Consider the following 57,671-nt stretch of genomic DNA (forward strand, 5'->3'; position numbering starts at 1 on the left):
CGGGTTGTTCGAAGGTGACGGCACGTTCGCGGTAGAGCTCGAGCAACGCGAGGAACCGGGCCACGACGAGCAGTCCGAGATCGCAGTCGGCGACGAGTTCGTCGAATCCGACCCAGACGCCGGTGCCGCGGGCGCGCAGCAGACCGAGGATGTGGGCGGCCTGTTCGGGAACCGACACCTTCGGGGTGTGCAGGTGGTCGAGACCGACGGACGGTGGTGGTTTCGGCCGGAACGCCGCGGCCGCGATCTCGGCGAAGCGGTGCGCGTCGACACCGAGCACGACCTCCGGTACGAGATTCTCGTAGCACTCCTCAAGGGACACCGCGCGCGGATAGCGGCGCAGGGCGGCGGCCTCGAGGGCGGCGAACTGTTCGGCGATCTGCTTGTAGGCCCGGTACTGCAGCAGACGCGCGAACAGCAGGTCGCGGGCCTCGAGCAGGGCGAGGTCCTCGGGGTCGTCGACCTCGCCGGCGGGCAGCAGCCGGGCGGCCTTGAGGTCGAGCAGGGTCGCGGCGACGACCAGGAACTCGGTGGTCTGGTCGAGGCCGAGTTCGGGGCCGAGTTTGCGGGTGTAGGCGATGAAGTCGTCGGTGACCTCGTGGAGGGCCACCTCGGTGACGTCGAGGCGACGCTGCGAGATGAGGGTGAGCAGCAGGTCGAACGGGCCCTCGAAGTTGCGCAGGCGCACATGAAAGCCCGAGGTGGTCTCCTCGACCTGCGAGCCGGCCGGTTCGGGGGGTTCATCGAGGACCACCGCGTCGACCTCCCCATCGGGTGCCGTGCCGGTGTCCGCCGAGTCCTGGACGGGAGCGTGCACGGGGCTCAGCGACCGCTCCGGTGGATCACTTCCCGCGCGAGGGCGCGGTACGACTCGGCGCCGGCGGAGGTGGGCGCCCAGCGGGTGATGGGTTCGCCGGCGACGCTGGTCTCCGGGAACTTGACGGTGCGGTTGATGACGGCGTCGTAGACGAGATCGCCGAAGACCTCCACGACCCGCGACATCACCTCACGACCGTGCAGGGTGCGCTGGTCGAACATGGTGACGAGGATGCCGGCGACGGCGAGCTTCGGGTTGAGCCGGTCGCGGACCTTGGCGACGGTGTCGTTGAGCAGTGCCAGGCCGCGCAGGCTGAAGAACTCGCATTCCATGGGGATGAGCACCGAGTCGGCGCAGGCGAGCGCGTTGACGGTGAGCAGCCCCAGCGACGGCTGGCAGTCGACGAGGATGTAGTCGTAGCGGTCGAGCATCGGGTACAGGGCGCGGCCCAGGGCCTGTTCGCGGCCGACCTCGGAGACGAGCTGGATCTCGGCCGCCGACAGGTCGATGTTGCTCGGCAGCAGGTCGAGGCCCTCGACGTGGGTGCGCACGAGCACGTCGTCGGTGGACACCCGCGGTTCGACGAGCAGGTTGTGCACGGTGAGATCGAGATCGTGGTGGGCGACACCGAGTCCGGCGGACAGTGCGCCCTGCGGATCGAGGTCGACGAGCAGGACGCGACGCCCGTACTCGGCGAGGGACGCCCCGAGGTTGATGGTCGAGGTGGTCTTGCCGACCCCGCCCTTCTGGTTGCACATCGCGATGATGCGGGCCGGTCCGTGGGTGGACAACGGCACCGGCTCCGGGACGGGACGGCGTGGCCGGCCGGTCGGTCCGAGATCGGGCTCGGCGGCGGTTCCGGAGGTCGTGGTCGGCTCGGTGGTGGACGTTCTGTCGGTGTCCTCGCGGCCGTGTGCGTCGACCGGGACGGTGTGCGACCGGAGGTGCTCCGGCTCCATGTACGTGGCGGGTGGCCGAGGTGTGCCCACGTTCGGTACTCCCCCTGTCTTGCGACCCAGATGTTCTCTCCTCGACCCGCCGGGTGGCCCGGCGGCTCGTCCCCAGAACGCTACCGCTTCGGCGGCAGGATCACCGCACGGACACGCGTCCCCTGCGGAGTCGGTCATCGTGCCCGCGGATGCGCCTGCGCCCATACTTCGCGGAGGGCACCGGCGGTGACCAGGGTGTATATCTGCGTGGTCGTCACAGAAGCATGCCCCAGTAACTCCTGTACCACGCGTACGTCGGCGCCACCGTCGAGCAGGTGCGTCGCGAAGGAGTGCCGCAGCGTGTGTGGGGACACCCCGACGTCGACTCCGGCGCGTTCGGCGGCGGTCTGCAGCACCTTCCACGCGCTCTGCCGCGACAGGCGGCCGCCGCGCGCGTTGAGGAAGACCGCGGCGGTGCGGCCGGTCGCCAGGGCGGGTCGTCCCCGCACGAGATAGGCGTCGAGCGCGCCGAGCGCCGGGCGTCCGACCGGGACGAGTCGCTGCTTGCCGCCCTTGCCGCGCAGCAGCACGGTGCGCGATTCGGTGTCGATGTCATCGACGTCGAGTCCGACGGCCTCGGAGATGCGGGCGCCGGTGGAGTACAGCAGTTCGAGCAGGGCGCGGTCGCGCAGACTGCGGGGTCCGTCGGCGTCGGGGGCGGCGGCATCGAGGATCGCGGTGACCTGGTCGACGGTCAGCGCCTTGGGCAGGCGACGCCCGGGCGCCGGGGGTTTGACGGTGCGGGCGACGTCGACCGGGGTCTGTCCTTCGGCGGCGGCGAAGCGGTGCAGGCCGCGCACGGCGATCAGGGCGCGGGCGGCCGAGCTCGCTGCCAGCGCCGGGCGGTTGCGTTCCGGGTCTCCGCGGCGCAGGCTCGCGGCGAAGTCGCTGATGTGGTGTTCGTGCACGTCGGCGAGGTCGCCGATGTGGATGTCGGTGAGGTGTTCGACGTAGCGCAGCAGGTCGCGGCGGTAGGAGGCGAGGGTGTTCGCCGCGACCCCCCGTTCGACGGTCAGGTGCGCGAGATAGGCGTCGAGTTGCCCGGTGAGTGTCGGGGACGGCTGCGGAGCGACCTGCGTGGCGGGACGCTCCTCACCGGGCAGCACTGCTCACCCCTCCGCGCGCGTGCGGGCGAAGGTGGTGGGCCGGTCCGGCCACGGCGCGTCCGGTGCGCGGGTCGCGGTGCCCGTCGCGCGGGCGGTCGCGAACGCGAGGAGACCGGACACCGCGGTGGCGTTGACGATCTCCCCGCGCAGCACCATCGCCACGGCCTCGTCGACCGGGACGCGGCGGACCTCGAGATCGGCCTCCTCGTGCTCGGGTTCGGGCCGGTCGACCTCGCTCAGGCCGCGGGCGGCGAAGACGCGCACCGCTTCGTCGGTGAATCCGGGTGAGAGCGCGATGTCGACGAGGAGTTCCCAGTCGGCGGCGGCCAGCCCGGTCTCCTCGGCGAGTTCGCGGCGGGCGGTGTCGAGGGGATCCTCCCCGGGGGCGTCGAGCAGGCCGGCGGGCAGTTCCCACAGTCGCCGGCCGAGCGGGTGCCGGTACTGGTGCACGAGCACCACCCGGTCCTGCTCGTCGACGGCCACCACCGCGACCGCGCCGTGGTGTTCGACCACTTCGCGTTCGGCGGTGTGCCCGTCGGGCATCGCCACGTCGTCGACGCGCAGCGACACGATGGCGCCCGTGTAGATCCGCCGGCTGTCCAGGGTGCGGAAGTCGTGTCGCTGCGCCATGTCGACTACTCGGCGTCGCCGGCGGTGGACGTCGACGCGGTCGAACCGACCGATTCCTCGGAGGTGCTGTCCTCGCCGTGGATGTCGACGGGGAGCCGTTCGGCCGCCTTGTACTGCAGTGCAGCGGCGACGAGTCCGGAGAACAGCGGGTGCGGGCGGGTGGGTCGGCTCTTGAGTTCCGGGTGCGCCTGGGTGGCGACGAAGAACGGATGCTGCTCGGCCGGGTACTCGACGAACTCGACGAGTCGCCCGTCCGGGGAGGTGCCGGAGAACACCAGACCGGACTTGGCGATCTTGTCGCGGTAGGCGTTGTTGACCTCGTAGCGGTGCCGGTGCCGTTCGGAGACCTGCTCGCTGCCGTAGGCCCTGGCCACGACCGAGCCCTTCTTCAGCGCGGCCGGGTAGGCGCCGAGACGCATGGTGCCGCCGAGATCGGCCTCACCGGCGACCGCCTGTTCCTGGTCCGCCATCGTGGAGATCACCGGGGCGGTGGTGTCGGGATCGAACTCGGTGGACGAGGCGTCCTCGATGCCGACCGACCGGGCAGCCTCGATGACGACGCACTGCAGGCCCAGGCACAGGCCGAGCAGCGGGATCCGGCGGGTGCGGGCGAAACGGATGGCGCCGAGCTTGCCCTCGATGCCGCGGATGCCGAAGCCGCCGGGGATCAGGACGGCGTCGACGTCGCCGAGGTGCTTCTCGGCACCGGCCTCGGTCTCGCACTCGTCGGAGGCGACCCAGCGGATCTTGACCTTCGCGTGGTGTGCGAAACCGCCGGCGCGCAGCGCCTCGGTGACCGACAGGTAGGCATCGGGCAGGTCGATGTACTTGCCGACGAGCGCGACCTCGACGGTCTCGCGGGGGTTGTGGACCCGCTCGAGCAGGTTGCCCCACACCGTCCAGTCGACGTCCCGGAAGGGCAGGCCGAGCTGGCGCACGACGTAGGCGTCGAGTCCCTCGCTGTGCAGCACCTTCGGGATGTCGTAGATGCTCGGCGCGTCGGGGCAGGAGATGCAGCCGGCGACGTCGACGTCGCACATCAGCGAGATCTTCGCCTTGAGCGAGGCCGGCACGTCGCGGTCGCAGCGCAGCACGAGCGCGTCGGGCTGGATACCGATGTTGCGCAGTGCGGCCACCGAGTGCTGGGTGGGCTTGGTCTTCAGCTCACCGGACGGCCCGAGATAGGGCACGAGCGAGACGTGCAGGAAGAAGCAGTTGTCGCGGCCGACCTCGTGGCGGACCTGGCGGGCGGCCTCGAGGAAGGGCTGCGACTCGATGTCGCCGACGGTGCCACCGATCTCGGTGATCACCACGTCCGGGGTCTGGCCCTCGGCGTCGGGTGCGGCCATCGCGAGGATGCGGCGCTTGATCTCGTCGGTGATGTGCGGGATGACCTGCACGGTGTCGCCGAGATATTCGCCGCGACGTTCCTTGGCGATGACAGTGGAGTACACCTGGCCGGTGGTGACGTTCGCGTCGGCGGACAGGTCGCGGTCGAGGAAGCGCTCGTAGTGGCCCACGTCGAGGTCGGTCTCGGCGCCGTCCTCGGTGACGAAGACCTCACCGTGCTGGAACGGATTCATCGTGCCGGGGTCGACATTGAGGTACGGGTCGAGCTTCTGCATCGTCACGCGCATGCCGCGTGCGGTGAGCAGAGTGCCCAGGCTCGACGCTGTGAGCCCCTTGCCGAGAGAGGACGCGACGCCCCCGCTGACGAAGATGTGCTTGGTAGGGGTACGCGAGTGGCGTGACTGTGGCAAAGAAGCTCCCGTGACGTCAGGTGCAGGACTTTTGGACTGATGCGATACAGCTGGGGCCTGCCGACCCACGGAACTTCACGGTAACACCTCCGTGGGCGGGCGCGTACCCGACTCGCGATTGCGGACCCCCGGTGCAATCGACGTCACAGGCGGCGACGCTCAGCGGGCCGGGGAGCCGACGGTGACGGCGGTGGCGCTCGGCCCCGTCCCGTACCGTCCGGTGCCCCCGTCGTACTGCTCGCGCAGCGCCAGAACCGTCGTCAGGCGCCCCGATTCGCGGTCGAGGTTGTCGACCGTGGACAGGCCCGCGGCGAGTGCGGCGTCGGCCCGTACGACGGCGATCGGTCCGTTGCCCTCCGCCGCCCCCGTGCGGCCGGCGAGCACCGCGCCGGCGCCGCGGCCGTCGACGACCCCGGCGAAGCGCGCGACGAGCGACCCGCGGTTGCCGGCGCGTTCGGCGTTTCCGCTGTGGTCGCCGGTGACGACGAGGGCGCTCTGGGCCGGTTCGACCTGACCGTCCTCGTAGGTGATGAAACCACCGCTGCGCAGCGTGGTCAGAGCGAGGGCGCGTTCCTCGGGGGTGCTGCGCGGCTGTCCGGTTCCCGGATCGACGAGCAGCACCGCGCCGAGCAGATCCCCGGCGAGGCTGCCCGGGTCGACGGCGCCGGTCTGCAGTTCCACCCCGGCGGGCACGACGTTGGTGACGGTCGTGCGGAGCTGGTCGGTGCCGGAGGCGTCGACGAACGACTCGGTCAGCGCGATCCGCGCGGTGACCCGGCCGCCGGCGTCACCGACGGACCGGACGACGGCGTCGACGTCCTCGGGGGCGGCGTCCGGGGTGGTCACGAGGAGGACGGTGCGGTCGAGCAGTTCGTCGCGCACGATCCGCGGGCCGATGGTCGAGTCGAACCCGTCGGCGGCGAGCAGTTGGGCCTCGAGCCGGCTGCCGTGGTCCTCGGCCTCCTGGATCTCGCGGCGCAGCTCGGCCTTGTCGTCGCGCAGGCCGGAGACGACGCTGTCTGCCAGCAACCCGGAGCCGAGCACGATCCCGACCGCCAGACCGAGGAACACCGCCACCAGGGAGACGACGTGATGGCGCATCGAGATCACGCGCGCAGACCCCGAATCCACTCGACGGCGGAGTCCCACCACTGACGGGCGAGTTCGACGACGTCGCCACCGAGATTGGACACGGCGAGCGCGGCAATCACGGCGATGAGGGCCGCGAAGACGAGCAGGGCGATCACGCCGCCCGAGACGCGACTGCGGTAGAGGGTGGCCACGGCCTTCGCGTCGACGAGTTTCGGTCCGACCTTCAGACGGGTCATCACCGCCGACGGATTGGTGTCGCGGCGACCGTGGTCGAAGAACTCGTCGAGCGAGACGGTGCTGCCGACGGTCACCACCAGCGCCGCGCCGTGATGCTCGACGAGCAGCAGCGCCAGGTCGGTGGGGGTGCCGACGGCGGGGAAGGTCATCGCGCCGATGCCGAGATCCTGGATCCGCTCGAGACCCGGGGCGTGGCCGTCCGGGTCCGCGGGCAGCACCACTTCGGCGCCGGACTTGAGGGTCGAGGTGCCGATCTCGTCGGGGTCGCCGACGATCAGGTCGGGGCGATAGCCCGCCTTGGAGAGGGCGTCCGCGCCGGGGCCGACACCCACCAGGATCGGCGAGTACTCCTTGATGAACGGCTTGAGATCCTTGAGGTCCTGCACGTGCCCGGGGCCGTCGGAGACGACGACGACGTGCCGGTCGCGCAGGTCCAGATCGATGTCGGGGATGCCGACGCCGTCGATGAGCAACGGGCTCTCCGAGCGGATGAACTCGATGGTGTTGCCCGAGAACGCTTCGAGGTGGTCGACGAGCCCGGTCCGCGCCTCGATCATGCGGTCGGAGATCTCGATGTCGGTCTGCTCGTCCCCCTCGATGAGCAGCTTCTCCCCCGCGTACACGCCGCCCTCGTGCACCCGGACCTTCGCGCCGTCCTTGATCTTCTTGAAGACCTCGGTGCCGACGTTGTCGACGAGCACGATGTCGTGCGCGACGATCACCTCGGGACCGAGATTCGGGTACCGGCCCGAGATCGACGGGGACGCGTTGATCACCGCGGTGACGCCCGCTTCGACGAGCGCGTCGGCGGTGACGCGGTCGAGGTCGATGGCATCGAGGACGACCACGTCACCGGGACCGATCCGGCGCAGCAGTTTCGCGGTGTTCCTGTCGACCCGGGCAATGCCACTCACTCCGGGCAACGTTTCGTTGTTACGGGACAGCAGCGCCGGCATCTTCATGCAAGAGATGATGCGCCGGTATACGAGTGAGGTTGTGGAGGCGCGCCGGTAGTCGTGTGAACATCGCTCCGGCGCCGGGCACGTCAGCCGGTGCGCTCGGCGTGGGCGACGGCCAGCAGTTCCTCGGCGTGCGCACGCCCGGTCTCGGTGTCGTCGAGACCGGCGAGCATGCGGGCCAGTTCGGTGACCCTCTCCTCCTCGCTGAGGGTGCGCACCCCGCTGCTGATCACCCCGGCGCGGTCGTCGACCTTGTCGACGACGAGATGGGTGTCGGCGAACGCCGCGACCTGCGGCAGGTGCGTGACCACGATGACCTGGTGGGTGCGCGACAGGCGCGCGAGTCGCCGGCCGATCTCGACGGCGGCGCGGCCGCCGACCCCGGCGTCGACCTCGTCGAAGACCATCGTCGCGCCGCGCTCGGAACCGGCGAGCACCACTTCGAGGGCGAGCATGACGCGGGAGAGCTCACCGCCGGACGCGCTGCGGGCGAGCAGGCGGGCCGGGGCGTCGCTGTGCGGGGCGAGTCGGAACTCCACTTCGTCGATCCCGGATTCGCCGGCGTGCAGGAGCCGGTCGCCGACCTGCAGTGGCGCGGTGTCGCTCGCGGTCGCCGCGCGGTCGGCGATGTGCACGTCGAGCACGGCGCGCCCCATCGCGAGGCCGGACAGTTCCTTGCTCACGGCCCTCGCGAGTTTGCCGGCGACCTTGTGCCGCGCCGTCGACAGGGCGGTGGCGGCCTCCGCGGTCGCGGCGGCCTCCGCGTCGACCTCGGCGGCGAGCTTGTCGATCGCCTCCGCGGAGACGTCCAGTCCGGACAGGCGTTCGCGGGCCTCGCGCGCCCACTCGAGGACGCCGTCGATGTCGGCGGCGTACTTCCGGGTGAGGTTCTTCAGTTCCGCCTGCCGGTTGAGCAGCGTCTCGAGCGCGCTCGGGTCGGACGGCAGGTCGGACAGATAACCGGAGATGTCGCCGGTGACGTCGGTGACCACCGCGATCGCCTCGCCGAGGCGGGGGCCGAGCTCGCGCAGGGCGGGATCGTCGCAGCCCTCGAGGCGGGCGCGGGCCTCGCCGAGCAGGTCGAGTGCCGCCGAGTACGCGTCGGCGTCGCCGCTGTCGTCGCCGGCGAGGGCGTTGTGCGCGACGGTGGCCGCCTCGCGCAGCGAGTCGAGGTCGGACAGGCGTCGCACCTCGTCGACGATGCGGGTGTCCTCCCCCGGTTCGGGTGCGACGCGGTCGATCTCGTCGAGTCCGAAGTGCAGGCGGTCGGCCTCCTGCGCGAGCTCACGCGACCGTTCGGTGCGTTCCTGCAGCTCGGCGCGGGCCTCGAGCCAGCGACGCCGCCGGGTGCGGTAGCGGTCGAGCAGACCGGCGACGGTCTTGCCGCCGAACCGGTCGAGCGCGGCGCGCTGCTCGTCGGGACGCAGCAGCCGCAGCTGGTCGTTCTGGCCGTGCACGGTCAGCAACGGCCCGGTGAACTCGGACAGCACCCCCACCGGCACGCTGCGTCCGCCGAGGTGGGCGCGGGAGCGGCCGTCGCTGCCCACGGCGCGCACGGCGATGATGCTGCCGTCCTCGTCGCGCTGGGCACCGGTGGACTCGAGCAGTTCGGCGATCTGCTGTTCGATGTGGCTGGGCGCCGGTTCGATCTCGAAGCGTCCTTCGACCACGGCGCGGCTGGCGCCGACCCGCACCCGGGAGGGGTCGGCGCGCACCCCGGAGAGCAGGTGCAGGCTCGTGACGACCATCGTCTTGCCGGCACCGGTCTCGCCGGTGAGCACCGTCAGTCCCCCGTGGAAGCGCGCGTACGCCTCGGAGATCACACCCAGGTTGTCGATCCGGATCTCTGCGAGCATCTCAGAGTTTCCTTCCCCGCCAGCCCTTCACCGGAAGTTCGAACTTGCGCACCATCCGATCCGCGAACGGCGCCGAATCCAGCCGCACCCACCGGACCGGATCGCATCCTCGCACCACCTCGAGCCGGGCCCCGGCCGGGACGTCGATGACGCGGCGACCGTCGCAGAAGACCACCCCGTCGTGGCCACCCGCAAGGGTCTCGACGGCGATGATCGACTCGGGGCTGGTCACCAGCGGGCGCGCGAACAGAGCGTGTGCATTGCTCGGGATCACCAGCAGCGCTTCGAGTTCGGGCCACACGATCGGTCCGCCGGCCGAGAAGGCGTAGGCCGTCGAACCCGTCGGGGTTGCGACGAGAACTCCGTCGCAGCCGAACGACGAGACGGGACGGCCGTCGACCTCGAGCACCACCTCGAGGACCCCGAGCCGCGACTTGTTCTCGAGACTCGCCTCGTTGAGCGCCCACCCGCGGTCGAGGACCTCGTCGTCCATGCGCACCGTCACGTCGAGGGTCATGCGCTGTTCGACGCGGTACTCGCGGCGCACCACCTGCATGAGCGCTTCCTCGAGGTGTTCGGCCTCGGACTCGGCGAGGAAACCGATGCGGCCGAGGTTGATACCGAGGACGGGCACCGCCGAGTACTGCGCGAGTTCGGCCGCCCGCAGGAAACTGCCGTCGCCGCCGAGGACGATCACCATCTCGCATCCGGCGGCCGCCTCCGGCCCCGGTTCGACGACGCTGATGAAACTGCCCGGCAGGGCGAGGACGCCGAGTCCGTTGCTCACCGACTCGTCGTCGAGGGTGCGCAGACCGATGCCGGCCTCACCGAGGATCTTCGCGACCCGCAGCGCGGTGCCGGCGATCTCGTCGCGCCCCGAATGGGAGACCAGCAGGATCTCCCGGCCCGATCGCACCGCGTCGGCCGCGGCGGTCTCTTCGCTCACTGTGGTCCTTCCTGAACCGCACGCTCGATCAGTTCGATCACCGCCGGGTCGAGTTCCTCCCGTCCCGGCTCTCCGGCCCGCAGCCACAGGAAGTACTCGACGTTCCCGGACGGCCCGGGCAACGGGCTCGCCACCGCTCCGAGGGTGCGCAGCCCCTGCCGCTGCGCTTCGCGCGCGACGTCGAGCACCGCCTCGGTGCGCAGCGCCGGGTCGCGCACCACGCCGCCGCTGCCGACCCGGTCCTTGCCCACCTCGAACTGCGGTTTGACCATCGGCAGCAGGTCGCCGCCCTGGGCGACGCAGGCCACGAACGCCGGCAACACCAACTTCAGCGAGATGAACGACAGATCCGCGACCACCAGGTCGACGCGCCCGCCGATCGTCTCCGCGTCGATGCTACGCACATTTGTTCGATCGATCACATGGACACGCTCGTCGGACTGCAGACGCCAGACCAGCTGGCCGTAGCCGACGTCCACCGCGACGACCTCCGCGGCACCCTCGTGCAGCAGCACATCGGTGAAACCGCCGGTCGACGCGCCGGCGTCGAGGCAGCGACGCCCCGACACCTGCAGCCCCTGCGGCGTGAACGCCTCGAGGGCGCCGAGGAGTTTGTGAGCGCCGCGGGACGCCCAGGAGACCTCGTCGCTCACCTCGGTGACGATCAACGGCGTGTTCGGTTCGACGGCGGTCGCCGGCTTGGAGGCCACCGTGCCCGCGATCAGCACCCGACCTGCGGCGATCAGTTCGCTGGCGTGCTCGCGTGAGCGCGCCAGACCACGCCGTACCAGTTCCGCGTCGACGCGTGCCCGGCGTGCCACGTCAGATCTTGTCCACGGTCGACAAGGCCTGCACGAGGACCTCGTGGGCTCGTTCGAGCAGGTCTGCCTGCTCGAGCAGCACGGACTGATCGGTGCTTGCGGCACCGGGGACGGATGCGCCCTCGCGGACACGCGCCAGCAACGCGTCGACCTCCTCGCGGACGTGTGCGGGATCGACGGTGGGGCGTGCGCCGGGAAGGTGTTCGCCCGGACGTGGAATCGGCGTGCTCATCGCCGTCCACGCTAGTCGATGGATGCGACCGGGCCACACCCTCCGGTGCGGATCAGACCGTCGCCGCCCACGCGTCCACGACGGACCGCGCACGCTCGTCCACCGGACGAACCTGCCCGAATCCGGGGTTGGCCCAGGCGATGTCGAGCAGACCCCGCAACGCCTCCATCGGATCGGCCGCCGACTGCGCGGCGGCGAGGTGAAGATCACCTCCGTCGACCGTGACCTCCCACGAGTCGTGCGGGGCGACGCGAAGCCGGTCGGCCGGCTCATCGAGGCTCGCGAGCGAGGCCGCGACGTAGGTCGGGCGCTGCTCGGCCGGAGCCCGCAGCAGATCGTCGACGGTGCTGACCCCGGTCAGCACGAGCAGGGAATCCGCACCGACGGCGTTGGCGCCTTCGATGTCGGTGTCCAACCGGTCACCGATGACGAGAGGACGACGGGCACCGCCGCGACGGATCGCGTCCTCGAGCAGCGGAGCTGCGGGTTTGCCCGCCACGATCGGGGTCGCGCCGGTGGCGTTGCGCACCGCCGCGACCATCGACCCGTTGCCGAGGACGAGTCCGCGCTCGGTCGGCAGGGTCGAGTCGACGTTGGTGGCCACCCACAGGGCGCCTGCGCGGACGGCGAGCGTCGCCTCCGCCAGGATCGCCCAGCCGGTGTCCGGGGAATGCCCCTGCACCACCGCCACCGGATGCGCGTCCGCGGACCGAACCGGGGTGAGGCCGACACCGGCCACCTCCTCGGCCAGGGCCTCGGTGCCGACGACGAGCACCGGCGCACCGGCCGGGAACCGCTCGGCGAGCAGGCGCGCAGCGGACTGCGAGCTCGTCACCACCGACGAGTCGTCGGCCGGGAAGCCGAGTTCGCGCAGGTGCAGCGCGACTTCCGAGGGCCGGCGACTCGCGTTGTTCGTGACGTACAGAACGGTGTCGTCACCGGTGGCCAGCGCTTCGCGAGCACCCGGGACGGGTTCGGCGCCCCGGTAGACCGTGCCGTCGAGGTCGAGCAGCAGGACGTCGTAGATCCGACGCAGGCTGTCGCCGGAAGCCGTACTGCCGGAGAGGTCGGTGCCGTCGGTCACGGCGCCTCTCCGGTGAGCTCCTCCACCCGCTCCTCGGCATCGGTGACGCCTTCGATGTCGGCGCCTGCGGAATGCAGGAACCACTGCAGGCCTTCTTCGGTCCGCCCGGCGGCGACGAGAGCGTCGGCGTAGGCGTAGAAGAGACGGGCGGCCGGTGTACCGGTCCGCTCCGGATCGAGATCGGGCGTCTGCAGGGTGACGACGGCCTGGTCGTACTGACCGAGATCCATGCGGGCACCGGCGAGGACGATCCGCAGCTCTGTTGCTTCGTCGCCGGTCAGCTTGCGAGCTTCCTCGCTCCGACCCAGTTCGAGCGCTTTCTCGGGGCGACCGAGACCGCGTTCGCAGTCGGCCATGACGGCAAGCAGTCCGGTACCACCGGACATGCGACGTGCTGCGCGGAGTTCGGACAGCGCCTCCGCCCACTCACCGGCGTGGTAGGCAGTGATGCCGGCGGCCTCGCGGACGACCGCGATGCGGCCGGCGCGCTGGCGTGCGGCGCGAGCATGGGTGAGCGCGGCACGGGGATCGTCGTCGAGCAGGCGACCGGCCATCACCAGATGCCGGGCGACGGAGTTCGCGTTCGACTTGTCCAGGCTCAGCAGATCGCGGCGGATCGTCGGGTCGAGCTCGGACGCCTCGACGTCCTCAGGGATGTCCGGCTCGTCCGGACGTGCGTCGCGACGCTGCGGCGCGATGCCTTCGCGCCCGCGGCCCGGACCGAATCCACCTTCACCGCCACGACGACGGGGTGCTCCCTCGCCACGACGGTCGCCGGTCTGGGGGTCACGGCGGTCGCCGGAATAGCCTCGCCGGTCGCCACCACCCCGCTGGTCACTGCCTCCGCGCTGGTCGCCACCACGACGATCGTCGCGGTTACCGTAGGTGCGCTCACCGCGGGGACGGTCCGAACCCTGACGGGGACGGTCACCGTACTGCCGACCACGGTCGTCGCCGCGGCTGGAACGATCATCGCTGTGGCGGGGCCGATCATCGCTGCGGCGGGGGCGGTCGTCGCCGCCGGAACGTTCGCGGTAGGGACGGTCGCTGCGACCGGAGCGAGTGTCGTCGCGGCCGCGATCCCGGCGGTCTCCGCCCTGGAAGGAACGGCGGTCGTCGCCACGCTGGGAACGCTGGTCGTCACTTCGTTGGGGTCGCCGGTCGTCGCCACGCGGGGGGCGTCGATCGTCACCGCGCTGCGGACGGTCGTCGCGTCCGGACGGACGTCCGGCGGATCCGTAGCCACTCTGCCGGCGGTCGTCGCCGCGTCCACGCTCGTCGCGGTCGCGGGGTGCGCGCTCGCCGCGGCTGTCGTCGGCGCGTTCCTCGCGCTCGTTCTTGCGGCCCGACCACGGAGTGGATCCTCCACTCCTGAAGGACCGACGTTCACCGTTGCCGTCGGACACAGAAAAATCCTCTCATGAAAACGCGAAAGGGGACCCAAACGAGTGGGTCCCCTTTCGGAACGGGTGTTCGGCGGTGTCCTACTCTCCCACACCCTGTCGAGTGCAGTACCATCGGCGCAGACAGGCTTAGCTTCCGGGTTCGGAATGGGACCGGGCGTTTCCCTGTCGCTATGGCCGCCGTAACTCTATGAAACAATATTCCACGCATCGGATTCGGTTCTCCCGCAGGGGGATTCCCGATATCTGATGTGTGTGTTGTTTCAGATACCGCACAGTGGACGCGTAACATCTTCGTGGTAAGTCCTCGGCCTATTAGTACCGGTCACCTCCACCCATTGCTGGGCTTCCAGTTCCGGCCTATCAACCCGGTGGTCTGCCGGGGGCCTTACCCCCTCGAGGGGGTGAGAAACCTCATCTTGGAACAGGCTTCCCGCTTAGATGCTTTCAGCGGTTATCCCTTCCGAACGTAGCCAACCAGCCATGCCCCTGGCGGGACAACTGGCACACCAGAGGTTCGTCCGTCCCGGTCCTCTCGTACTAGGGACAGCCTTCCTCAAGTTTCTAACGCGCGCGGCGGATAGAGACCGAACTGTCTCACGACGTTCTAAACCCAGCTCGCGTGCCGCTTTAATGGGCGAACAGCCCAACCCTTGGGACCTACTCCAGCCCCAGGATGCGACGAGCCGACATCGAGGTGCCAAACCATCCCGTCGATATGGACTCTTGGGGAAGATCAGCCTGTTATCCCCGGGGTACCTTTTATCCGTTGAGCGACACCGCTTCCACATGCCGGTGCCGGATCACTAGTCCCGACTTTCGTCCCTGCTCGACCTGTCAGTCTCACAGTCAAGCTCCCTTGTGCACTTGCACTCGACACCTGATTGCCAACCAGGCTGAGGGAACCTTTGGGCGCCTCCGTTACATTTTGGGAGGCAACCGCCCCAGTTAAACTACCCACCAGGCACTGTCCCTGAACCAGATCATGGTCCGAGGTTAGAGGTCCAATACGATCAGAGTGGTATTTCAACAACGACTCCACCCATACTGGCGTATGAGCTTCACAGTCTCCCACCTATCCTACACAAACCGAACCGAACACCAATACCAAGCTATAGTGAAGGTCCCGGGGTCTTTTCGTCCTGCCGCGCGTAACGAGCATCTTTACTCGTAATGCAATTTCGCCGAGTCTGTGGTCGAGACAGCAGAGAAGTCGTTACGCCATTCGTGCAGGTCGGAACTTACCCGACAAGGAATTTCGCTACCTTAGGATGGTTATAGTTACCACCGCCGTTTACTGGGGCTTAAATTCTCAGCTTCGCCACCGAAATGGCTAACCGGTCCTCTTAACCTTCCAGCACCGGGCAGGCGTCAGTCCGTATACATCGTCTTACGACTTCGCACGGACCTGTGTTTTTAGTAAACAGTCGCTTCTCTCTGGTCTCTGCGACCACCCCCAGCTCACGGAGCAAGTCCGGTCACCGAGCGTGGTCCCCCTTCTCCCGAAGTTACGGGGGCATTTTGCCGAGTTCCTTAACCACAGTTCTCTCGATCGCCTCGGTATTCTCTACCTGACCACCTGTGTCGGTTTGGGGTACGGGCCGTGTACCAACTCACTAGAGGCTTTTCTCGGCAGCATAGGATCACTGAATTCCCCTCAACGGGTACGCATCACCTCTCAGGCTGTATGTGACACGGATTTGCCTATGTCACGCCCTACCGGCTTACACCAGGTATTCCATCACCTGGCCCAGCTACCTTCCTGCGTCACCCCATCGCTTGACTACTACAATCAGGGTCCCGTGCAGCCATCCCCACAGTTCCCGAAGGAACAGTGGAGACTTTTGGACGGTTAGCACAACTGATTCGCCATTGGGCGCGGATACACGGGTACGGGAATATCAACCCGTTGTCCATCGACTACGCCTGTCGGCCTCGCCTTAGGTCCCGACTCACCCTGGGCGGATTAACCTGGCCCAGGAACCCTTGGTCATCCGGCGGACGAGTTTCTCACTCGTCTTTCGCTACTCATGCCTGCATTCTCACTCGCGCAGCCTCCACACCTGGATCACTCCGGCGCTTCTACGGCTGCACGACGCTCCCCTACCCACCCACACCACTGCCGGAAAAGTCGTAACCCTTCCGGGGTGTTGTGTGAGTGCCGCGGCTTCGGCGGTGTACTTGAGCCCCGCTACATTGTCGGCGCAGAACCACTTGACCAGTGAGCTATTACGCACTCTTTCAAGGGTGGCTGCTTCTAAGCCAACCTCCTGGTTGTCTCAGCGATCCCACATCCTTTTCCACTTAGTACACGCTTAGGGGCCTTAGCCGGCGATCTGGGCTGTTTCCCTCTCGACTACGAAGCTTATCCCCCGCAGTCTCACTGCCGCGCTCTCACTCACCGGCATTCGGAGTTTGGCTGATTTCGGTAAGCTTGTGGGCCCCCTAGACCATCCAGTAGCTCTACCTCCGGTGAGAAACACGCGACGCTGCACCTAAATGCATTTCGGGGAGAACCAGCTATCACGGAGTTTGATTGGCCTTTCACCCCTACCCACAACTCATCCCCTCAGTTTTCAACCTAAGTGGGTTCGGGCCTCCACGACGTCTTACCATCGCTTCACCCTGGCCATGGGTAGATCACTCCGCTTCGGGTCTAGAACATGCCACTACACACGCCCTATTCGGACTCGCTTTCGCTACGACTACCCCACACGGGTTAACCTCGCGACATGCCACTAACTCGCAGGCTCATTCTTCAAAAGGCACGCCATCACCCCCAGTGACAAGTCACTCGAAGGCTCTGACGGATTGTAAGCGCACGGTTTCAGGTACTATTTCACTCCCCTCCCGGGGTACTTTTCACCTTTCCCTCACGGTACTAGTCCGCTATCGGTCACCAGGGAGTATTCAGGCTTATCGGGTGGTCCCGACAGATTCACACCGGATTTCACGGGCCCGGTGCTACTCGGGTATTCGCATCGACAGTCGCCGTGTTTTCGTCTACGGGATTCTCACCCTCTACGACAGGCCGTTCCAGACCACTTCGACTAACACGACGATTTCTCACTGTCGGCCGGCATGGCAGCGCCGACACAACGAACCCCACAACCCCGAATACACAACCCCTGCCAGGTATCACATGTACTCGGTTTAGCCTCATCCGCTTTCGCTCGCCACTACTCACGGAATCACATGTTGTTTTCTCTTCCTGTGGGTACTGAGATGTTTCACTTCCCCACGTTCCCTCCACACACCCTATATATTCAGATGCGGGTAACACGACATCACTCGTGCTGGGTTTCCCCATTCGGAAATCCTCGGATCACAGCTCGGTTGACAGCTCCCCGAGGCATATCGCAGCCTCCCACGTCCTTCATCGGCTCCTGGTGCCAAGGCATCCACCGTACGCTCATAAACACTTACAACAAAGATGCTCGCGTCCACTGTGCAGTTCTCAAACAACACACAACAACCCCTACCGCAAGAAAACTGATTTTCTTGTTTCGCGGATCATCGTCGCTGATCAAACACATCGCGTGTTCTCTCAGGACCCAACAGTGCACCGATATAGCTCCCCGAATTCTTCCTGTGAAGAATCCGTGCTGGAGAGCGATTGTCAGCGTTCCACCCATGAGCAACCGTGTCCCACGATCGGGGACAATCGGCCTCTGCCTGCTCCCCCAACACCACTGTGCTGGTCCGAGACAGGAGTTGCTCCTTAGAAAGGAGGTGATCCAGCCGCACCTTCCGGTACGGCTACCTTGTTACGACTTCGTCCCAATCGCCGATCCCACCTTCGACGGCTCCCTCCCACAAGGGGTTAGGCCACCGGCTTCGGGTGTTACCGACTTTCATGACGTGACGGGCGGTGTGTACAAGGCCCGGGAACGTATTCACCGCAGCGTTGCTGATCTGCGATTACTAGCGACTCCGACTTCACGGGGTCGAGTTGCAGACCCCGATCCGAACTGAGACCGGCTTTAAGGGATTCGCTCCACCTCACGGTATCGCAGCCCTCTGTACCGACCATTGTAGCATGTGTGAAGCCCTGGACATAAGGGGCATGATGACTTGACGTCGTCCCCACCTTCCTCCGAGTTGACCCCGGCAGTCTCCTGCGAGTCCCCACCATCACGTGCTGGCAACACAGGACAAGGGTTGCGCTCGTTGCGGGACTTAACCCAACATCTCACGACACGAGCTGACGACAGCCATGCACCACCTGTCTACCGGCCACAAGGGAAACCACATCTCTGCAGTCGTCCGGTACATGTCAAACCCAGGTAAGGTTCTTCGCGTTGCATCGAATTAATCCACATGCTCCGCCGCTTGTGCGGGCCCCCGTCAATTCCTTTGAGTTTTAGCCTTGCGGCCGTACTCCCCAGGCGGGGCGCTTAATGCGTTGGCTACGGCACGGATCCCGTGGAAGGAAACCCACACCTAGCGCCCACCGTTTACGGCGTGGACTACCAGGGTATCTAATCCTGTTCGCTACCCACGCTTTCGCTCCTCAGCGTCAGTTACTGCCCAGAGACCCGCCTTCGCCACCGGTGTTCCTCCTGATATCTGCGCATTTCACCGCTACACCAGGAATTCCAGTCTCCCCTGCAGTACTCGAGTCTGCCCGTATCGCCTGCAAGCCCGCAGTTGAGCTGCGGGATTTCACAGACGACGCGACAAACCGCCTACGAGCTCTTTACGCCCAGTAATTCCGGACAACGCTCGCACCCTACGTATTACCGCGGCTGCTGGCACGTAGTTGGCCGGTGCTTCTTCTCCCACTACCGTCACTTGCGCTTCGTCATGGGTGAAAGAGGTTTACAACCCGAAGGCCGTCATCCCTCACGCGGCGTCGCTGCATCAGGCTTGCGCCCATTGTGCAATATTCCCCACTGCTGCCTCCCGTAGGAGTCTGGGCCGTGTCTCAGTCCCAGTGTGGCCGGTCGCCCTCTCAGGCCGGCTACCCGTCGTCGCCTTGGTAGGCCATTACCCCACCAACAAGCTGATAGGCCGCGGGCTCATCCTGCACCGAAAAACTTTCCACCCCAGGACATGCATCCCGAGGTCATATCCGGTATTAGACCCAGTTTCCCAGGCTTATCCCAGAGTGCAGGGCAGATCACCCACGTGTTACTCACCCGTTCGCCACTAATCCACCCAGCAAGCTGGGCTTCATCGTTCGACTTGCATGTGTTAAGCACGCCGCCAGCGTTCGTCCTGAGCCAGGATCAAACTCTCCGTTGAAGACTCACAATCACCCCGAAAAGGGGCAATCAGTCAAAGACATCGAGTCAAATCACTAGCATACAAACTCAAACTAGCTATAAAACACTGGACCACCGCAGACGGAAGAATGCGATGTCCAGCAACAACCACCGAACAAATTCGATGGCCGCACCAAATATTATTTGGCACTGACATTCATCGGCACACTGTTGAGTTCTCAAAGAACACGCGCACATCGTTACGTTACCGGACACCTGTCCGGCTCGCTCCGAGGCAACCGTTCCAAGCTATCACATCCGATTTCAGGGCCGCAAATCGCTGCTTTCCCGTTCTCTTCCATGAGAGCCGATCGATGCGACATCGAACATGCCTGTTTCCGAACCTTTCGGTCCGGCGGGCTGTTCGGTGTCGCTCGAACGACGACTAAGTTACGCCGACGCTAACGCGCCGTCAAATCCGCTGGTCAGAGGCTCGCCAGCGTCGGCGAAGGCGTCAGTCGCGGACGACTCGCACGCCGGCGAAGTTCCGCTTGCCCCTGCGCAGGACGAGCCAGCGTCCGTGCAGCAACTCTCCGTCGCCCGGGGTCCACTCCTCCGAGGAAATACGGACGTTGTTGACCGACGCGCCGCCTTCCTTGATGGTGCGACGCGCAGCTCCCTTGCTCTCGCACAGACCCGACGCGACGAGCAGGTCGATGATCGTGTCCGGCTCGCCGGCGCGGAGCTCCGTCACGGACGCCTCGGTCAGTGCGGCCGCGAGCGTGGGCTCGTCCAGCTCGCCCAACTCGCCTCGCCCGAACAGGGCGCGGCTGGCCAACTCGACCGCTGCGGTGTTGTGCGCTCCGTGCACGAGGGTGGTCATCTCGGCTGCGAGTCGCTTCTGGGCCTCCCGTGCGTGCGGACGCTCCGTGGTGGCGGTCTCGAGCTCGGCGAGTTCGTCCTTGTCGAGGAAGGTGAACCACCGCAGGTACTTCATGACGTCGGCGTCGGCCGCATTGACAAAGTACTGGTACCAGGCGTACGGGCTGGTCATCTCCGGGTCGAGCCACAGGCTGCCCCCACCGGTGGACTTGCCGAACTTCTTGCCGTCGGACGAGGTCACGAGCGGGACGGTCAAGGCGTGCACACTCTCACCGTCGGTACGGCGGTTGAGCTCGACGCCGGCGATGATGTTGCCCCACTGATCGGAACCGCCGACCTGCAGCGCACATCCGTACTCGCGGCGCAGCTGCACGTAGTCGTTGGCCTGCAGGAGCATGTAGCTGAACTCGGTGTACGAGATGCCGTCACCTTCGAGGCGGCGCTTGACGGTGTCGCGGGCGAGCATCACGTTGACCGAGAAGTGCTTGCCGATATCGCGCAGGAAGTCGATCGCGGACAGCGTGCCGGTCCAGTCGAGGTTGTTCACGACCACGGCTCCCGTCGGGGAGTCGTCGAAGTCGACGAACCGTTCGAGCTGCCCTCGGATCCGCCCTGCCCATTCGGCGACGGTGTCGGCGGAGTTCATGGTGCGCTCCCCCACCTCCCGCGGGTCGCCGATCATGCCGGTCGCGCCACCTGCGAGAACGATGGGCCGATGGCCGGCGCGCTGGAAACGCTTGAGTGCGAGGAGCGGAACGAGGTGACCGGCGTGCAGGCTCGGGCCGGTCGGATCGAAACCGGCATAGAGGGTGATCGGACCCTTGTCGAGTTCGCCTCGAAGTGCGTCGAGATCGGTCGATTGCGCGATGAGCCCGCGCCAGGTCAGTTCGTCGAGAATGTGCTCAGTCACCGTTCGATCATCCCATCACGCCCGAGGGGCGGCGGGCGCGCGTGGGCTGCGCCGGTACGCGGAGACCCCGATCGCCCCGGGAACCCAGAACCGCCACGGTCTGTCGGCCGCCACGCTGATCCCCACCCGCGGCCCCCGCGCGACCTCCCCGACCAGCGGTTCGGCCGGAAGTTCCACGCGCACCCGAGCGTCGGCCGCGTCCACGTCGATACCGTTGTCGGCCAGATCGAGGCCGAGCGCAGCAGCGAGATTGCCGGGCCCCCGTGCGAGGTTCGAGAATGGAGTGCCGGACGTGCGCCGGGAACGGACCGCCTGCTCTCCCTCGATCACCTCACCACCGCGCAACAGCACTGCCGCGGCGGTGCCGTCGGGACCGAGAGAGACGTTCGCGCAGAAGTGCAGTCCGTAGCTGCGGTAGACGTATAGATGCCCCGCAGGTCCGAACATGACCGAATTACGCGGGGTGGGTCCGCGGTACGAGTGCGCGGCCGGGTCCGGCCACGGTCCGTCCTCGGGGCCGCCGTAGGCCTCGACCTCCGTCAGCAGGACGGCGGTCTCCCCCACTCGGACGGTTGCTCCGAGCAGCGCTTCGGCAGCCTCGACCGGATCGAGTCCTTCGAGTTCGCCGCGGACGGATCGACGATTGCGGCTCAGTCGGTGCTCCATCCGGCGACACCGCGCGCGGTGAAGTCCTCGTGCTCGGCGTCGCTGACCTCGCGGGCCTCGTCGACGAGGAGGACGGGAATGTCGTTCTCGATCGGATACGCCCGCCGCAGTCGCGGGTTGTACAGGACGGCGTCGTCGACGAGAAGCAACGGCCCCTTGTCCTCCGGACAGGCCAGAATGCTCAGCAACGTGGGATCGACAGCCACGGATGTCCTTTCGAAGGGCGGAACCGAACCGGTCCCAGGCTACCGCGCTCCGGCGGGCGAACCCGCCGTGCCCGTCTTCCACGCCGTGGCCACGGCCTTGGTGAACCGCTTGTACGTCCCGGTGTCGGGGTTCAGGTACCAGGTACGGACGGTGGGCACGGGCAATCCCTGTTCGCGCAGACGATCGGCGGACGGGCGATAGGACGGGCCCAACGGGATGTCGGGCACGACGTGCACGAGATCGGGTCGTTCGTCGGCCGGGACCGAGTCGAACGCCGCCGTGATCTCCGCGGCCGTCGGTGCACGGTTGCCCCGCAGCGAGCAGCCGGCCACCGCGATGTCGCGACCTCCCACCGAGATGCCATAGGCGACGGCGAGATCGACACGCGGGATCGCTTCGAGCACGTCCGCCACGCTCTGGGTGAAGACCGGGCCGTGGAAGGTGGGGATCACCGTCCGCCGACTGTCGAGCAACCAGTAGTCGCCGTCGTCGTCGCGTCGGAACAGGTTGTCGGTGGGCACCCACACGTCGCCCGGTTCGAACACGCCGCGCATCACACCGGTGATCGCCGAGGCGGCGGGTCCGGGCCTGCCGAGCAGCAGTCCGACCTCGCCGACCTGCGCCTCCCGCACGAAGCCGCGTTCGTCCTCTACGAGTCGGCCGACGCCGGCGTCGTAGGCGGCGAGGCGCACGTCGGCGCTACCGGGCAACGGCCGGCCCTTCGAGCCGATCTTCGAACCGGAGACGTTCGCGAGCACGACGTTTCCCTCGGTCGACGCGTAGAACTCGAGAACCCGTGCGGGCTGGAACCGGTCGAGGGTGCGGCGCCACAACCCCGGTGGCATGCCGGAGCCGATGAACAACCGGATGGGGTGGATGGCGTCGATGTGCAGCGACGGGCTGTCGAGCACCTCACGCATCATCGACCAGGTGTAGGTGACGACGGTGACGCCGTAGCGGTGCACTTCGTCGCTGAAGAGCGACGGATTCAACCCGCGCGACAACGCGATACGCGCCCCACCGGCGAGCGCCCCACCGAAACTGACGAGCAGACCCGACGAATGATGCAGCGGTGCAAGGCAGTACATGGTGTCGCCACGTCCGAGCGAGGCCGCGGTGGCGGTCCCGAAGGCCGACAGCGCCCATCGGTAGTTGGTGACCCGTCGCACCGCGAGCGTGTCGCCGCCACCGGAGAACAGGATGAACGCAAGTTCGCGCGCGAGTCCCGGATCGGCGACGTACCAGCCCGGCAGCTGCACGGAGGAGATGTCGAGTCGTTCGAGATCGACGACGTCGGCGCCGGGTTCGATGTCGAGGTCGCGGACGTCGCCGCCCCCGAGTACCAGCACGGGCAGGCCTGTCGCGACGGCCGCGTCGAGGTTCTCGGGATCGGCGACGATCTTCTCGACACCGCCGAGTCGCACGGCCTCGGCGATGTCCGGTCCGGGCGGGATCAGGACGGACACGCCGCCGAGGCGGGAGATCGCCGCGACCGCCGCCATCGCGCTGGGGCGCACGTCCATGAGGATGCCGACGTGCATCGCGGGACGGATGCCGTTGTCGACGAGCCCGAGGACGACGTTGTCGATCCGCCGGTTGACGGCGTCGAAGGTGTAGACCCGGTCCTCGAAGATGAAGCACTCCCGCTTCGGCGACTTTCGGCCGATTTCGGCGAGCAGGCCGCCGACGGAGATGCGGGTGCGCGGCTGGATCTGCCCGAGCCGCGCGAGGCGGGGAAGGGCGCGGGCGGCCTCGCCGGTGAGATCGCGTGCTCCGCGGACGGCACCCACCGCGATCCCCGCGATCCCCTTGCCGAAATCGGTTCCGACGTCGGCGAGGGTCGCGGCGGTGTGCGTGATGCGGGATGCGACCGAGACGCCGGTGCCCTCATCGGTGGGGTTCGGCACCGCCATCGGCGCGATGCCGACGGGCCGGTCCCCGACGCCCTCGCGCCACTGCACCCACTCCCCGACCGACGGCCACGTCTGCTGACCGGCGACACTGCCCACAACCAGACCGAAATGCCCTGCGCGCAAGGTGTATTCGTAGACCTCCGCGCGGGGCGACGCCTTGCGGATGCCGCGTACGGCGAGCGGTTGCCCGATGTCGTCGACCTCACCGATGAACGCGAGGACGGGACAGGTGATCTCGGCGAGGCTCACTGCCCGGTCGTTGATGACGAAACCGCCACTGACCATGCGGTTGTGAGCGATGAACTGGCGCAACACCTCGGCGACGGCCGGTCCGGACCACGCCACCCACCCCTCGGTGTCGAGGAACCGGCGCTGCGGTTCTCGCGGCAGCAGCGCTTCCCGGTCGTGGAGCTGGAGCAGGAAGTCGATGCGCGAGCGCACGGTCTTGACCGGATCGAGCAGCTGGAATCCGGTGCGCGCCATCCATCCCGTGATCGCGAGGCGGTTGAAGACGTGGTCCGCGAGGAAGTCCGCGGAGTGGGTCGCGACGATCTCCGGAATCCCGAAGGGCAGGGCGGCGAGGGTGTCGACCGGGCTGCCGAAGGTGATCAGGCTCGCGATGCCGCGGCTACGCCGGTACGCCGCGACCTGATAGCAGAACATGCCGCCCTGCGAGTACCCACCGAGATGCACGTCGCGACCGGTATAGGCGCGGACGCAGTCGACGACTTCGTCGAGGGCGAGGATGTGATCGGTGAGGGTGCGTTTCCAGCCCCCCTCTTCCTGGTCAGGCGACCCGAAGTCCACGACCCAGGGGTCGAGACCCGCTTCGTGGAGGGTGCCGACGGCGCCGGCGTCACGGGTGACGTCGTACACCTCGGCGGACACCATCATCGGTGGCACGAGGACGATCGGGATGCCCGTGGAGGCGGTGTCGGATTCGGGGAAGTACCGGCGGAGCCGGTACATGGAGGTGCGCTCGACGACCTGGTACGGCGAGGACGAGCGGCCTGGTTCGAGACCACCGAAACGCAGGACTTCGAGACCGTTCTGGGCAGTGGCGACGAGCCGTCGCACCGACTCGGTCACTACATCGGCGTCCAGTCCCACGGTCCGCTCCCCTTCTCGACGATGTATCCGCAGCGGTCCCCGGCACCTGCGGTTCTACACCGGTACCCGCTGCATGCCGAGAGTATGTGTCAGCCTGCCACACCGCCCTCACCGTCCCGGGCAACTCGGGGTGTGCCCGGGACGGCAGGCGTGTCAGCCGCGCACCCAGCTGCGCAGGTGTGCCGCGGCGTCGCGCACGCGGCCGAGCTGCTCGGCCACCCGCACGCCCGCGGTGCCACCACGCGCGTCGCGCGAGGCGATGGATCCTTCGACGGTGAGCACTTCCCGCACCTGCGGGGTCAGCGCCGGATCGACACCGGCGAGCTCCTCGTCCGTGAGGTCCTCGAGACCGACCCCGCGGTCTTCGGCGACCCGCACGCATGCCCCGGCCGCCTCGTGGGCGACGCGGAACGGAACGCCCTGGCGGACCATCCACTCGGCGATGTCGGTCGCGAGGGTGAATCCGGCGGGTGCGAGCTCGGCCATGCGTTCGGTGTGGAAGGTCAGCGTCGAGACGAGGCCCGCGATCGCCGGGAGCAGCAGCTCGAGCTGTGCGACGGAGTCGAAGACCGGCTCCTTGTCCTCCTGCAGGTCGCGGTTGTAGGCCAGCGGCTGCGCCTTGAGCGTGGCCAGCAGACCGGTGAGGTTACCGATGAGACGACCGGCCTTACCGCGGGTGAGCTCGGAGACGTCCGGATTCTTCTTCTGGGGCATGATCGACGACCCGGTCGACCATTCGTCCGCGAGGGTGACGTACCCGAACTCGGGGGTGCTCCACAGGATGACCTCCTCCGCCATGCGGGAGAGGTCGACGGCGATCTGTGCGAACACGAACGCCGCTTCCGCCGCGAAGTCGCGGGAGCTGGTCGCGTCGATCGAGTTGTCCGCCGCCGAGTCGAAGCCCAGATCGGCCGCGATCGCGTCGGGGTCGAGACCGAGCGACGATCCGGCCAGCGCGCCCGACCCGTACGGCGAGACCGCCGCGCGCTTGTCGAAGTCGCGCAACCGGTCGACGTCGCGGAGCAGCGGATGCGCGTGGGCGAGCAGGTGATGCGCGAGCAGCACGGGCTGCGCCGCCTGCAGGTGCGTCTTGCCGGGCATCACGGCATCGGGGTGCGCTGCGGCCTGGCCGGCGATGGCGTCGACCACGTCGAGGACACCGTCGGCGATGCGCCGCGCGCTGTCGCGCAGCCACATCCGGAACAGCGTCGCGACCTGGTCGTTGCGGGAGCGGCCCGCGCGGAGCCGGCCGCCGACCTCGGGGCCGACCCGCTCGATGAGTCCCCGTTCGAGCGCGCCGTGCACGTCCTCGTCGGACTCGGCGGGACCGAACGCACCGGAGGCCACATCGCCGGCGAGACGGTCGAGGCCGTCGAGCATCGTGGCGAGGTCGTCGTCGGTGAGGAGTCCGGCGCGGTGCAGCACCTTGGCGTGGGCCTGCGAGGCGCGCACGTCGTACGGGGCGAGCGCCCAGTCGAAGTGCGTGGACTTGCTCAGCGCCGCCATGGCGGCGGCCGGTCCGGATGCGAACCGGCCGCCCCACAGGGCACCTTCGTTGGTGCCGTGAGCTGTCATGACTACAGGCCCAGATCGCGCTTCGCGGCGACCTTCGACGACAGGCCGTGGATCTGCACGAAGCCCTTGGCGTTGGACTGGTCGAAGCTGTCGCCCTCGTCGTAGGTGGCGAGGTTGAAGTCGTACAGCGACTCGGGGCTGCGACGGCCGTTGACGGTGATGTGTCCGCCGTGGAGCACCATACGGATGTCGCCGGTGACGCGCTCCTGGGTGTTCTTGATGAAGGCGTCGAGGGCGGTCTTCAGCGGCGAGTACCACAGGCCGTCGTACACCAGCTCGCTCCAGCGCTCCTCGACGCGACGCTTGTAGCGGCCGAGTTCGCGCTCGAGGGTGACGTGCTCGAGTTCCTGGTGGGCGGTGATGAGGGCGATGGCGCCGGGGGCCTCGTAGATCTCGCGGCTCTTGATGCCGACGAGGCGGTCCTCGACCATGTCGAGGCGGCCCACACCCTGGGCGCCCGCGCGACGGTTGAGTTCCTGGATGGCTTCGAGGACGGTGACGTGCTTGCCGTCGATCGCGACGGGGCGGCCGGCCTCGAAGCTGATGATCAGCTCGTCGGGGGCCTGCCAGTGGGCGGTGGGGTCCTCGGTGTAGTCGTAGACGTCCTTGGTGGGGGCGTTCCACAGGTCCTCGAGGAAGCCGGTCTCGACGGCGCGGCCCCAGACGTTCTGGTCGATGGAGAACGGCGAACGCTTGGTGACGTTGATGGGCAGGCCGTGCTCCTCGGCGAAGGCGATGGCCTTCTCGCGGGTCCAGGCGTAGTCGCGGACCGGTGCGATGACCTGGAGGTCGGGGGCGAGGGCGCCGAAGCCGACCTCGAAGCGGACCTGGTCGTTGCCCTTGCCGGTGCAGCCGTGGGAGACGACGGTGCCGCCGTGCTCGCGGGCGGCCTGCACGATGTGCTTGACGATCAGCGGGCGGCTGATGGCCGAGACGAGCGGGTAGCGGTCCATGTAGAGCGCGTTGGCCTGGACGGTGGGCAGGCAGTACTCGTTGGCGAACTCGTCCTTGGCGTCGACGACGATCGATTCGACGGCACCGCAGTCGAGGGCGCGCTGACGCACGACCTCCATGTCCTCGCCACCCTGGCCGAGGTCGATGGCCACGGCGACGACCTCCTTGCCGGTCTCCTTGCCGATCCAGCTGATGGCGACGGAGGTGTCCAGCCCGCCCGAATAGGCGAGTACGACGCGTTCGGCCATTGTCTTTGTGCTCCTTCGTATTTCGACGTGCGTCTATGAGTGGTAGGTCAGGCGAGTGATTCGATTTTCGCGGCCAGTTCGGCTCCCGTCGTCGGTTCGCGGGCGATGACCGCGATGGTGTCGTCGCCGGCGATCGTTCCGACCACCTCGGGTAATGATGCCCGATCGAGTGCACTGGCCAGATAGTGCGCCGCCCCGGGCGGGGTGCGCAGCACGGCGATGTTGCCGCTGGAGTCGGTGGACACCAGCAGTTCGCCGAGCAACCGGGACAGACGGTCGGTGCCTCCGGTCACACCGCGCACGGGGCTGCCGTCCTCCGGGACGACGTACACCCCGGCGCCGCCGTCGGCTGCGCGGAGCTTGACGGCACCGAGTTCCTCGAGGTCGCGGGACAGGGTGGCGGTGGACACCTCGATGCCGTCCTCGGCGAGGAGGGCGGCGAGTTCGGTGTGGCTGCGCACCGGGTGTGCGGCGAGCAGTGCGACGATGCGGGCCTGCCGCGCCGCGCGCGTCGGCGCGGTCGCTGCGCTGTCCGCATGGTTCGCCGCGGTGCTCACGGTCAGCTCCGGCTCTGCTCGAGCAGCCACACGAGCAGGGCCTTCTGTGCGTGGAGGCGGTTCTCGGCCTCGTCCCACACCACCGACCGCGGTCCGTCGATGACCTCGGCGGTGATCTCCTTGCCGCGGTAGGCCGGCAGGCAGTGCAGCACGATCGCGTCGGTGTCGGCGAGGGAGACGAGGGCGTCGTTCAGCTGGAACGGCCGGAAGGGAGCCTCGCGGTCCTTGCCGTCGTCCTCCTGCCCCATCGACACCCAGGTGTCGGTGACGAGCACATCGGCGCCGGTGGCTCCGGTGCGCGGGTCGTCGGTGACGGTGACGCTGCCGCCGGTCTCCTCCGCCCGTGCGCGGCTCGCGGCAACGACCTGCGGGTCGGGGGTGAACCCGGCCGGGGACGCGATGGTCACGTGCATGCCGGCGGTGACGCCGCCGAGCATCAGCGAGTGCGCCATGTTGTTGGCGCCGTCGCCGAAGTAGGTCATCCGCAAGCCCGCGGTGGCGCCCTTGTTCTCGCGGATGGTCTGCAGGTCGGCGAGGACCTGGCAGGGGTGGAAGGTGTCGGTGAGCGCGTTGACGACGGGCACGGTCGAGTGCTCGGCGAGCGTCTCGATGCGGTCCTGGCCGTAGGTGCGCCACACGACCGCTTCGGTGAACCGGGAGAACATCCGGGCGGTGTCCTCGACGGTCTCACCCTTGCCGATCTGGGTGGAGCCGGTGTCGACGACGATGGCGTGTCCGCCGAGCTGGGCGATGCCGGCGTCGAAGGAGAAGCGGGTGCGGGTGGAGGTCTTGTCGAAGAGCACGGCGACGCTGAGGGGCCCTTCGAGGGGGCGGCGGGACAGCGGTGCCTTCTTCAGTTCGGCGGCGAGTTCGAGCACCTCGGTCTGTTCGGCCGGGGTGAGGTCGTCGTCGCGCAGGAAATGGCGGAGCACGGGTCGTCAGTTCCCTTCCCGGTCGGCGGTGTCGAGGACGGCGGGCAGCGCCGTCACGAAGCTCTCGGCCTGCTGTTCGGTGAGGATCAGCGGGGGCGCGAGGCGGATCACGTCGGGTGCGGCGGCATTGACGAGGAAACCGGCCTCTCGGGCGGCGGTCTCGACAGCCGGTGCCTTCTCGGCGGTGAGGACGACACCGAGGAGCAGCCCGGAGCCGCGCACGTGCGAGACGAGCGGGTGCCCGAGTTCCTCGATGCCGACGGCGAGGGTCTTGCCGACGGTGTTCACGTGGTCGAGCAGGTTCTGCTCGTCGATCGTGCGCAGCACCGCGAGGGCGGCCGCGGCGCACACCGGGTTGCCGCCGAAGGTGGTGCCGTGCTTGCCGGGCTGGAACAGTTCGGCGGCCGGGCCGGTGGCGAGGACGGCGCCGATGGGCAGTCCGCCGCCGAGACCCTTGGCGAGGGTCATCACGTCGGGGGTGATGCCCGCTGCCTGGTGGGCGAAGAAGCTGCCGGTACGGGCGATGCCGGTCTGGACCTCGTCGAGCACGAGCAGTGCACCGCGTTCGGTGGTGATGCGACGCGCGCCGGCGAGATAACCCTCGGGCGGGACGACGACGCCGGACTCGCCCATGATCGGTTCGAGGAAGACGGCGGCGGTGTTCTCGTCCACGGCGGCCTCGAGGGCGTCGAGGTCGCCGTAGGGCACGAACTCGACGCCGGCGGGCATCGGTTCGAAGGGGGCGCGCTTGTCGGGCTGGCCGGTCAGGGCGAGCGCGCCCATGGTGCGGCCGTGGAAGGCCTTCTCGCACGCGACGATCTTCGGCCGTCCGGTGAGCCGGGCGATCTTGAAGGCCGCTTCGTTGGCCTCGGTGCCGGAATTGCAGAAGAAGGCGCGGCCCTCGTGACCGAAGCGGTCGAGGAGCTTCTCGGCGAGTTCGAGCACCGGCGGCGAGGCGTACAGGTTCGACACGTGGCCGAGCTGGTTCAGCTGCGCGGTGACGGCCTCGATGATCGCCGGGTGGCGGTGGCCCAGGCTGTTGACGGCGATGCCACCGAGCAGGTCGAGGTACTGCTTGCCGTCGGCGTCGGTGAGCACGGCACCGTCGCCCTCGACCAGCGCGACCTTGGGCACGCCGTAGTTGTTCATCAGCGAACCCGCCCAGCGCTGCTGGAGGTCGGACGTGCCGGTCATGCGGGGCCTTCCTTCTCGGAGGACGGCACCACCATGGTGCCGATGCCTTCTTCGGTGAACAGTTCGAGGAGCACGGAGTGCGGTTGGCGCCCGTCGATGACGTGTGCGGTGGGCACTCCGCCCTGCACGGCGCGCAGGCACGCCTCCATCTTCGGGACCATGCCGGAGTCGAGCGACGGCAGCAGCGCGGTGAGCGCGTCGGCGTCGATCCGCGAGGTGAGCGAGCTGCGGTCGGGCCAGTTCGTGTAGAGGCCTTCGACGTCGGTGAGCACGACCAGCTTCTCCGCGCCGAGCGCTTCGGCGAGGGCGGCCGCGGCGGTGTCGGCGTTGATGTTGTGCACCACGCCGTCGGCGTCGGGCGCGATCGTCGAGACCACGGGGATGCGGCCGGCGGCGATGAGGTCGAGCACCGCGCCGGGGTGGACGCTGGTGACGTCGCCGACGAGGCCGATGTCGGTGGCCTCGCCGTCGACGACGACCGTGCGGCGGGTCGCGGTGAACAGTCCGGCGTCCTCGCCGGAGGTGCCGACGGCGTAGGGCCCGTGGCTGTTGATCAGGCCGACGAGTTCGCGCCCGACCTGCCCGAAGAGCACCATCCGCACGACGTCCATGACCTCGGGGGTGGTGACGCGGAAGCCGCCGCGGAATTCACCTTCCAGGCCGAGTCGCTTCAGCATGGCGTTGATCTGCGGGCCGCCGCCGTGCACGACGACGGGGTGGATGCCGACGGTGCGCAGGAACGCCATGTCAGCGGCGAAGGCGGTCTTGAGGGTGTCGTCGATCATGGCGTTGCCGCCGTACTTGACGACGACGATCTTGTCGCGGAACTTCTGCAGCCACGGCAGAGCCTCGGCGAGGACGAACGCCTTCTGGTGCGAGGTGAGGTCGGCGATCAGTGCGTCGGTCACGTCGTCTCCTGTGCTCGTTCCGGTCACGACGAGTACGCCGAGTTCTCTTCGACGTAGGCGTGCGAGAGGTCGGTGGTGCGGATGGACACCTGCGCGTCGCCGAGACCGAGGTCGATGTCGAGGGCGATGTCGGCGGCGGACAGATCGACCTCGCGGGCGCCGGGGGCACCGACACCGTCGATGCACACCGGATTGCCGTTGAACGACACGGAGATCTTGTCGGGGTCGAGTTCGATCGGGGCGATGCCGATGGCGGCGAGCACGCGGCCCCAGTTGGGGTCGGAGCCGAACAGGGCGGTCTTGACGAGGCTGTCGCGGGCCACGGTGCGGGCACCGATCAGGGCGTCGGCCTCACTGGCGGCGCCGCGGACGGTCACGGTGACCCGCTTGGTGACGCCCTCGGCGTCGGCCATCATCTGCTCGGCGAGGTCGTCGCACACGGCGAGGACGGCGGCGTTCAGCTCGTCCTGGCTCGGGGTGATCCCGCTCGCGCCGGAGGCCAGCAGCAGCACGGTGTCGTTGGTGGAGGTCGCGCCGTCGACGTCGAGGCGGTCGAAGGTGAGCCGGGACGCGTGACGCAGCGCGGTGTCGAGCTGCTCGGCGGTCGCGACGGCGTCGGTGGTGACCACGCACAGCATCGTCGCCAGGGCGGGGGCGAGCATGCCTGCGCCCTTGGCCATGCCGCCGACATTCCACTTGTCGGCGTGGTGCAGGGCGGCCTGCTTGGGCACGGTGTCGGTGGTCATGATCGCGTACGCGGCGTCGGTGCCGCCGGAGATGCCCCCGGCGAGTTCGTGGACGATCTCCTGCACGCCGGAGAGCACCTTGTCCATGGGCAGACGGTCGCCGATCAGGCCGGTCGAGCACACGGCGACCTCACCTGCACCGGTCTCGGTGCCCCAGTTGCTCAGGGCGTCGGCGACGGCCTCGGCCGTAGCGTGGGTGTCCTGGAAACCACCGGCACCGGTGCACGCGTTGGCGCCGCCGGAGTTGAGGATCACCGCGCGCAGGCTGCCGGACTTCAGCACCTGCTGGGACCACAGGACGGGGGCGGCCTTGACCTTGTTGGTGGTGAACACACCTGCGGCGGTGAGTTCGGGGCCCTCGTTGACCACGAGCGCGAGGTCCTGCTTGCCGGAGACCTTGATGCCGGCGGGGATGCCTGCGGCCCGGAAGCCGGCGGGACTGGTGACACCCTGGGTGCGGATCAGGCGTCCCCCGGCGATCTCGGTGGCGCCGGTGTAGACGTCGTCTGCGTACTTGTTCTCGGTCACGGAGCCACTCCCACGGTGGACAGGCCGGCGGTCTCGGGCAGGCCGAGTGCCAGGTTCATCGATTGCACGGCGGCACCGGCGGTGCCCTTGGTGAGATTGTCGAGCGCGGCGACGACGACGAGCAGTCCGGCGTCGGCGTCGACGGTGACGGCGATCTGGACGGCGTTCGAGCCGACCACCGCGCCGGTGGCGGGCAGCGCGCCTTCCGGCAGCAACTGCACGAAGGGTTCGTCGGCGTAGGCCTTCTCGTAGACGGCGCGGGCCTCGGCGGCGGTCACCGTGGTCGGTGCGGTGCAGGTCGCGAGGATGCCGCGCGGCATGGGCGCGAGGACGGGGGTGAACGAGACCTTCACGTCGGTACCGGCGAGGGCGGAGAGGTTCTGCTTGATCTCCGGGGTGTGCCGGTGGGCGCCGCCGACGCCGTAGGCGCGGACCGAGCCCATGACCTCGGAGCCGAGCAGGTCGACCTTCGGGGACTTCCCGGCGCCGGAGGTGCCGGAGACGGCCACGACGTTCACGACGGGTTCGACGATGCCGGCGGCGACGGCCGGGGCGAGGGCGAGGGAGGCGGAGGTCGGGTAGCAACCGGGGACCGCGATGCGGGTGGCGCCGACGAGGGCGTCGCGCTTGCCGGGCAGCTCGGGCATGCCGTAGGGCCAGGTGCCGGCGTGGTCGCTGCCGTACCAGCGCTGCCAGTCGGCGGCGCTCTCGAGCCGGAAGTCGGCGCCGCAGTCGATAACGACGGTCGTCTCGGGCAGCTGCTCGGCGATCACGGCGGAGTGGCCGTGCGGCAGGCCGAGGAAGACGACGTCGTGCCCGAGCAGGGTGTCGATGTCGGTGGCGCCGAGCACGCGGTCGGCGAGCGGCAGCAGATGGGGATGGAACTCACGCAGGGTGGCGCCGGCATTACCCCCGGCGGTGAGCGCGCCGATGGCGAGTGAGCCGTCCTGGTAGGCGGGGTGGCCGAGGAGCAGGCGCAGGATCTCGCCGCCCGCGTAGCCGCTGGCGCCGGCCACGGCGACCCGTAGCGGCGACTCGGGGGTGGCGGTGAAGTCCGGTGAAGTACCCATACGAATGATTATGCACCCTCATGCAAATCATTTCATAGGGGGTGTCCCTTCCGGGAGGATTCACTCCGACCGCAACGACCGCCGGATCTCCGCGAGCCGGTCGGCAGCAGCTGCCTTGCGCTCCTCGTACTGCTCCTCGAGCGTGCGACCCGCCCCGGTCGCGTGAGCGAGTTCCTCCGCGCCGAGCGCGGTCGCCGAACGCTGTTCGATCTTCTCACGCACCGATTCGAAGGTCGGCACCCCGTCCGCGGTGTATCCGGTGATCTCCTCGATCGTCGGTGCGCGGACCCCGCTGTCGACGATTCCGGCATCGACGGCACCCGGTTCGACGATCTCGGCCTCGTGGACCTGAGCCTCGTGCACCTGGGCCTCGTGGGCGTCTTCCTCGCGCGGGGTCACGTCGGGATCGGGGCTCGGCTCCGGGTCGATCGGCGGCACGTCCGGAATGTCCGGGCCCGGCGGCACATCCGGCACCGTCGGCGTCTCCGGCCCGGCCGGGGTGACGTCGGGGACGGGCTGCTCCGGCTTGTCGGGTTCCTCGGGAGAGGGCACCCGGCCGGCTTCGTCCTTGCTCATGCATCCAGGCTACGTCGCTGGGCTCCCGCTGCGTCCTGTTCGGCGCGAGCCCGCTGATACGCCTCGAAGGCCTCCCGGCTGGTGTACTGCAGCCGCACCCCGAGCTCCTCGCGCAACCGCCGGTTGTCGAGCACCGGACGGTACTGCAGGAAGCCGACCCGCTCCGGGCCGTGCTCCGTCAGACGCAACGCGCGCCCGATCCGCAGGGCGAGCTTCAGCACCGCGGCGGGCACCGTGAGGGTCCTGCGGTTCGTCATCGCGGCGATCTCGGGCACGGTGACGACCCCGTCGCCCGCGACGTTGAAGATGCCCGTGACCGGACCGAGCACGGCCTCGGCGAAGGCCGCCGCGACGTCGGTGTGCCAGACGAACACGAACGGGCTGTCGCTGCCGGCGACGACGAGCAGCCGCTCACGGTCGAGCAGTGCGGTGATCTGGTTGCGGACGGTCTCCCCCAGGATCGTGCCGATCCGCAGGATCACCTGTTCGAGCTGCGGATGCTCGACCCGGGTGGCGGCGAGCATCTCCTCGACGAGGCGTTTGTGCCGGCTGTAGGTGAACTCGTCGTTGCCGCGGATCGGATCGTCCTCGGTGAGCGGGACCGGGTTGTCGGCGTGATAGCCGTAGGCGGCGCCGGAGGACGCCACCACCAGGCGTCGCACCCCGTAGGTCAGTGCGGCGTCGACGACGTTGCGTGCGCCGTCGACGTCGACGGCGTATTCCTGCTCCGGGGTGGTGTCACGCCCGGGGTTGACGATGGATGCCAGGTGCACGATCACGTCGGGGCGGTGGGTGCCGACGACCTCGGCGATCCTGCGGCGGTCACGGACGTCGGCGATCACGTGGACGACCGCATCGTCGGCGCCTGTTCGTTCGTGGCGGTCGGCGGGTTCGTGGAGGTCGGCGCTGATCACCCGGACGCCGCGCGAGCGCAAAGCCGCCACGACGGCGCTGCCGAGGAAGCCGTTGCCGCCGGTGACGAGGGCGGTGAGGGAGGTCATGCGGTCACCTTTCGGGTTGCGGTGCGACGGGCCCAGACGGTGGCCAGGAGCAGTCCGGCGACGATGTCCCAGATCCCCCACCAGCCGGCGACGATCGCCATGCCGCCGAGGCCGTCGAAGAAGGTCATGACGAGGCCGAGCCCGAGGCCGGCGTTGCGGATGCCGACCTCGAACGAGACCGCCCGCCGGCTGTACTCGGGCAGTCCGCTGGCCCATCCGCACAGATAGCCGAGACCGAGCGCGATTGCGTCGTGCAGGAACACCGCGAGCAGGACGAGCCCGATGTAGTCGAGGAAGTCGGCGAAATTGCCGGCGAGCCCGGCGACGATGAACGCGAGCAGTGCGAGCAGGGATCCGTTCTTCACCCACGGCTGGGCGCGGGACGCGAAGCCGGGCGCCTTCTGCGCGGCCCAGATACCGAGGACGAACGGCAGCCCGATGATCAGGGCGATCTGCACGACCATGTCGAGACCGTCGAGTTCGACCGAACGCAGCAGCGCCCGGGTGCCGTCGCTGCGACTGCCCCAGAACGCGAAGTTGATCGGCATGAGCACGATGGCGAGCACGTTCGACACGGCCGTCATCGACACCGACAGGGCGACATCGCCGCCGGCGCGGTGGGTGAGGACGTTGGAGATGTTCCCGGGTGGGCAGCACGCGACGAGGATCATGCCGAGCGCGATCGACGGGGCGGGGTCGAGCAGCAACGTCAGCAGCCAGGTCACGGCGGGCAGCGCGAGGAACTGCGCGGCGATGCCCACCGCCATGGCCTTCGGTGCGCGCAGCGCGCGGCGGAAGTCGTCGACGGAGGTGTCGAGGGCGATGCCGAGCATGATCGCCGCGAGCACGACGTTGAGGGCGAGCAGCGAACCGGAGTCGAAGGAGAGCCTGACGTCGTCGACGTTCACCGCACGCCCGCCCCGGGGGACGAGGCGGCGGCCTCGCGGACTGCGCGGGTCTGCTCGCGCAGCGCCGTGCGATAGGCGTCCTTGTTGACGTAGTAGGCCATCCGGCCGAGCTTCAGATAGCGGTAACCGCCGGTGAGGTCCGGGGGCGAGGCCGCCAGCGCCGCGCGCCATCGCGCCGCGGCCGCCGGATCGGTATCGGCGAGACCGATCGCGGCGGCGACGAGCTCGGCCTGTTCGTAACGGCCCTGCCAGCCGAGCCCGGACGACTCGACCATGCCGAGCACGAACAGGTTCGCGAACCGGCGGCTGATCATGTTCAGCAGGAGGTCCGGTGCGTGGGCGCGCCAGTCGAGCAGGTCCCGGTCCAGGAACGGATAGTCGAGGACGTAGCCGGTGGCGTGCACGATCATGTCGTAGCCGGCGGCCGAACCGTCCCGGAACCGGACCTCGGCGCCGTCGTAGCGCTCGATGTCGGGCCGCACCTGCACGTCCCCGTGGCCGAGGTGGTGCAGGATCAGCGAGTTGACGACCGGGTGCGATTCGTAGAGACGGTGGTCGGGTGCGGGCAGCCCGAAGCGGGTGGGGTCGCCGGTGAACTGGCGCAGCACCAGCGCGTCGAGGCGCTGCTTGATCGGCGCCGGCAGCGGCCGGCCGCGGGTGAGGGTGTCGGCGGGACGCCCGAACAGATACTTGGGCACGAAGTGATAGCCGCGGCGCACGCTCAGGTCCACCGACCGGGCGTGATGGACGGCGTCGACGGCGATATCGCAGCCGCTGTTGCCGGCGCCGACGATCAGGACCCGCTTGCCGCGGAAGATCGTCGGGTCCTTGTAGGCACTGGTGTGCAGGAGCTCACCGTCGAACTCGCCGGGGATCTGCGGGTGGTTCGGGGTCGCGAGGGTGCCGTTGGCGACCACGACACCGCGGTAGAGCTCGGTGGTCGCGGTGCCGTCCCGGCCGGTCGCGGTCACCCGCCACCGGTCGCCGTCCGGTTCGACGCGGGTCACGGTCGTGTCGAAGCGGTAGCGCTCACGCAGGCCGAAGACGTCGGCGTAGTCGCGGAAGTACCGGGCGAGTTCCGCGTGCCCCGGATAGTCCGGTGTCTGCGGCGGCATGGGGAACTCGGTGAACTCGGTGGTCGTCTTCGAGGAGATCAGATGCGCCGACTCGTAGACCGTGCTCACCGGATTGGTGATGTCCCACAACCCCCCGACGGCGCTGTGGGATTCGAAGCCGACGAAGTCGATGCCGTGCCGGGAGAGCGCGCGGGCCCCGGCGAGCCCCGAGGGCCCCGCCCCGATCAGCGCATACTTCTGTTCCGTCTCCATGTGTCGTAGGCTGGCAGGCCGCGCGAATTCGGCACGGATTTTGCAGGATAATGACGAAATGGACGATTTCGAGTACGGAACTGCGCGATCGATCGATGAAATCGACCTGAGAATAATCAATGCGCTCCAGTGGTCCCCGCGTTCGACGTGGGATGCGCTGGCCGGGCCGCTCGGTCTCGATGCCGCCACGGTGGCCCGGCACTGGCGTCGCCTCGAACACGAACGTCTGGCGTGGACCACGATCACCCCGGGGCCGCGCATCCTCGCGCAGGTGACCACCGCACTGCTCGAGATCACCGTGGTGCCCGGCGCGAGGAGGTCGGTGACCGAGGTGATGACGGGGCGTCCGCACGCGGTGACCGTCGAGGTGCCGTCGGCGGGCGCCGACCTGCTCGTCACCGCCGCGACCGCGACCTACGAGCAGATGACCCGGTTGGTCGTCGACGACCTGGCACACCTGCCCGGTGTCGCGTCGATCCGCACCCACGTGGTCTCGGAGTGGTTCACCGAGGGCGGGGCGTGGCGACTGAACGCGCTCGGCCCCGGCGAGCGCGGTGAACTGGCCACGGGCTCGCGGCGGGTGGGTGAGCGGCGCGGACGCACGGCGATCTCCGCCACCGATCGCGCGATCCTGTCGGCGTTGGCGGTGGACGGCCGCACCCCGATGCGCACCCTGGCGGAGATCGCCGGGGCTGCCGCGGCCACGGTCAAACGCCGGGTCGAGGCGTTGCTGGCCGCCGACGTCGTCGGCCTACGATGCGAGTTCGCTCATCCCGCAGCAGGTTTCGCGGTGCTCGTCACGTTGTGGTGCACGGTGCCCGTGGAGCGGTTGACCGCCACCGGGCGGGTGGTGAGCCGGGAGCCGGAGGTGCGCAACTGTTTCGCCGTCGTCGGCGCCGCGAACCTCGTAGTGCAGGCGTGGTTGCACTCCCCCGCCGAGGTCCCGGACTTCGAGGCCCGACTGCTCGCGCGCTGCCCGGACCTGACCGTGCGGGACCGGGTGCTGGTGTTGCGCATTCACAAGCTCGCCGGGCACATCCTCGACCGCGCGGGCCGCAAGGTCACCACGGTCCCGCCCGACGTGTGGCTGCCGGGCGGGGACGCGGACGTCGTCTCAGGCGCGTAGCTCGGCACCGACCGCGGTGGCCGCGGCGGCGACCGCCGCCTCGCGGGCGGCGCTGGCCTCGTCCTCGGTGAGGGTGCGATCGGGAGCGCGGAAACGCAGCGCGAATGCGAGGGACTTGCGGTTCTCCCCCAGCTGGGCGCCCTGGTAGACGTCGAACAGGCGGATGTCCTCGAGCAGGTCGCCGCCACCCGAGCGCAGGGCGCTCTCGACGTCGGTGGCCGGCACGTCCGCGTCGACCACGACCGCGACGTCCTGCAGGACCGCCGGGAACGGCGAGACCACCGGCGCCGGAAGCGATTCCACGATCGGCAACGCGTCGAGGTCGAGTTCGAAGGCGCACGTGCGGGCGGGCAGGCCGGCCCGTTCGATCACCGCGGGGTGCAGTTCGCCGGCGTGGCCGACGACGACCCCGTCGACGAGCAGTTCGGCGCAGCGGCCGGGATGCCACGGCAGGTACTGGGCGGCGCGGCGCTCGAGGCGCACCCCGGCGGCACGTGCCACGGTCTCCACGGCGGCGAAGGCGTCGAAGGCATCGGCGGCGCGGCCCGTGCCCCACGGACCGGCCGGTTCACGCAACCCGGCGAGCACACCACCGACGTGGACGGGCTGCTTCGGCAGCGACCCTTCGAGCAGGGCGATCTCGTCGTCGGTGGGACGACGGTCGACCGGCAGCAGATCGACCGGCTTCGTCTCGGAGGTGGGCTGCACGACCTGCGCGATCGCGTAGAGCGACAGGTCGCGCTGTCCGCGCGAGACGTTGCGGCCGAGGATCTCGAGCAGACCCGGCAGCAGAGTGGTGGCCAGCTCCGGACGGTCGGACTCGAGGGGGTTGAGCACCTTGGTGGTCACCCGTCGCGGGTCGTCGGCGTCGAGCTTCCAGGTATCGAACACGCCGGCCGGCAGGAACACCGGGGCGAGCACCTCGACGTAACCGTCGTGGGCGAGGGCGCGGGAGACGGCGCGGCGACGCTTCTGCGTGGCCGTCAGACCACGGCCGGCGGGAGCGGTGGGCAGCACCGACGGGATCTGCTCGAGACCTTCGAGGCGCAGCACCTCCTCGACCAGATCGGCGGGCTGGCGCAGGTCGGGGCGCCAGGTCGGCGGGGTGACGACGAGCTGGCCGTGGCCGTCCTCGCCGACGCCGACCTCGACCGCGCACCCGATCTGTGTGAGGCGGCGGGCGGCGGTGCCGTTCGGGTAGCTCACCCCGGCCATGCGGTCGGGCAGGTCGATGTCCATGCGGATCGTCGGGCTCTCGGTGGGCACGACGATGTCGGTGAGGGTCGATTCCACCTGTCCACCGGCGATCTCGACGAGCAGGCTCGCGGCCCGGTCGAGCGCGGCGGGGGCCAGAGCCGGGTCGACGGTGCGCTCGAAGCGCTTGCCGGCCTCGCTGCTGAGCTTGTGCCGGCGGTTGCCGCGGAAGACGGCGAGCGGATCCCAGGTGGCGGCCTCGAGCAGCACGTCGGTGGTGCTGTCGCCGACCTCGGTGGTGGCGCCGCCCATGATGCCGGCGAGGGAGATCACTCCGGAGTCGTCGGTGATGACGACGTCCTCGGGATCGAGGTCGCGCTCGACACCGTCGAGGGTGGTGAGCTTCTCCCCTGCCCGGGCGCGCCGCACGACCAGCTCACCCTGCAGGGTGGCGGCGTCGAAGGCGTGCAGCGGCTGACCGAGTTCGAGCATGACGTAGTTGGTCACGTCGACCGCGGGCGAGATCGGGCGGACACCGGCGGTGTGCAGGCGGCGCTGCATCCACCACGGGGTGACGGCCTTCGGGTCGATGCCGGTGACGCGCCGCGCGGCGAACCGGGTGGCCTTCGTCTCGGGTTCGAGCCGGATCGGGTAGGCCTCGCCGGCGTCGGACGGCAGCGCCGGCACGGCCGCGGGATCGGCGAATTCGAGGTCGAAGCCGCACGCGAGTTCGCGGGTGAGTCCGCGGACGGAGAAGCAGTATCCGCGGTCGGGGGTGATGTTCAGTTCGATGACGGTGTCGCCGAGACCGAGCAGGTCGTTGGCGTCGGTGCCGGGTTCGGCGGTGCCGGGCTCGAGCACGAGGATGCCGGAGTGGTCCTTGCCGATGCCCAGCTCGGACAGCGAGCAGATCATGCCGTCGGAGACGTGCCCGTAGGTCTTGCGCGAGGCGATGGCGAAGTCGCCGGGGAGCACGGCGCCGGGCAGGGCGGCGACGATGAGGTCGCCCTCGGCGAAGTTGCGGGCACCGCACACGATGCCGCGCGGTTCGTCCTCACCGACGTCGACCTTGCAGAAGCGGATGGGCTTCTTGAACTCGGTGAGCTCGGTGATCTCCACGACCCGTCCGACGACGAGGTTGTCGATGCGGCCGAGGGTCTCGATGTCCTCGACCTCGAGTCCGACCCGGACGAATCCCGCGTCGAGTTCCTCGGCGGTGACGTTCCACTCCGGGGTGGCGCGCTGCAGGATCTCGGTCAGCCAGGACTGCGCTACTCGCACTTGTGCTCAGCTCTTTCGTTCGGTCGTCGGTCGGTGGAGTCGGTGTCGGGAGCGGGCTCTCAGCCCTGCACGCCGAACGGCAGGGTGAAGCGCACGTCGCCCTCGACGATGTCGCGCATGTCGGGGATGCCGTTGCGGAACTGCAGGGTGCGTTCGAGGCCCATACCGAACGCGAACCCGGTGTACACATCGGGGTCGATGCCCGAGGCCCGGAGCACATTGGGGTTGACCATGCCGCAGCCGCCCCACTCGACCCAGCCGGCGCCGCCCTTCTTGTTCGGGAACCACACGTCCACCTCGGCGGACGGTTCGGTGAACGGGAAGTAGTTCGGGCGCATCCGGGTGCGGGTCTCCGGACCGAACAGCGCCCGCGCGAACGCGTCGAGGGTGCCGCGCAGGTGCGCCATGGTCAGGCCCTTGTCGACGGCGAGACCCTCGACCTGCGAGAAGACCGGGGTGTGGGTGGCGTCGAGTTCGTCGGTGCGGAAGGTGCGGCCGGGGCACACGACGTAGATCGGGATGTCGCGGTGCAGCATGGTGCGGACCTGCACGGGCGAGGTGTGGGTGCGCAGCACCTGCCGCGAACCCTCCGGGGCGATGTGGAAGGTGTCCTGCATCGTGCGCGCCGGATGGTCGGGCAGGAAGTTCAGGGCGTCGAAGTTGAAGTGCTCGGTCTCGACCTCGGGGCCTTCGGCGACCTCCCAGCCCATCGCGACGAAGACATCGGCGATCTCGTCGGAGATGATCGAGATCGGGTGGCGGGCGCCGAGCGCGCGGCGGGTCGCGGGCAAGGTGACGTCGACGGCCTCGGCGACGAGGACCGCGGCGTCGCGTTCGGCCTGCAGCACCGCCTTGCGGTCGTCGAAGGCGGCCTGCACGGTGGTGCGGTGGGCGTTGACCCGCTTGCCGGCATCGGCGCGCTCGTTGCCGGGCAGCGAGCCGAGGGCGCGCTTGGCGAGGGAGATGGGCGCCTTGTCGCCGAGGTGGTCGATCTTCGCCTGGGCGAGTTCGTCGAGGTCGGCCGCAGCGGCGAACGCGTCGATCGCGGACTTCTCGGCGGCGGTGAGCGCGTCCTCGGTCAGGGCGCTCGGATCGACTGCCGGCGGGGTGCCGCCCTCTTTCTTGGCCACGACCGGTGCATCTCCTTCTTCGGACGAACGGGTGATCTCGGTGGGTGCGGTCCGGACCGGAGGCCGCGGCGCACCGGGGAAATCCTATGTGATGGGCCGAGCGGCCCGATGTTGCACCCGCGCGCTCGCATACAGGCAGATCGAGGCGGCGGTGGCGAGGTTGAGCGATTCGGCGCGTCCGCGGATGGGAATGCGGACGCGATGGTCGGCGCGGGCGGCGACCTGCGGATCGAGTCCGTGGGCCTCGTTGCCGAACAGCCACGCGGTGGGCGCGGCGAGCAACTCGTCGGCGTCGTCGAGGTCGATCTCACCGTCGGCAGCCGTCGCGAGGATCTGCACGCCGGCCTCGGCGAGCGCGGCCAGCACCCGGTCGGTGTCGCGTTCGCGCGCGACCGGCAGGTGGAAGATGCTGCCGGCCGAGGAGCGCACGCACTTGCCGTTGTGCGGATCGACGCTGTCGCCGGCGAGGACCACGGCGTCGGCGCCGACGGCGTCGGAGACGCGGATGAGCGTGCCGGCGTTGCCGGGTTCGGCGACCGCGACGGGCACGGCGAGCAGCCGCGACCGCGGGGTCACCGCTTCGGCGAGCGGCACGTCGAGGGTGTCGCACACGGCGACGAGGCCGGGCGGGGTGACGGTGTCGGACAACCGGGCGGCGGCCCGCTCGGTGACGATCCCCACCCGCACACCCTTGTGGCGCGCTTCGTCGACAACCGTCGCGTACCGGCCCGCGGCCGCCTCGGTGACGAACAGTTCGTGCACGCGTGCAGCGGCGAGCGCCTCGGTGACGGAGTTCTCACCCTCGGCGAGGAACCGCCCGGTCTTGCGACGCTCGGCGGTCCGGAGCAGTTTCACAGCAGAAACGACCCGTGGTGTGCGCTCGGTGAGCGTGTCCACGGGTCGTTCCTGGATGTTGTCGTAGCTCAGGGCAGCACTCAGGCAGCCGGAGCGTTGACGTCGGCCGGCAGGGCAGCCTTGGCGACGGCCACGAGGCCGGCGAAGGCCTCGGCGTCGGAGACGGCGAGCTCGGCGAGGATCTTGCGGTCCACCTCGACACCCGCGGCCTTCAGGCCCTGGATGAAGCGGTTGTAGGTGATGTCGTTGGCGCGGGCAGCAGCGTTGATGCGGCTGATCCACAGCTTGCGGAAATCACCCTTGCGGGCGCGACGGTCGCGGTAGGCGTAGGTCAGCGAGTGAAGCTGCTGCTCCTTGGCCTTGCGGTACAGGCGCGAGCGCTGTCCGCGGTAGCCCTTCGAGGCCTCGAGAATCGAACGACGCTTCTTCTGGGCGTTGACGGCCCTCTTCACGCGTGCCACTGGTTATGTGTCCTGTCAGAGTTCGGGGGACGAACGAGGTGTCCCCGGATGGATCGGTCGGAGAGGCTCAGAGCCCGAGCATGCGCTTGACGCGCGGAGCGTCGGCATCGGCGACGACGGCCTTGCCGTCGAGGCGACGCGTCACCCGCGAGGACTTGTGCTCGAGCAGGTGGCGGCGACCCGCCTTCTGGCGCAGGACCTTTCCGCTACCGGACACCTTGAATCGCTTCGCGGTGCCGCTGTGGGTCTTCGACTTGGGCATGGAGTCCTCAGTTCTTGTCGTGTGCGTACATCGGTGCTCACGGACAGCACCGGATGTGCTGCCTGAGCGGGCTAGTTGCTGCTCTGGGCGTCGCCCGTCTCGGGAGCCGGCGCGGACTCCGTGGACGGGGCTGCGGAGGCTGCCGGGCGCGGGGCGGACTTCGCCGGTGCGGCCTGCGCGGCTTCCTGAGCCTTCGCGCGGGTCTTCGCACCCTTGTGCGGGGCCAGCACCATCGTCATGTTCCGGCCGTCCTGCTTCGGACTGGTCTCGATGAAACCGAGTTCGGCCACATCGGCGCCGAGGCGCTGCAGCAACCGGAATCCGAGTTCGGGGCGCGACTGCTCGCGGCCGCGGAACATGATCGTGACCTTGACCTTCGAACCGGCTTCGAGGAAGCGCACGACGTTGCGCTTCTTGGTCTCGTAGTCGTGGTCGTCGATCTTCGGACGGAGCTTCTGCTCCTTGATCACGGTCTGCTGCTGGTTCTTGCGCGATTCGCGCGCCTTCTGCGCGGCTTCGTACTTGAACTTGCCGTAGTCCATGATCTTGCAGACCGGCGGCCGGGCGTCGGGTGCCACCTCGACGAGGTCGAGGTCGGCTTCGATTGCCAGGCGGAGGGCATCTTCAACACGCACGATTCCGACCTGTTCACCGCCGGGTCCGACGAGTCGGACTTCGGGAACTCGGATGCGTTCGTTGATGCGGGTCTCAGCGCTGATGGGGCCTCCTAGGTAGAGCGGTGTGGTCGGTCTGACCGCACCGCAGCACGTGGCCCTACTCCTCGACAAGAAGACCCCGCTGTGGCGCCGAGGCTCCACGCGGGGTCCGATACCGACCGGTCGACGGCCAACCGGCTCGCGCCGGGTGATCCGCACCGCCCGATGAAGGGCGGACGTCCGGGGCTTCCGCACCCGGAGGACCGGACCCCTGAGCTGCATCGATGTGCCGCCAGAGGTGGGAGTCGGACTCCACTTTGCTGCCCACGGAGGATCACCGCGGGCGGTCGTGGGATCAAGTCTAACAAAAAGCCACGTCGACGACGAATCGGCGCGTCGGTGCCCCACCCGCGCGGTCGGCGACGAGCGGCGCGACCCTATGCTCGACGCTATGACGGATGCTCCCGAGACCCCCGATCAGGACGCTGCGGCAGAGGATGTGCGCGAGCTCGCCGACATCCCGGCCGTCGAGGTGATCAGCCGCGCAGCCGTGATGCTCATGAGTTCGGCTGCCGAGAAGCTCGGTCTCGCCGATGAGGATCCCGACAGCAGCGCACGACGCGACCTCGACGAGGCCCGCCGCGTGATCACGGCCCTCGCCGGCCTGATCACCTCGTCGGTGGAATATCTCGGTCCGCACGCCGGTCCGCTGCGTGAAGGACTGCAGGCGCTGCAGCGTGCCTTCCGCGAGGCGTCGGCCGTGCCCGACGAGCCCGGCAAGGGCCCGGGCGAGAAGTACACAGGCCCGGTCTACTGAGCCGAACCGGCACTTTTCGCCTGCGTCACGATCCACGGCCCAAGTTCACGATCGACGCGACCGAGCCGCCCACCGCTGAGGTGGGCGGCTCGACTCGTCAGCTCGCGGCGGCCACCTTCTTCTTGGTGGCCTTCGCCTTCGCCGCCGTCTTCGTGGCGGCCGTCTTCGTGGCAGCCTTCGTGGTCGCCTTGGTCGTCTTCGCCGCGCGCTTGCGTGCCGGCGCCGGGGTGGGCGCGGTGGTCCGTCCATCGAGGATCTCCGCGAGGAAGCGTCCGGTGTAGCTCTCCTCCACCGTGACCACCTCTTCCGGAGTGCCCTCCGCGACCACCGTGCCGCCCCCGGAACCGCCCTCGGGACCCATGTCGATGATCCAGTCGGCGGTCTTGATGACGTCGAGGTTGTGCTCGATGACGATCACGGTGTTGCCCTTGTCGACCAGACCGTTGATGACCCCGAGCAGCTTGCGGATGTCCTCGAAGTGCAGACCCGTGGTGGGCTCGTCGAGGATGTACGCGGTGCGCCCGTTGGAGCGCTTCTGCAGCTCTGCGGCGAGCTTGACGCGCTGTGCCTCACCACCGGACAGGGTCGTCGCCGGCTGGCCCAGGCGGACATAACCGAGACCGACCTCCACCAGCGTGTTGAGGTAGCGATGGATGGAAGTGACCGGCTTGAAGAACTCCGCGGCCTCCTCGATCGACATGTCGAGCACCTCGGCGATGGTCTTGCCCTTGTAGTGCACCTCGAGCGTCTCGCGGTTGTAGCGGGCGCCGTGGCACACCTCGCACGGCACGTACACGTCGGGCAGGAAGTTCATCTCGATCTTCAGCGTGCCGTCGCCCGAGCACGCCTCGCAGCGGCCGCCCTTGACGTTGAAGGAGAACCGGCCCGGCTGGTAGCCGCGCACCTTCGCCTCGGTGGTGGACGCGAACAGACTGCGGATCTTGTCGAACACACCCGTGTAGGTGGCCGGGTTCGACCGCGGGGTGCGGCCGATCGGCGACTGGTCGACCTGGACGAGCTTGTCGAGCTGGTCGAGTCCGTTGATGCGGGTGTGCCGTCCGGGGACCTGCCGTGCGCCGTTGAGCTTGTTGGCCATCACGGTGGCGAGGATGTCGTTGACGAGCGTCGACTTCCCGGAGCCCGAGACACCGGTGATGCAGGTGAGAACGCCGAGCGGGAACGACACGTCGATCTCGCGCAGGTTGTTCTCGCGGGCGCCGAGGACGGTGACCTGCCGGCCCTTGTCGATCGGCCGCCGGAGCGCGGGGATCTCGATCTCCTCGCGTCCGGACAGATAGGCACCGGTGAGCGATTCGGGGTTGTCGAGCAGTTCCTTGTAGGTGCCGCTGTGGACGACCTTCCCGCCGTGCTCGCCCGCGCGCGGTCCGATGTCGACGACCCAGTCGGAGGCGCGGACGGTGTCCTCGTCGTGCTCGACGACGATGAGCGTGTTGCCGAGATCGCGCAGTCGCGTGAGGGTGTCGATGAGGCGACGGTTGTCGCGCTGGTGCAGACCGATGGACGGTTCGTCGAGCACGTACAGCACGCCGACGAGACCGGAACCGATCTGCGTGGCGAGACGGATGCGCTGGGCCTCACCACCGGAGAGGGTGCCCGCGGCGCGCGAGAGGGTGAGGTAGTCGAGTCCGACGTCGAGCAGGAAGCCGAGCCGGGCCTGGATCTCCTTGAGGACCTGCCCGGCGATCGCGGCCTCGCGCGCGCCGAGGACGAGGCTGTCGAGGAAGCGTGCGCACTCGGCGATCGACAAGTCGCTCACCTCGGCGATGGACATCGCTCCGAAGTCGCCCGCGCTGACCGTCACGGCCAGGATCTCGGGACGAAGGCGGGCACCGGCGCAGGCCGGGCACGGGATTTCCCGCATGTAGCCCTCGTAGCGTTCCTTGGCCTGCTCGGACTCGGACTGCTCGAGGCGGCGGTGCAGGAACGGCATGACGCCCTCGAACTCGGCGTAGTACGAGCGGACGCGGCCGTAGCGGTTCTTGTAGCGCACGTGCACCTGCTCGGTGCTGCCTTCCAGCACGGCCTTGCGCACCTTGGCGGGCAGTTTCCGCCACGGGGTGTCGATGTCGAATTCGAGGGCGTCGGCCAGGCCGGACAGCAGTCGGCCGAAATATTCGGCGCTCTGACCCATCGACCACGGCGCGATCGCGCCGTCGGCCAGGCTCAGATCCGGGTCGGGCACGACGAGATCGGGATCGACCTCCTTGCGCACGCCGAGACCCGCGCACTCGGGGCACGCGCCGTAGGGGGAGTTGAAGGAGAACGACCGAGGCTCGAGTTCGTCGATGGACAGCGGGTGCGCGTTCGGGCACGCCAGGTTCTCGGAGAACCGGCGTTCGCGGTCGGGGGCGTCCTCCTCGCGATCGACGAAGTCGAGCACGACGACACCCTCGGCGAGCCGCAGCGCGGTCTCGATGGAGTCGGTGAGGCGCTGCTGGGCGCTGGGCTTGACGGCGAGGCGGTCGACGACGACCTCGATGTCGTGCTTCTCCTGCTTCTTCAGCTTCGGTGGATCGGACAGGGGGTGGACGACCCCGTCGACGCGCACGCGGGAGTAGCCCTGGATGGTCAGCTGTTCGAAGAGGTCGACGAACTCGCCCTTGCGGGTGCGCACGACGGGCGCGAGGACCTGGAATCGGGCTCCGGCCTCCATCTCGAGCACCTGGTCGACGATCTGCTGCGGCGTCTGCCGGGAGATCTGCTCACCACAGACCGGGCAGTGCGGGGTGCCGGCCCGCGCGTAGAGCAGACGCAGGTAGTCGTAGACCTCGGTGATGGTGCCGACGGTGGACCGCGGGTTGCGGTTGGTGGACTTCTGGTCGATCGACACCGCGGGCGACAGGCCCTCGATGAAGTCGACGTCCGGCTTGTCCATCTGTCCGAGGAACTGGCGGGCGTAGGCCGACAACGACTCGACGTAGCGCCGCTGCCCCTCGGCGAAGATGGTGTCGAACGCGAGGCTCGACTTGCCCGAACCCGACAGTCCGGTGAAAACGATCAGACTGTCGCGCGGCAGGTCCAGGTCGACACCACGCAGGTTGTGTTCCCGGGCTCCACGCACGATCAGGCGGTCTGCCACGCCACATCCTTCCTGTAGACAAGGCCGGAGTTCGGCCCTCAGCCATGGTAGGCGCGGGTACCGACACGTTTCCGTGACGAACACTGCGCGCCCGGGGCTCACGCGCGTGCACGCGAAGGTAGGTTGGCTGCATGACGCAGCAGCCCGTGATCATCGAGGACACCTACTCCGGCGACGTCACTCCCGGCGGACCCGCGCAACGCCGAAGGATTCCCGGAGCGAGCATCGTCAAACTCGCCGTCGGCGAGATGAACAACAACACCTATCTCGTCACCGACGACGCCACCGGCAAGTCCGTCTTCATCGACGCCGCAAACGAACCCGACCGTCTCGTGCAGTTCCTCCGCGACAATGCGCAGCAGCTCGAACTGATCGTCACCACCCATCAGCACTGGGATCACTGGCAGGGCCTCGAGCGGGTCGCCGCCGAGACCGGTGTGCCGACCGCCGCGCACGAGCTCGACGCCGGTCCCCTGCCGGTGAAGCCCGATCGGATCCTGGCCGAGGGTGACACCGTGCAGATCGGTGAGCTGAATCTCGAGGTGATCCACCTCTCAGGGCACACTCCGGGGTCGGTTGCGCTGGTCCTCACGGAACAGGGCACGGGTCGCACGCACATCTTCACCGGCGACTCGCTGTTCCCCGGCGGGGTCGGCAAGACCCCGAACGACGACGCCTTCCGGTCGCTCCTCGGCGACGTGGAGTCCAAGATCTTCGACCGGTTCGACGACGAGACGATCTTCTACCCCGGACACGGCAAGGACTCGACCCTCGGAGCCGAGCGTCCGCATCTCGGCGAGTGGCGCGAGCGAGGTTGGTGACTGTTCTGCACGCGGCACACGTCGTTCGGTGGTCGGCAGGTGCCGTCCGATGACCGCCCCCTCACCCGAAGCAGTCTGGCACGGCAGTTCGGACCATTTCGTTGGCGACGGGCTCGTAACCGCGCACGCGCTGGCCGATGCCGCCCGTAAGGCGGATTGGTCGACCGTGTTCACTCCTCGACACCACCGCTTCGCACCTCGGGCCCAACCTGTGGCGACCCGGCGGTCGGTCGCGGTACACGCCGCTCCATCAAGCTGCCTGGCACAACGCTCCGTTGACGGTGATCTTCGTCCGGTCGCTGAGGCAACTCACTCGGGTGCGTGTTCCGCACTCGGGCCCGACTCACCGTTCTCTCCATCGACCTGCTCGGCGTCGTTCGAGCGCTCGCCCACCGTGTCCGCGAAGGCCGTTCCCGAGACCATCCCGTTCGTGCCCGGCACGACCGTGGTCGGTCGTGCTCCCGGCTCGTACATGCGGTCGATCTCCTCGGCCTTCTCCTTCGCCTGTCTCTTCTCTTCGTCGTCGAGCCGATCCCAGCGGGTCGGATCCTCCGCGTCGGTCATGTCCGGGCCCCCTTCCAGCGCGGCACCGACCCGAGGGGGCCGATGCGGTTGCGTCCGTTCCAGGGTGCGCCCCGTCGCGGAGTCCCGGAGGACGAACGGGGATCGGAGTTCGCCGGAATCCTCCTGTGCGCCACTGCCGCGAGTACGCTCGAAAACCGGACGAGCTCGCACGAGCACGGAGGCCTGACACTGTGGCGGATCTCGTACTGGGGCCGGTGCTTCGGCACATCGGCGACACGGACGCCACGATCTGGGTGGAGACGTCCGAGCCCTGCACGGTGCGCGTGCTCGGCAGTTCCGAACCCACATGGACGGTCGCGGGACACCACTACGCGCTCGTCACCGTCCGAGGCCTCGAACCCGGATCGGTGACGCCCTACGAGGTGGATCTCGACGGCCGGGTCGTGTGGCCGCCCGCCGGCGTTGCACCGCCCCTGATCAGGACCGCGGGAGACGACCCCGACGGCTTCGTGCTCGCCTTCGGATCGTGCCGGGTGGCGTCGGAGAGTGCGGAACCGACAGCCGTACTCGGGAAGGATGCCCTCGTCGCCTACGCGCAGCGTATGCGTTCCCTGCCGATCGACGAATGGCCCGACGCGCTGTTGCTGTTGGGAGATCAGGTCTACGCCGACGAGTTGTCGGAGGAGATGAAGCGACGGGTCGGTGAGCGTCACGATCTGGCGGAACCGCCCGGCGCCCAGGTACGCGACTTCGAGGAGTACACCTGGCTGTACAGCCGGTCGTGGTCCGAGGACAACGTCCGATGGCTGTTGTCGAACGTGCCGACCTCGATGATCTTCGACGATCACGACGTGCACGACGACTGGAACACCTCCTACTCGTGGCGCCGGGAGGTGGAGGCCTCCGCGTGGTGGGAGGAACGCATCGTCGGGGCGCTGGCGTCGTACTGGATCTATCAGCATCTCGGGAACCTCTCCCCCGCCGAACTGGACGAGGAGCCCCTCTACGATCGGGTGCGGAACTGCGCCGGGGACGCCGAACCGATCCTGCGTGCGTTCGCGTCCGGTGCCGACGAGGAAGCCGACGGCAGTCAAGGGGTGCGATGGTCGTACCGCCGCGATTTCGGACCGGTGCGTCTGTTGGTGATCGATTCGCGGTGCGGCCGGGTGCTCACCCCCGACCGGCGCGACATGGTGTCCGATCCGGAGTTCGACTGGATCGAGGAGCAGACCGACGGCAACTACGACCACCTGCTGATCGGCACGTCGCTGCCGTGGCTTCTCCCCCGCGCGATGCACGACCTCGAGGCGTGGGACGAGAAGCTTGCATCCGGTGCGCGCGGTGACCGATGGGCACGCTGGGCCGAGAAACTCCGCCGCGCCGCGGATCTCGAACACTGGTCGGCCTTCCGCGCCTCGTTCGAGCGACTCGCACGGCTGCTGCGGGACGTTGCCGCCGGAGATCGCGCCGGAACGTCCGGCCGTGCGCCCGCGACGATCTGCGTCCTCTCGGGCGACGTGCACCATGCGTACGCGGCCCGCGTCCGATTCGCGACGCCGACCGCCGGCGCGGTCTACCAGCTGACCTGTTCGCCCGTGCACAACCACGTCCCGGCAGCCGTCCGACTCGCCTTCCGCGCTGCGTGGAGCCGCGTGGCGGAGCGCGTCGTGCGACTGCTCCTCGGCCGGGTGACGGCCGTTCCCGAGGTGTCGTTCTCGTGGTCGAAGATGACAGGTCCGAGCTTCGGGAACCAGATCGCCACCCTGCGGACGCGAGGACGTGCCGCGCGCCTGACGATCGAGCGGAGCGTCGAGACCGCGTCGGGTCCGCATCTGTTCGAGACTGTCGCGGAAGTACCCCTGACTACCGAGGATCGGCCGCCTGAGGTCGCGTCCGCCCGCGCGGAGGAACAGCCGTCGAGGTGAGCGCGGAGGGGTGGCACCCACCGGCGTCCCATTCGGCATTTCCACGATTTCCGTACGGTCCGAAATACTGCCTCGTGTCCTTCGACCCTGCTTCGCGCATATTCCCGTGACGCTCGGGGTACCTGTGTCAGGGTTTGGAAACACAGCCGACCACGGGAGGAACCACATGCTCGTCCGGAGAATTGCGCGGCCCATGCTCGCGTCCATCTTCATCGCCGGGGGTATCGACGCCCTGCGGAAGCCCGAGCCGAAAGCAGGTGCCGCGCAGCCCGGGCTCGATCAGGCTGTGAACGCCTTGCCGGCGTCGATCACCGACCGGCTCCCCAGCAATCCCGAGACTCTCGTCCAGATCAACGCCGCAGTGCAGATCGGCGCCGGGACCCTGTTCGCACTCGGCAAGGCGCCTCGCCTGTCCGCTCTCGCCCTGATCGGCAGCCTTGTGCCGACAACCGTTGCGGGACACGACTTCTGGAACGTCGAAGACCCCGATGCCCGCGCCCAGCAACGCACCCAGCTCATCAAGAACGTGAGCCTGATGGGTGGTCTGCTCATCGCCGCCGTGGACACCGAGGGCAAGCCGTCGCTCGGCTGGCGGAGCCGTCGCGCCGCGCGTGCCGCGCAGAAGTCGGTGGCCGCCGCGCTGCCGAGCCATTCCTCGGACGGCCACACCGCCGAAGCGCTGCACACCGTCGCCGAGCGGGTGAAGGCGCTGACCGAGGAAGCCGGCGAGCAGGGCGGCCACTTCCTGGAGATCGCCAAGGAACGGGCACCCGAACTCGCGGAGGCGGCGCGCGAGCGGGGCAGCGGACTGCTCGAGGTCGCCCGCGACCGCGGCCCGGTGCTGACCGAGCGTGCGCGCGATCGCAGCGCCGAGATCCTCGGTGTCGCGCGGGAACGCGCCCCCGAACTCGCCGAGGGCGCCCGCGAACGCGGCACCGAACTGCTCGGGCTGGCGCGTGAGCGCACCCCCGAACTCGCCGACGTCGCCCGCAAGCGTGGCTCGAAGCTGTGGGACACCACGGTCGATCGCAGCTCGGAATGGGCCAAGCTCGCCGAGGAGCAGTCCGCGATCCTGAACGCTCGGGCTCACGTCGCCGCGGAGAAGGCCCGTCTGCGTGCCGAGGCCGCGCGCAAGCAGGGCACGAAGGCGGAGAAGAAGCTCGCGAAGAACCTGAAGGCGCTCGAGAAGAGCATCGAGAAGAAGAAGTAGTCCGGTACGGCACAGTGGTGCGGGCGTGCGTGAGAATCGCACGCCCGCACTGCTGTGATCAGGCTTTCTGCCCGTTTCCCTCCTGCGGCGACTAGACTTCTCGGGCACTTTCGTCGACGCGTCACCTCTGCGGCGGCGAGCGATTTCGTCATGTCTATCCCCGAGGAGTCCCTGTGCCGGTTGATGGCGCGTCCCATCCGGAGCTCGATCGCGAGCAGGCCTACGTGGCGATGCTCTACACGCATCTCGACGGTCTGCGCGAGTACGCGAAGACCCGGCTGGCCCGCGTGCTGCGCGAGACCGGAGGCACCCCTCAGGCGCGCAGCGAACGCGAGTCGTACACCCACATGTACACCGAGGACATCGCGAAGTACGACGCCGCCGAGCACGGCCTGTGCTTCGGCCGCATCGACGTGCGGGACGACGGGACGGACACCTCCGGACCCACGACGGAGGACGGCGCGGAGATCCGCTACATCGGCCGCCTCGGCATCCTCGACGAGGACAACGACTACGAGTCGCTGCTGCTCGACTGGCGCGCGCCGCAGGCGCGTCCGTTCTACCTCGCGACCCCCGCCGCGCCCGACGGTGTCGTGCTGCGTCGCCACATCCGCAGCCGCGGCCGCTCCGTCACCGCACTGCACGACGAGTACCTCGACCTCGACGCCGCCCTCGAGCACGCCGACACCCCGCCGGCCGGTGGCGTGGCCGGAGAATCCGCGCTGCTTGCCGCTCTGAACGCCGCGCGCACCGGGCAGATGCACGACATCGTGGCGACGATCCAGGCCGAGCAGGACGCGGTCATCCGGTCCGAGCATCGCAGTGTCCTCGTCGTCCAGGGCGGTCCGGGCACCGGCAAGACCGCGGTCGCGCTGCACCGCGCGGCCTACCTGCTCTACACCTACCGAAAGCAGCTGGCCAAGAGCGGCGTGCTCGTCGTGGGCCCGAACAGCCGCTTCCTCGACTACATCGGTCAGGTGCTGCCCTCGCTCGGTGAGACCGGCGTGCTGCTGTCGACGGTCGGGGATCTGTATCCGGGGGTCACGCCGACCGTCGAGGACGATCCCGTGGCCGGCGAGCTCAAGGGCTCCCTGGACATGGTGAAGGTGCTCGAGAAGGCCGTCCGCGACCGGCAGGAGGTGCCCCGCTCCCCCGTGCAGCTGAGCTTCGACACCTACGCGCTCACCCTCGACCGCAAGATGGTGACCCGCGCGCGGGGTCGCGCCCGGTCGTCCCGCCGACCCCACAACCTGGCCCGGCCGATCTTCGTGAACGGGGTCATCGACGCCCTGGCCGACCAGCTCGCCGGGATCATCGGATCCAATCCGCTCGGCGGCGCGAACCTGTTGAGCCGGGAGGACATCCACGACATCCGGTCCGAGATGCGTTCGGACCCCGACATCGTCGCTGCGATCGACGCGTTGTGGCCGGAACTGTCCCCGCAGCAGGTGCTCTCGGATCTGCTCGCCTCCCGCGACCGGATCGCGTCGGCGGCTCCGGCCCTGACCGACGAGCAGATCGACGCGCTGCACCGCCCCGACGCACCGGGGCATTTCAGCGCCGCCGACGCTCCCCTGCTCGACGAGCTCGCCGAACTGCTCGGTGTGGACGACGCCGCCGAACGCGAACGCGCGAAGCGACGCTGGCGCAAGCAGATCGCCGACGCGCAGGGTGCACTCGACATCCTCACCGGTTCGGCACCGCAGGATCTCGAGGACGACCTCGATCCCGAACTGCTCATGGCGTACGACCTGATCGATGCCACCCAGCTCGCCGAACGACAGAACCACCGCCGCCACGAAACCACCGCGGAGCGGGCGGCCGGCGATCGCACCTGGACGTACGGCCACGTGATCGTCGACGAGGCGCAGGAGTTGTCGGCGATGGCGTGGCGAACGATCATGCGCCGCATCCCGAATCGCTGGATGACCCTGGTGGGCGACACCGCGCAGACCGGGGATCCGGCGGGAACCGAGTCGTGGCAGCAGATCCTCGAACCGTACGTCGCGAACCGGTGGAAGAAGACCGAACTGACGGTCAACTACCGCACGCCGGCGGAAATCATGCAGATCGCGCACGCAGTGCTCGCGGAGATCGATCCCGACCAGGTGCCACCGCAGTCGGTGCGCGAGTCCGGTTTCGAGCCGTGGGCGCAGCACGTCGACGCGGACGCGGTGCTCACCACCGTGCAGGCCGCTCTCGACGCCGAGACCGGCCCGGGCACGACGGCCGTGCTCGTTCCGGCGCGGCTCGTGGGTGCGTGGGAGCATCTCGCGTCCGAGTCGGTCACGGTCGCGACCGTCAAGGAGGTCAAGGGCCTCGAGTTCGACGCGGTGCTGCTCGTCGAACCGGCCGAGATCCTCACCGATTCCTCACGCGGGATGAACGACCTGTACGTGGCGCTGACCCGCGCCACCCAGCGTCTCGGGGTGGTGCACTCGGAGCCGTTACCGGACGTGCTGACCGGTCTCGCCGCACCGACACACTGCTGAGGCGACACGGTCGAGCCGACACGGTCGAGCCGACACGGTCGAGCCGACACCGTCGAGCCCACCCACGACCGGTCACCGGACGGTACCGTCCTTCGGGGCAGGGAGACGGGACGGATCATCCGCGGAGGGAACGAACACGTGGCCTATCGGGCAGCGCACCACCGGATACGTCGAGCGGGGTGCGCGGCGTTCGCGGCGCTGAGCGGGTTCCTCGTCTCCGCCGCATGCGGATCGGTGACGCCGACCCAGGACGAAGCGCAAGCTGCGACATCCACGACGTCGATCGCCCCCACCTCGTCGACGCCGCCCGACGCGCGTTTTCTGCGGGTGAGGGAGGCACTGGACGCGTTCGGTCTGGTCGCCGACGTCAACGACGACACGGTGCTGGCGGTGGTGCGTGGGGTGTGCGACCAGTTGAGCGCGGGCGTGCCGGAGCACGACGTCCTCGTCACACTCCGGCCGATCGCCGCCTATGCCGCGGGCGCCTCGGGGTCGCGGATGTCGGCGGACGACGCCGCCGCGCGCTACCTCGAGACCGCCCGCGAAGAGTACTGCTGATCCGTCAGCGGACGGTGTGCACCACCAGTACGTCGCACAGGGCCTTGCGGGCGACGTCCGAGGGGACGGAGCCGAGCAGGCGCCCGGTCAGCGTGTTGAGGCCGCGGTTGCCGATGACGATGAGATCGGCGTCGACCTCCTCGACGAGCGTGAGGAGCGATTCGACGGGAGCGCCGACGATGGGTCGCTCGGTGATCTTGCGGGCACCGGCCACGGTCGCCTTCTCCCGTGCGGTGCGCAGGATCTCGTAGGTCGGTGCCGAGCCGGTGACCTGGTATGCCTCGTCGCGCAGCGCGTCGGCGGCCTGCGCGGTGTCCTTGGGGTCGGCCGGGTAGTAGGCGCAGGCGATCACCAGTTGGGCGCCGGCGTCGCCGGCCAGAGCAGCTGCCTTCTCCACGGCCCGATACGACGATTCGGAACCGTCGGTTCCGACGACTATGGTCCGGTAGGCGCTCATTCATCCTCCATCGAGTGTGTGGTCCATCGACGCGTGCCGTCGATGCCGTCGTCGACGGAGGACACGCACGCTCCCCCGCCATACGCTGCGTCGACAGTAGCGGGATGGGCGGCCCGGGTGGGACGTTTGGGTCTCATCCCACAATCGCGTTTGATGTTACCGCGCGTCACCGTAACGCGGGCCGAAGAGACCGGCGGGGAACACCTCGGCGTCGACGAAGGCGTCGCGCCACGGCAACGCGAGGTCGAGCAGACGCTCCACACCGTCGTCACCGAGCGCAATCCACGGCGCGACCGCGAGGTCGTCGGTGAGATCTTCGACGAGCTCACGCACCTCGAATCCTTCGCCGGTGAGCTCGCCACGCTTGTCGAGCAGCCCGCGCCCGCGCAGTTCCTTCTCGGCGTCCGCCCACTCGTCCCGCGACCAGCCACGCAGCTTCCGGGCCGGATCGGTGTCGAACCCGATACCGGTCGCCGTGTGGGTGACGAGCGCATCGAGACCCGCCAGTCCCGCGGTCTGCAGCGCCGCGACATGACCGTCGCCGCGATACTCGCGCAACAGCGTCAGGGCGTGCCACAGCCGCAGGTGCGCCACCTCGGGCCAGGGCAGGTCGGCGTGGGCGGCGTAGAGCGGGCGCCCGTCGGGACCGGGGATCGCCCGCGCCGCGGTTGCCGCGAGCTCCGCAGCCTCGCTCATCTCCGCAGAATCGAGCACGTCCTGCCCGAGGACCCGCCGGTGGAGAGCGTCGAGTCCGCGCAACCGCGCCGCGATGATCGCGGCCGGTTCGGCGCTCTGCCACACGGCCGGGACGGCCGATGCCACCAGGCGGGGCGAGAAGCTGTAGAACGTCGCCGTCACCACCCCGGGGCCGACAGCACCCAGAGGTGCCGCGCGTCCACCGAAGTACTGCGCAGCCGGTCCGTCGACACCCAGCGCGGCGAGTTCGCTCGCGATGTCCGGCGCGAAGTAGACGACCGCGTGCAGCAGTTCGAATGCGCGGGCAGCACGCCCGGCCGAAGTGGGATCCATGGGAAGCGACCCTACCGAGTCGCCGGCGCCGACCGGGGCGGGTGACTACTTCAGGCCCGCGGCGTCCATCCCGCGTAGTTCCTTCTTCAGATCGGAGATCTCGTCGCGGAGCCGTGCGGCCAACTCGAACTGCAGGTCGCGGGCGGCCTGCATCATCTGGTCGGTGAGCTGCTGCACGAGATCGGCGAGCTCGGCGCGCGGCATCGTCGAGGTGTCGCGACCTTCCACGACACCGGAGCTGACGGCCCGCCTGGACTCGCCCTGGGCTCGGCGACCACGCGAGGCGTTGCGGCCGGAGCCGCCCACCTCGACGGCCTCGGTGTCCTCGGCCTCCTGATAGACCTGGTCGAGGATGTCGGCGATCTTCTTGCGCAGCGGCTTCGGATCGAGACCGTGTTCGGTGTTGTAGGCGATCTGCTT

At 68.7% G+C, this 57,671-nt stretch carries 46 protein-coding genes, 3 rRNA genes and 1 pseudogene (2 of these 50 running past the window's edge); 7 read left to right on the forward strand and 43 right to left on the reverse strand.

Annotation, left to right across the window (positions count from 1 at the left end):
* The 32 genes and pseudogenes from C6Y44_RS14385 to C6Y44_RS14540 form a co-directional block, all read right to left on the reverse strand.
* Positions 1 to 817, reverse strand: the 5' portion of a protein-coding gene (locus C6Y44_RS14385) for a segregation and condensation protein A (RefSeq protein WP_159418140.1). Its footprint begins 80 nt before the window's first position; only the first 817 of its 897 coding nucleotides appear in the window; it begins with the start codon at positions 815 to 817; its stop codon lies off the left edge, out of view.
* Between the two features lie 5 nt (positions 818 to 822).
* Positions 823 to 1,806, reverse strand: coding sequence for a ParA family protein (locus C6Y44_RS14390; RefSeq protein ID WP_404817751.1), 984 nt, complete (start codon positions 1,804 to 1,806; stop codon positions 823 to 825).
* Between the two features lie 134 nt (positions 1,807 to 1,940).
* Positions 1,941 to 2,912 (reverse strand): site-specific tyrosine recombinase XerD, encoded by a 972-nt coding sequence (xerD, locus tag C6Y44_RS14395; protein WP_059384124.1) that lies wholly within the window; start codon positions 2,910 to 2,912, stop codon positions 1,941 to 1,943.
* A gap of 3 nt (positions 2,913 to 2,915) precedes the next feature.
* A complete protein-coding gene (locus C6Y44_RS14400) occupies positions 2,916 to 3,542 on the reverse strand; it encodes an NUDIX domain-containing protein (protein ID WP_088899581.1) in 627 nt (208 codons plus the stop codon).
* 5 nt (positions 3,543 to 3,547) lie between these two features.
* Positions 3,548 to 5,302, reverse strand: a complete 1,755-nt coding sequence (locus C6Y44_RS14405) for a CTP synthase (protein ID WP_159418139.1) — start codon at positions 5,300 to 5,302, stop codon at positions 3,548 to 3,550.
* A 159-nt stretch (positions 5,303 to 5,461) separates the two neighbouring features.
* Positions 5,462 to 6,412, reverse strand: coding sequence for a copper transporter (locus tag C6Y44_RS14410; RefSeq protein WP_159418138.1), 951 nt, complete (start codon positions 6,410 to 6,412; stop codon positions 5,462 to 5,464).
* The gene (gene steA, locus C6Y44_RS14415) at positions 6,409 to 7,593 is read right to left on the reverse strand and encodes a putative cytokinetic ring protein SteA (RefSeq protein ID WP_060653002.1); all 1,185 of its coding nucleotides are present in this window, start codon (positions 7,591 to 7,593) and stop codon (positions 6,409 to 6,411) included. The genes C6Y44_RS14410 and steA overlap by 4 nt, the downstream gene beginning before the upstream one ends.
* A gap of 83 nt (positions 7,594 to 7,676) precedes the next feature.
* The gene (recN, locus tag C6Y44_RS14420) at positions 7,677 to 9,446 is read right to left on the reverse strand and encodes a DNA repair protein RecN (protein ID WP_159418137.1); all 1,770 of its coding nucleotides are present in this window, start codon (positions 9,444 to 9,446) and stop codon (positions 7,677 to 7,679) included.
* Position 9,447: 1 nt separating this feature from the next.
* Positions 9,448 to 10,392 (reverse strand): NAD kinase, encoded by a 945-nt coding sequence (locus C6Y44_RS14425; protein WP_120282988.1) that lies wholly within the window; start codon positions 10,390 to 10,392, stop codon positions 9,448 to 9,450.
* Positions 10,389 to 11,213, reverse strand: a complete 825-nt coding sequence (locus C6Y44_RS14430; RefSeq protein WP_159418136.1) for a TlyA family RNA methyltransferase — start codon at positions 11,211 to 11,213, stop codon at positions 10,389 to 10,391. Before C6Y44_RS14430 ends, C6Y44_RS14425 begins: the two co-directional genes overlap by 4 nt.
* Before the next feature lies 1 nt (position 11,214).
* Entirely contained in the window at positions 11,215 to 11,445 is a 231-nt protein-coding gene (locus tag C6Y44_RS14435; RefSeq protein ID WP_120282992.1) for a hypothetical protein, read from the reverse strand.
* Between the two features lie 52 nt (positions 11,446 to 11,497).
* A complete protein-coding gene (locus tag C6Y44_RS14440; protein ID WP_159418135.1) occupies positions 11,498 to 12,529 on the reverse strand; it encodes an HAD-IIA family hydrolase in 1,032 nt (343 codons plus the stop codon).
* Positions 12,526 to 13,389 (reverse strand): annotated as a pseudogene (locus tag C6Y44_RS28520) (tetratricopeptide repeat protein); the annotation flags it as partial. The gene C6Y44_RS14440 and the pseudogene C6Y44_RS28520, both read right to left, overlap by 4 nt.
* 611 nt (positions 13,390 to 14,000) lie before the next feature.
* Positions 14,001 to 14,117, reverse strand: a 5S ribosomal RNA gene (gene rrf / locus C6Y44_RS14450).
* A 110-nt stretch (positions 14,118 to 14,227) separates the two neighbouring features.
* Positions 14,228 to 17,360, reverse strand: a 23S ribosomal RNA gene (locus C6Y44_RS14455).
* Between the two features lie 297 nt (positions 17,361 to 17,657).
* Positions 17,658 to 19,179: ribosomal RNA gene (locus tag C6Y44_RS14460) — 16S ribosomal RNA — on the reverse strand.
* The 16S, 23S and 5S rRNA genes sit together here, the layout of an rRNA operon.
* 474 nt (positions 19,180 to 19,653) lie before the next feature.
* The gene (gene tyrS, locus C6Y44_RS14465; RefSeq protein ID WP_159418133.1) at positions 19,654 to 20,931 is read right to left on the reverse strand and encodes a tyrosine--tRNA ligase; all 1,278 of its coding nucleotides are present in this window, start codon (positions 20,929 to 20,931) and stop codon (positions 19,654 to 19,656) included.
* A gap of 15 nt (positions 20,932 to 20,946) precedes the next feature.
* On the reverse strand, positions 20,947 to 21,597 hold the full coding sequence (locus C6Y44_RS14470; RefSeq protein ID WP_159418132.1) for a DNA-3-methyladenine glycosylase: 651 nt from the start codon (positions 21,595 to 21,597) through the stop codon (positions 20,947 to 20,949).
* Positions 21,582 to 21,803, reverse strand: a complete 222-nt coding sequence (locus tag C6Y44_RS14475; RefSeq protein WP_159418131.1) for a Trm112 family protein — start codon at positions 21,801 to 21,803, stop codon at positions 21,582 to 21,584. The genes C6Y44_RS14470 and C6Y44_RS14475 overlap by 16 nt, the downstream gene beginning before the upstream one ends.
* 39 nt (positions 21,804 to 21,842) lie before the next feature.
* A complete protein-coding gene (locus tag C6Y44_RS14480) occupies positions 21,843 to 24,827 on the reverse strand; it encodes an AMP-binding protein (RefSeq protein ID WP_159418130.1) in 2,985 nt (994 codons plus the stop codon).
* A 153-nt stretch (positions 24,828 to 24,980) separates the two neighbouring features.
* Positions 24,981 to 26,402, reverse strand: coding sequence for an argininosuccinate lyase (gene argH / locus C6Y44_RS14485; RefSeq protein WP_159418129.1), 1,422 nt, complete (start codon positions 26,400 to 26,402; stop codon positions 24,981 to 24,983).
* A gap of 2 nt (positions 26,403 to 26,404) precedes the next feature.
* Positions 26,405 to 27,604 carry an argininosuccinate synthase gene (locus C6Y44_RS14490; RefSeq protein ID WP_060652959.1) on the reverse strand — a complete coding sequence of 400 codons (1,200 nt, stop codon included), beginning with the start codon at positions 27,602 to 27,604 and terminating at the stop codon, positions 26,405 to 26,407.
* Between the two features lie 47 nt (positions 27,605 to 27,651).
* Positions 27,652 to 28,161 carry an arginine repressor gene (locus C6Y44_RS14495; RefSeq protein WP_016692767.1) on the reverse strand — a complete coding sequence of 170 codons (510 nt, stop codon included), beginning with the start codon at positions 28,159 to 28,161 and terminating at the stop codon, positions 27,652 to 27,654.
* Positions 28,162 to 28,163: 2 nt separating this feature from the next.
* Entirely contained in the window at positions 28,164 to 29,093 is a 930-nt protein-coding gene (gene argF / locus C6Y44_RS14500; RefSeq protein WP_120283006.1) for an ornithine carbamoyltransferase, read from the reverse strand.
* Between the two features lie 6 nt (positions 29,094 to 29,099).
* Positions 29,100 to 30,287: an acetylornithine transaminase gene (locus C6Y44_RS14505; RefSeq protein WP_120283007.1), complete on the reverse strand. Its 1,188-nt coding sequence runs from the start codon at positions 30,285 to 30,287 to the stop codon at positions 29,100 to 29,102.
* A complete protein-coding gene (gene argB / locus C6Y44_RS14510) occupies positions 30,284 to 31,222 on the reverse strand; it encodes an acetylglutamate kinase (RefSeq protein WP_120283009.1) in 939 nt (312 codons plus the stop codon). Before argB ends, C6Y44_RS14505 begins: the two co-directional genes overlap by 4 nt.
* On the reverse strand, positions 31,219 to 32,469 hold the full coding sequence (gene argJ, locus C6Y44_RS14515; protein ID WP_120283011.1) for a bifunctional glutamate N-acetyltransferase/amino-acid acetyltransferase ArgJ: 1,251 nt from the start codon (positions 32,467 to 32,469) through the stop codon (positions 31,219 to 31,221). The genes argB and argJ overlap by 4 nt, the downstream gene beginning before the upstream one ends.
* Positions 32,466 to 33,539 carry an N-acetyl-gamma-glutamyl-phosphate reductase gene (gene argC / locus C6Y44_RS14520; RefSeq protein ID WP_159418128.1) on the reverse strand — a complete coding sequence of 358 codons (1,074 nt, stop codon included), beginning with the start codon at positions 33,537 to 33,539 and terminating at the stop codon, positions 32,466 to 32,468. Before argC ends, argJ begins: the two co-directional genes overlap by 4 nt.
* A gap of 60 nt (positions 33,540 to 33,599) precedes the next feature.
* Positions 33,600 to 34,115, reverse strand: a complete 516-nt coding sequence (locus C6Y44_RS14525) for a PspA/IM30 family protein (RefSeq protein WP_120283015.1) — start codon at positions 34,113 to 34,115, stop codon at positions 33,600 to 33,602.
* Positions 34,112 to 35,116, reverse strand: a complete 1,005-nt coding sequence (locus tag C6Y44_RS14530) for an SDR family oxidoreductase (protein WP_159418127.1) — start codon at positions 35,114 to 35,116, stop codon at positions 34,112 to 34,114. Before C6Y44_RS14530 ends, C6Y44_RS14525 begins: the two co-directional genes overlap by 4 nt.
* On the reverse strand, positions 35,113 to 36,024 hold the full coding sequence (locus C6Y44_RS14535; RefSeq protein WP_159418126.1) for a bile acid:sodium symporter family protein: 912 nt from the start codon (positions 36,022 to 36,024) through the stop codon (positions 35,113 to 35,115). Before C6Y44_RS14535 ends, C6Y44_RS14530 begins: the two co-directional genes overlap by 4 nt.
* The gene (locus C6Y44_RS14540; RefSeq protein ID WP_159418125.1) at positions 36,021 to 37,352 is read right to left on the reverse strand and encodes a flavin-containing monooxygenase; all 1,332 of its coding nucleotides are present in this window, start codon (positions 37,350 to 37,352) and stop codon (positions 36,021 to 36,023) included. The genes C6Y44_RS14535 and C6Y44_RS14540 overlap by 4 nt, the downstream gene beginning before the upstream one ends.
* Before the next feature lie 58 nt (positions 37,353 to 37,410).
* Between C6Y44_RS14540 and C6Y44_RS14545 the strand changes: the two genes are divergently transcribed.
* On the forward strand, positions 37,411 to 38,478 hold the full coding sequence (locus tag C6Y44_RS14545; protein WP_159418124.1) for an Lrp/AsnC family transcriptional regulator: 1,068 nt from the start codon (positions 37,411 to 37,413) through the stop codon (positions 38,476 to 38,478).
* Here the strand turns inward: C6Y44_RS14545 and pheT are convergent.
* From pheT to infC, 6 genes are all read right to left on the reverse strand, one after another.
* Positions 38,467 to 40,953 (reverse strand): phenylalanine--tRNA ligase subunit beta, encoded by a 2,487-nt coding sequence (gene pheT, locus C6Y44_RS14550; protein ID WP_159418123.1) that lies wholly within the window; start codon positions 40,951 to 40,953, stop codon positions 38,467 to 38,469. The genes C6Y44_RS14545 and pheT overlap by 12 nt on opposite strands.
* Before the next feature lie 59 nt (positions 40,954 to 41,012).
* Positions 41,013 to 42,083, reverse strand: a complete 1,071-nt coding sequence (gene pheS, locus C6Y44_RS14555) for a phenylalanine--tRNA ligase subunit alpha (protein WP_120283025.1) — start codon at positions 42,081 to 42,083, stop codon at positions 41,013 to 41,015.
* A gap of 84 nt (positions 42,084 to 42,167) precedes the next feature.
* Positions 42,168 to 42,980, reverse strand: a complete 813-nt coding sequence (locus C6Y44_RS14560) for a TrmH family RNA methyltransferase (RefSeq protein ID WP_120283027.1) — start codon at positions 42,978 to 42,980, stop codon at positions 42,168 to 42,170.
* Positions 42,981 to 43,018: 38 nt separating this feature from the next.
* Complete coding sequence (gene rplT / locus C6Y44_RS14565) at positions 43,019 to 43,399, reverse strand: 50S ribosomal protein L20 (RefSeq protein ID WP_006553977.1); 381 nt, start codon at positions 43,397 to 43,399, stop codon at positions 43,019 to 43,021.
* A gap of 67 nt (positions 43,400 to 43,466) precedes the next feature.
* Positions 43,467 to 43,661 (reverse strand): 50S ribosomal protein L35, encoded by a 195-nt coding sequence (gene rpmI, locus C6Y44_RS14570; protein WP_006553978.1) that lies wholly within the window; start codon positions 43,659 to 43,661, stop codon positions 43,467 to 43,469.
* A gap of 71 nt (positions 43,662 to 43,732) precedes the next feature.
* Entirely contained in the window at positions 43,733 to 44,449 is a 717-nt protein-coding gene (gene infC / locus C6Y44_RS14575) for a translation initiation factor IF-3 (RefSeq protein WP_120284347.1), read from the reverse strand.
* A 319-nt stretch (positions 44,450 to 44,768) separates the two neighbouring features.
* Between infC and C6Y44_RS14580 the strand changes: the two genes are divergently transcribed.
* The gene (locus C6Y44_RS14580) at positions 44,769 to 45,134 is read left to right on the forward strand and encodes a DUF1844 domain-containing protein (RefSeq protein ID WP_016692782.1); all 366 of its coding nucleotides are present in this window, start codon (positions 44,769 to 44,771) and stop codon (positions 45,132 to 45,134) included.
* 97 nt (positions 45,135 to 45,231) lie between these two features.
* Here the strand turns inward: C6Y44_RS14580 and uvrA are convergent, their stop codons facing one another.
* Complete coding sequence (gene uvrA / locus C6Y44_RS14585) at positions 45,232 to 48,234, reverse strand: excinuclease ABC subunit UvrA (RefSeq protein WP_120283029.1); 3,003 nt, start codon at positions 48,232 to 48,234, stop codon at positions 45,232 to 45,234.
* A gap of 131 nt (positions 48,235 to 48,365) precedes the next feature.
* Here uvrA and C6Y44_RS14590 point away from each other — a divergent pair, with 131 nt between their 5' ends.
* Positions 48,366 to 49,055, forward strand: a complete 690-nt coding sequence (locus C6Y44_RS14590; protein WP_120283031.1) for an MBL fold metallo-hydrolase — start codon at positions 48,366 to 48,368, stop codon at positions 49,053 to 49,055.
* Positions 49,056 to 49,364: 309 nt separating this feature from the next.
* Here the strand turns inward: C6Y44_RS14590 and C6Y44_RS14595 are convergent, their stop codons facing one another.
* On the reverse strand, positions 49,365 to 49,619 hold the full coding sequence (locus C6Y44_RS14595) for a hypothetical protein (protein ID WP_120284349.1): 255 nt from the start codon (positions 49,617 to 49,619) through the stop codon (positions 49,365 to 49,367).
* Between the two features lie 191 nt (positions 49,620 to 49,810).
* Here C6Y44_RS14595 and C6Y44_RS14600 point away from each other — a divergent pair, with 191 nt between their 5' ends.
* The 4 genes from C6Y44_RS14600 to C6Y44_RS14615 all read left to right on the forward strand — a co-directional run bounded on the left by C6Y44_RS14600 (position 49,811) and on the right by C6Y44_RS14615 (position 55,765).
* Positions 49,811 to 51,505 carry an alkaline phosphatase D family protein gene (locus C6Y44_RS14600; RefSeq protein ID WP_159418122.1) on the forward strand — a complete coding sequence of 565 codons (1,695 nt, stop codon included), beginning with the start codon at positions 49,811 to 49,813 and terminating at the stop codon, positions 51,503 to 51,505.
* A 166-nt stretch (positions 51,506 to 51,671) separates the two neighbouring features.
* A complete protein-coding gene (locus C6Y44_RS14605; protein ID WP_174247030.1) occupies positions 51,672 to 52,715 on the forward strand; it encodes a DoxX family protein in 1,044 nt (347 codons plus the stop codon).
* Positions 52,716 to 52,888: 173 nt separating this feature from the next.
* The gene (locus C6Y44_RS14610; RefSeq protein ID WP_159418121.1) at positions 52,889 to 55,207 is read left to right on the forward strand and encodes a HelD family protein; all 2,319 of its coding nucleotides are present in this window, start codon (positions 52,889 to 52,891) and stop codon (positions 55,205 to 55,207) included.
* A 138-nt stretch (positions 55,208 to 55,345) separates the two neighbouring features.
* The gene (locus C6Y44_RS14615; protein ID WP_120283039.1) at positions 55,346 to 55,765 is read left to right on the forward strand and encodes a DUF732 domain-containing protein; all 420 of its coding nucleotides are present in this window, start codon (positions 55,346 to 55,348) and stop codon (positions 55,763 to 55,765) included.
* A gap of 4 nt (positions 55,766 to 55,769) precedes the next feature.
* Here the strand turns inward: C6Y44_RS14615 and C6Y44_RS14620 are convergent, their stop codons facing one another.
* The 3 genes from C6Y44_RS14620 to uvrB all read right to left on the reverse strand — a co-directional run.
* Positions 55,770 to 56,222, reverse strand: coding sequence for a universal stress protein (locus tag C6Y44_RS14620; RefSeq protein WP_059381080.1), 453 nt, complete (start codon positions 56,220 to 56,222; stop codon positions 55,770 to 55,772).
* A 156-nt stretch (positions 56,223 to 56,378) separates the two neighbouring features.
* Positions 56,379 to 57,251 carry an SCO6745 family protein gene (locus C6Y44_RS14625; RefSeq protein WP_159418120.1) on the reverse strand — a complete coding sequence of 291 codons (873 nt, stop codon included), beginning with the start codon at positions 57,249 to 57,251 and terminating at the stop codon, positions 56,379 to 56,381.
* A 45-nt stretch (positions 57,252 to 57,296) separates the two neighbouring features.
* Positions 57,297 to 57,671: the 3' portion of an excinuclease ABC subunit UvrB gene (uvrB, locus tag C6Y44_RS14630; RefSeq protein WP_159418119.1), read on the reverse strand. The gene runs 1,785 nt beyond the window's last position; only the last 375 of its 2,160 coding nucleotides appear in the window; the start codon falls outside the window, past its right edge; it ends in the stop codon at positions 57,297 to 57,299.

The sequence above is a fragment of the Rhodococcus rhodochrous genome (assembly GCF_014854695.1).
In the GTDB taxonomy this organism is placed as follows: Bacteria; Actinomycetota; Actinomycetes; order Mycobacteriales; family Mycobacteriaceae; genus Rhodococcus.

Bases quoted from the DNA above. Each gene is read 5' to 3' on its own strand.
- C6Y44_RS14400 (WP_088899581.1), bottom strand. From the start codon at position 3,542: ATGGCGCAGCGACACGACTTCCGCACCCTGGACAGCCGGCGGATCTAC.
- steA (WP_060653002.1), bottom strand. From the start codon at position 7,593: ATGAAGATGCCGGCGCTGCTGTCCCGTAACAACGAAACGTTGCCCGGA.
- recN (WP_159418137.1), bottom strand. From the start codon at position 9,446: ATGCTCGCAGAGATCCGGATCGACAACCTGGGTGTGATCTCCGAGGCG.
- C6Y44_RS14435 (WP_120282992.1), bottom strand. From the start codon at position 11,445: ATGAGCACGCCGATTCCACGTCCGGGCGAACACCTTCCCGGCGCACGC.
- C6Y44_RS14470 (WP_159418132.1), bottom strand. From the start codon at position 21,597: ATGGAGCACCGACTGAGCCGCAATCGTCGATCCGTCCGCGGCGAACTC.
- argH (WP_159418129.1), bottom strand. From the start codon at position 26,402: ATGACAGCTCACGGCACCAACGAAGGTGCCCTGTGGGGCGGCCGGTTC.
- C6Y44_RS14490 (WP_060652959.1), bottom strand. From the start codon at position 27,604: ATGGCCGAACGCGTCGTACTCGCCTATTCGGGCGGGCTGGACACCTCC.
- C6Y44_RS14505 (WP_120283007.1), bottom strand. From the start codon at position 30,287: ATGACCGGCACGTCCGACCTCCAGCAGCGCTGGGCGGGTTCGCTGATG.
- argC (WP_159418128.1), bottom strand. From the start codon at position 33,539: ATGGGTACTTCACCGGACTTCACCGCCACCCCCGAGTCGCCGCTACGG.
- C6Y44_RS14525 (WP_120283015.1), bottom strand. From the start codon at position 34,115: ATGAGCAAGGACGAAGCCGGCCGGGTGCCCTCTCCCGAGGAACCCGAC.
- C6Y44_RS14530 (WP_159418127.1), bottom strand. From the start codon at position 35,116: ATGACCTCCCTCACCGCCCTCGTCACCGGCGGCAACGGCTTCCTCGGC.
- C6Y44_RS14540 (WP_159418125.1), bottom strand. From the start codon at position 37,352: ATGGAGACGGAACAGAAGTATGCGCTGATCGGGGCGGGGCCCTCGGGG.
- C6Y44_RS14545 (WP_159418124.1), top strand. From the start codon at position 37,411: ATGGACGATTTCGAGTACGGAACTGCGCGATCGATCGATGAAATCGAC.
- rpmI (WP_006553978.1), bottom strand. From the start codon at position 43,661: ATGCCCAAGTCGAAGACCCACAGCGGCACCGCGAAGCGATTCAAGGTG.
- C6Y44_RS14580 (WP_016692782.1), top strand. From the start codon at position 44,769: ATGACGGATGCTCCCGAGACCCCCGATCAGGACGCTGCGGCAGAGGAT.
- C6Y44_RS14590 (WP_120283031.1), top strand. From the start codon at position 48,366: ATGACGCAGCAGCCCGTGATCATCGAGGACACCTACTCCGGCGACGTC.
- C6Y44_RS14595 (WP_120284349.1), bottom strand. From the start codon at position 49,619: ATGACCGACGCGGAGGATCCGACCCGCTGGGATCGGCTCGACGACGAA.
- C6Y44_RS14605 (WP_174247030.1), top strand. From the start codon at position 51,672: ATGCTCGTCCGGAGAATTGCGCGGCCCATGCTCGCGTCCATCTTCATC.
- C6Y44_RS14620 (WP_059381080.1), bottom strand. From the start codon at position 56,222: ATGAGCGCCTACCGGACCATAGTCGTCGGAACCGACGGTTCCGAATCG.
- C6Y44_RS14625 (WP_159418120.1), bottom strand. From the start codon at position 57,251: ATGGATCCCACTTCGGCCGGGCGTGCTGCCCGCGCATTCGAACTGCTG.